At 71.8% G+C, this 56,064-nt stretch carries 56 protein-coding genes (2 of these 56 cut by a window edge); 10 read left to right on the top strand and 46 right to left on the bottom strand.

Translation table 11 applies throughout. The features are described 5' to 3' along the window. The 5 genes from ACFYZL_RS22880 to rpsB form a co-directional block, all read right to left on the bottom strand. Window positions 1-452: the 5' portion of a phosphatidate cytidylyltransferase gene (locus ACFYZL_RS22880; RefSeq protein WP_384745179.1), read on the bottom strand. 625 nt of this gene lie to the left of the window's left edge; 452 of the gene's 1,077 nt are visible here — the first part of the coding sequence; the start codon lies at window positions 450-452; its stop codon lies beyond the left edge, outside the window. Then, complete coding sequence (frr, locus tag ACFYZL_RS22875; RefSeq protein WP_384745243.1) at window positions 452-1,009, bottom strand: ribosome recycling factor; 558 nt, start codon at window positions 1,007-1,009, stop codon at window positions 452-454. The genes ACFYZL_RS22880 and frr overlap by 1 nt, the downstream gene beginning before the upstream one ends. An 85-nt stretch (window positions 1,010-1,094) precedes the next feature. Beyond that, a complete protein-coding gene (gene pyrH, locus ACFYZL_RS22870; RefSeq protein WP_384580049.1) occupies window positions 1,095-1,874 on the bottom strand; it encodes a UMP kinase in 780 nt (259 codons plus the stop codon). 162 nt (window positions 1,875-2,036) lie between these two features. Next, window positions 2,037-2,873, bottom strand: coding sequence for a translation elongation factor Ts (gene tsf / locus ACFYZL_RS22865; protein WP_031148742.1), 837 nt, complete (start codon window positions 2,871-2,873; stop codon window positions 2,037-2,039). A gap of 135 nt (window positions 2,874-3,008) precedes the next feature. Beyond that, window positions 3,009-3,866 (bottom strand): 30S ribosomal protein S2, encoded by an 858-nt coding sequence (rpsB, locus tag ACFYZL_RS22860; protein WP_388681256.1) that lies wholly within the window; start codon window positions 3,864-3,866, stop codon window positions 3,009-3,011. Window positions 3,867-4,115: 249 nt separating this feature from the next. Here rpsB and ACFYZL_RS22855 point away from each other — a divergent pair, with 249 nt between their 5' ends. Next, the gene (locus tag ACFYZL_RS22855) at window positions 4,116-4,664 is read left to right on the top strand and encodes a M23 family metallopeptidase (RefSeq protein WP_384745183.1); all 549 of its coding nucleotides are present in this window, start codon (window positions 4,116-4,118) and stop codon (window positions 4,662-4,664) included. Here ACFYZL_RS22855 and ACFYZL_RS22850 read toward each other — a convergent pair. The 18 genes from ACFYZL_RS22850 to proS form a co-directional block, all read right to left on the bottom strand. Beyond that, a complete protein-coding gene (locus ACFYZL_RS22850; protein ID WP_384580122.1) occupies window positions 4,618-5,157 on the bottom strand; it encodes a helix-turn-helix domain-containing protein in 540 nt (179 codons plus the stop codon). The genes ACFYZL_RS22855 and ACFYZL_RS22850 overlap by 47 nt on opposite strands. Window positions 5,158-5,227: 70 nt before the next feature. Beyond that, window positions 5,228-6,064: an RNA polymerase sigma factor WhiG gene (gene whiG, locus ACFYZL_RS22845; RefSeq protein WP_384745185.1), complete on the bottom strand. Its 837-nt coding sequence runs from the start codon at window positions 6,062-6,064 to the stop codon at window positions 5,228-5,230. A 209-nt stretch (window positions 6,065-6,273) separates the two neighbouring features. After that, complete coding sequence (dprA, locus tag ACFYZL_RS22840) at window positions 6,274-7,524, bottom strand: DNA-processing protein DprA (RefSeq protein WP_388681253.1); 1,251 nt, start codon at window positions 7,522-7,524, stop codon at window positions 6,274-6,276. Then, window positions 7,521-9,167: a YifB family Mg chelatase-like AAA ATPase gene (locus ACFYZL_RS22835; RefSeq protein ID WP_384745187.1), complete on the bottom strand. Its 1,647-nt coding sequence runs from the start codon at window positions 9,165-9,167 to the stop codon at window positions 7,521-7,523. Before ACFYZL_RS22835 ends, dprA begins: the two co-directional genes overlap by 4 nt. After that, entirely contained in the window at window positions 9,167-9,538 is a 372-nt protein-coding gene (locus ACFYZL_RS22830; protein ID WP_384580065.1) for a YraN family protein, read from the bottom strand. Before ACFYZL_RS22830 ends, ACFYZL_RS22835 begins: the two co-directional genes overlap by 1 nt. Window positions 9,539-9,701: 163 nt before the next feature. Continuing rightward, window positions 9,702-10,010 carry a DUF2469 domain-containing protein gene (locus ACFYZL_RS22825; RefSeq protein ID WP_005311352.1) on the bottom strand — a complete coding sequence of 103 codons (309 nt, stop codon included), beginning with the start codon at window positions 10,008-10,010 and terminating at the stop codon, window positions 9,702-9,704. 55 nt (window positions 10,011-10,065) lie between these two features. Continuing rightward, entirely contained in the window at window positions 10,066-10,575 is a 510-nt protein-coding gene (locus ACFYZL_RS22820) for an NUDIX hydrolase (protein WP_388681248.1), read from the bottom strand. Beyond that, entirely contained in the window at window positions 10,565-11,377 is an 813-nt protein-coding gene (lepB, locus tag ACFYZL_RS22815) for a signal peptidase I (RefSeq protein WP_384745191.1), read from the bottom strand. The genes ACFYZL_RS22820 and lepB (ACFYZL_RS22815) overlap by 11 nt, the downstream gene beginning before the upstream one ends. A 44-nt stretch (window positions 11,378-11,421) precedes the next feature. Next, window positions 11,422-12,327, bottom strand: coding sequence for a signal peptidase I (lepB, locus tag ACFYZL_RS22810; protein WP_384745192.1), 906 nt, complete (start codon window positions 12,325-12,327; stop codon window positions 11,422-11,424). A gap of 113 nt (window positions 12,328-12,440) precedes the next feature. Next, on the bottom strand, window positions 12,441-13,178 hold the full coding sequence (lepB, locus tag ACFYZL_RS22805; RefSeq protein ID WP_388681245.1) for a signal peptidase I: 738 nt from the start codon (window positions 13,176-13,178) through the stop codon (window positions 12,441-12,443). Between the two features lie 73 nt (window positions 13,179-13,251). After that, window positions 13,252-13,974, bottom strand: coding sequence for a signal peptidase I (gene lepB, locus ACFYZL_RS22800; RefSeq protein WP_384745196.1), 723 nt, complete (start codon window positions 13,972-13,974; stop codon window positions 13,252-13,254). A gap of 44 nt (window positions 13,975-14,018) precedes the next feature. After that, window positions 14,019-14,369: a 50S ribosomal protein L19 gene (gene rplS, locus ACFYZL_RS22795; protein ID WP_073911044.1), complete on the bottom strand. Its 351-nt coding sequence runs from the start codon at window positions 14,367-14,369 to the stop codon at window positions 14,019-14,021. A 133-nt stretch (window positions 14,370-14,502) separates the two neighbouring features. Then, window positions 14,503-15,324, bottom strand: coding sequence for a tRNA (guanosine(37)-N1)-methyltransferase TrmD (gene trmD, locus ACFYZL_RS22790; RefSeq protein ID WP_384745198.1), 822 nt, complete (start codon window positions 15,322-15,324; stop codon window positions 14,503-14,505). Further along, a complete protein-coding gene (rimM, locus tag ACFYZL_RS22785; RefSeq protein ID WP_388681241.1) occupies window positions 15,324-15,875 on the bottom strand; it encodes a ribosome maturation factor RimM in 552 nt (183 codons plus the stop codon). The genes trmD and rimM overlap by 1 nt, the downstream gene beginning before the upstream one ends. Window positions 15,876-15,957: 82 nt before the next feature. Next, the gene (locus tag ACFYZL_RS22780) at window positions 15,958-16,197 is read right to left on the bottom strand and encodes an RNA-binding protein (RefSeq protein ID WP_030011889.1); all 240 of its coding nucleotides are present in this window, start codon (window positions 16,195-16,197) and stop codon (window positions 15,958-15,960) included. A 2-nt stretch (window positions 16,198-16,199) separates the two neighbouring features. Continuing rightward, window positions 16,200-16,637 carry a 30S ribosomal protein S16 gene (gene rpsP, locus ACFYZL_RS22775; RefSeq protein ID WP_388681238.1) on the bottom strand — a complete coding sequence of 146 codons (438 nt, stop codon included), beginning with the start codon at window positions 16,635-16,637 and terminating at the stop codon, window positions 16,200-16,202. 408 nt (window positions 16,638-17,045) lie between these two features. Continuing rightward, window positions 17,046-17,642, bottom strand: coding sequence for a hypothetical protein (locus ACFYZL_RS22770; protein WP_384580084.1), 597 nt, complete (start codon window positions 17,640-17,642; stop codon window positions 17,046-17,048). Between the two features lie 198 nt (window positions 17,643-17,840). Beyond that, the gene (gene proS, locus ACFYZL_RS22765; protein ID WP_388681235.1) at window positions 17,841-19,253 is read right to left on the bottom strand and encodes a proline--tRNA ligase; all 1,413 of its coding nucleotides are present in this window, start codon (window positions 19,251-19,253) and stop codon (window positions 17,841-17,843) included. A 131-nt stretch (window positions 19,254-19,384) separates the two neighbouring features. On the opposite strand from proS, the gene ACFYZL_RS22760 reads away from it, so the two are divergent. Next, window positions 19,385-20,071 carry a methyltransferase type 11 gene (locus tag ACFYZL_RS22760; protein WP_385124403.1) on the top strand — a complete coding sequence of 229 codons (687 nt, stop codon included), beginning with the start codon at window positions 19,385-19,387 and terminating at the stop codon, window positions 20,069-20,071. Window positions 20,072-20,081: 10 nt separating this feature from the next. Here the strand turns inward: ACFYZL_RS22760 and ftsH are convergent, their stop codons facing one another. From ftsH to ACFYZL_RS22730, 6 genes are all read right to left on the bottom strand, one after another. Then, complete coding sequence (gene ftsH / locus ACFYZL_RS22755) at window positions 20,082-22,019, bottom strand: ATP-dependent zinc metalloprotease FtsH (RefSeq protein ID WP_388681231.1); 1,938 nt, start codon at window positions 22,017-22,019, stop codon at window positions 20,082-20,084. A gap of 119 nt (window positions 22,020-22,138) precedes the next feature. Then, window positions 22,139-23,710, bottom strand: a complete 1,572-nt coding sequence (ffh, locus tag ACFYZL_RS22750; protein WP_384745206.1) for a signal recognition particle protein — start codon at window positions 23,708-23,710, stop codon at window positions 22,139-22,141. A 361-nt stretch (window positions 23,711-24,071) separates the two neighbouring features. After that, the gene (locus tag ACFYZL_RS22745; protein WP_388681227.1) at window positions 24,072-26,498 is read right to left on the bottom strand and encodes a [protein-PII] uridylyltransferase; all 2,427 of its coding nucleotides are present in this window, start codon (window positions 26,496-26,498) and stop codon (window positions 24,072-24,074) included. 16 nt (window positions 26,499-26,514) lie between these two features. After that, window positions 26,515-26,853 (bottom strand): P-II family nitrogen regulator, encoded by a 339-nt coding sequence (locus tag ACFYZL_RS22740; protein ID WP_030708521.1) that lies wholly within the window; start codon window positions 26,851-26,853, stop codon window positions 26,515-26,517. Continuing rightward, window positions 26,850-28,196 (bottom strand): ammonium transporter, encoded by a 1,347-nt coding sequence (locus tag ACFYZL_RS22735; RefSeq protein WP_384745209.1) that lies wholly within the window; start codon window positions 28,194-28,196, stop codon window positions 26,850-26,852. The genes ACFYZL_RS22740 and ACFYZL_RS22735 overlap by 4 nt, the downstream gene beginning before the upstream one ends. A 355-nt stretch (window positions 28,197-28,551) precedes the next feature. Then, window positions 28,552-30,036, bottom strand: a complete 1,485-nt coding sequence (locus ACFYZL_RS22730) for a hypothetical protein (RefSeq protein ID WP_384745211.1) — start codon at window positions 30,034-30,036, stop codon at window positions 28,552-28,554. A gap of 396 nt (window positions 30,037-30,432) precedes the next feature. On the opposite strand from ACFYZL_RS22730, the gene ACFYZL_RS22725 reads away from it, so the two are divergent. Further along, on the top strand, window positions 30,433-31,101 hold the full coding sequence (locus ACFYZL_RS22725; protein ID WP_384580101.1) for a bifunctional DNA primase/polymerase: 669 nt from the start codon (window positions 30,433-30,435) through the stop codon (window positions 31,099-31,101). Window positions 31,102-31,177: 76 nt separating this feature from the next. Here ACFYZL_RS22725 and ftsY read toward each other — a convergent pair whose 3' ends face one another. Then, entirely contained in the window at window positions 31,178-32,395 is a 1,218-nt protein-coding gene (gene ftsY, locus ACFYZL_RS22720; RefSeq protein WP_384745213.1) for a signal recognition particle-docking protein FtsY, read from the bottom strand. A gap of 164 nt (window positions 32,396-32,559) precedes the next feature. On the opposite strand from ftsY, the gene ACFYZL_RS22715 reads away from it, so the two are divergent. Both ACFYZL_RS22715 and ACFYZL_RS22710 read left to right on the top strand, forming a co-directional pair. Then, window positions 32,560-34,017 (top strand): purine-cytosine permease family protein, encoded by a 1,458-nt coding sequence (locus ACFYZL_RS22715; protein ID WP_384745215.1) that lies wholly within the window; start codon window positions 32,560-32,562, stop codon window positions 34,015-34,017. Between the two features lie 63 nt (window positions 34,018-34,080). Then, a complete protein-coding gene (locus ACFYZL_RS22710; protein ID WP_384745217.1) occupies window positions 34,081-35,067 on the top strand; it encodes an LLM class flavin-dependent oxidoreductase in 987 nt (328 codons plus the stop codon). Between the two features lie 42 nt (window positions 35,068-35,109). Here ACFYZL_RS22710 and ACFYZL_RS22705 read toward each other — a convergent pair whose 3' ends face one another. From ACFYZL_RS22705 to ACFYZL_RS22690, 4 genes are all read right to left on the bottom strand, one after another. Next, complete coding sequence (locus tag ACFYZL_RS22705) at window positions 35,110-36,540, bottom strand: sugar porter family MFS transporter (RefSeq protein ID WP_388681222.1); 1,431 nt, start codon at window positions 36,538-36,540, stop codon at window positions 35,110-35,112. 184 nt (window positions 36,541-36,724) lie between these two features. Beyond that, window positions 36,725-40,720 (bottom strand): AAA family ATPase, encoded by a 3,996-nt coding sequence (locus tag ACFYZL_RS22700; protein WP_388681219.1) that lies wholly within the window; start codon window positions 40,718-40,720, stop codon window positions 36,725-36,727. Window positions 40,721-40,915: 195 nt separating this feature from the next. After that, entirely contained in the window at window positions 40,916-41,134 is a 219-nt protein-coding gene (locus tag ACFYZL_RS22695) for a hypothetical protein (protein ID WP_030708500.1), read from the bottom strand. Window positions 41,135-41,482: 348 nt separating this feature from the next. Then, complete coding sequence (locus ACFYZL_RS22690) at window positions 41,483-41,764, bottom strand: acylphosphatase (RefSeq protein WP_384745221.1); 282 nt, start codon at window positions 41,762-41,764, stop codon at window positions 41,483-41,485. Window positions 41,765-41,900: 136 nt separating this feature from the next. On the opposite strand from ACFYZL_RS22690, the gene ACFYZL_RS22685 reads away from it, so the two are divergent. Next, window positions 41,901-42,809 (top strand): CAP domain-containing protein, encoded by a 909-nt coding sequence (locus tag ACFYZL_RS22685; protein WP_388681216.1) that lies wholly within the window; start codon window positions 41,901-41,903, stop codon window positions 42,807-42,809. A 46-nt stretch (window positions 42,810-42,855) separates the two neighbouring features. On the opposite strand, the gene ACFYZL_RS22680 is transcribed toward ACFYZL_RS22685, so the two are convergent. Continuing rightward, complete coding sequence (locus ACFYZL_RS22680; RefSeq protein ID WP_384594187.1) at window positions 42,856-43,461, bottom strand: flavodoxin family protein; 606 nt, start codon at window positions 43,459-43,461, stop codon at window positions 42,856-42,858. A 127-nt stretch (window positions 43,462-43,588) separates the two neighbouring features. On the opposite strand from ACFYZL_RS22680, the gene ACFYZL_RS22675 reads away from it, so the two are divergent. After that, window positions 43,589-43,996, top strand: a complete 408-nt coding sequence (locus ACFYZL_RS22675; protein ID WP_384745225.1) for a winged helix-turn-helix transcriptional regulator — start codon at window positions 43,589-43,591, stop codon at window positions 43,994-43,996. Here ACFYZL_RS22675 and mutM read toward each other — a convergent pair. From mutM to ACFYZL_RS22630, 9 genes are all read right to left on the bottom strand, one after another. Further along, window positions 43,969-44,829, bottom strand: a complete 861-nt coding sequence (gene mutM / locus ACFYZL_RS22670; protein ID WP_388681212.1) for a bifunctional DNA-formamidopyrimidine glycosylase/DNA-(apurinic or apyrimidinic site) lyase — start codon at window positions 44,827-44,829, stop codon at window positions 43,969-43,971. The two genes, ACFYZL_RS22675 and mutM, sit on opposite strands and share 28 nt — an antisense overlap. Window positions 44,830-44,964: 135 nt before the next feature. Beyond that, the gene (rnc, locus tag ACFYZL_RS22665) at window positions 44,965-45,810 is read right to left on the bottom strand and encodes a ribonuclease III (protein WP_384745229.1); all 846 of its coding nucleotides are present in this window, start codon (window positions 45,808-45,810) and stop codon (window positions 44,965-44,967) included. A 19-nt stretch (window positions 45,811-45,829) separates the two neighbouring features. Continuing rightward, window positions 45,830-46,003, bottom strand: coding sequence for a 50S ribosomal protein L32 (rpmF, locus tag ACFYZL_RS22660; RefSeq protein WP_003965982.1), 174 nt, complete (start codon window positions 46,001-46,003; stop codon window positions 45,830-45,832). 2 nt (window positions 46,004-46,005) lie between these two features. Next, window positions 46,006-46,716, bottom strand: coding sequence for a YceD family protein (locus ACFYZL_RS22655; RefSeq protein ID WP_388681209.1), 711 nt, complete (start codon window positions 46,714-46,716; stop codon window positions 46,006-46,008). A gap of 69 nt (window positions 46,717-46,785) precedes the next feature. After that, a complete protein-coding gene (locus tag ACFYZL_RS22650) occupies window positions 46,786-47,922 on the bottom strand; it encodes a cell division initiation protein (RefSeq protein WP_384745233.1) in 1,137 nt (378 codons plus the stop codon). Window positions 47,923-48,038: 116 nt separating this feature from the next. Beyond that, window positions 48,039-48,518 (bottom strand): pantetheine-phosphate adenylyltransferase, encoded by a 480-nt coding sequence (coaD, locus tag ACFYZL_RS22645; protein ID WP_384745246.1) that lies wholly within the window; start codon window positions 48,516-48,518, stop codon window positions 48,039-48,041. Between the two features lie 14 nt (window positions 48,519-48,532). Continuing rightward, window positions 48,533-49,111, bottom strand: a complete 579-nt coding sequence (gene rsmD, locus ACFYZL_RS22640) for a 16S rRNA (guanine(966)-N(2))-methyltransferase RsmD (protein ID WP_384745235.1) — start codon at window positions 49,109-49,111, stop codon at window positions 48,533-48,535. A gap of 43 nt (window positions 49,112-49,154) precedes the next feature. Beyond that, entirely contained in the window at window positions 49,155-51,362 is a 2,208-nt protein-coding gene (gene recG / locus ACFYZL_RS22635; protein WP_388681205.1) for an ATP-dependent DNA helicase RecG, read from the bottom strand. Between the two features lie 16 nt (window positions 51,363-51,378). Continuing rightward, the gene (locus tag ACFYZL_RS22630; protein WP_388681202.1) at window positions 51,379-53,016 is read right to left on the bottom strand and encodes a DAK2 domain-containing protein; all 1,638 of its coding nucleotides are present in this window, start codon (window positions 53,014-53,016) and stop codon (window positions 51,379-51,381) included. A 240-nt stretch (window positions 53,017-53,256) separates the two neighbouring features. On the opposite strand from ACFYZL_RS22630, the gene rpmB reads away from it, so the two are divergent. Further along, entirely contained in the window at window positions 53,257-53,442 is a 186-nt protein-coding gene (rpmB, locus tag ACFYZL_RS22625; protein ID WP_007266795.1) for a 50S ribosomal protein L28, read from the top strand. A 214-nt stretch (window positions 53,443-53,656) separates the two neighbouring features. Here rpmB and thiD read toward each other — a convergent pair whose 3' ends face one another. After that, the gene (gene thiD / locus ACFYZL_RS22620; protein WP_384756185.1) at window positions 53,657-54,457 is read right to left on the bottom strand and encodes a bifunctional hydroxymethylpyrimidine kinase/phosphomethylpyrimidine kinase; all 801 of its coding nucleotides are present in this window, start codon (window positions 54,455-54,457) and stop codon (window positions 53,657-53,659) included. Continuing rightward, a complete protein-coding gene (locus ACFYZL_RS22615) occupies window positions 54,454-55,437 on the bottom strand; it encodes a thiamine-phosphate kinase (protein ID WP_384756188.1) in 984 nt (327 codons plus the stop codon). Before ACFYZL_RS22615 ends, thiD begins: the two co-directional genes overlap by 4 nt. 245 nt (window positions 55,438-55,682) lie before the next feature. On the opposite strand from ACFYZL_RS22615, the gene ACFYZL_RS22610 reads away from it, so the two are divergent. After that, on the top strand, window positions 55,683-55,916 hold the full coding sequence (locus ACFYZL_RS22610) for an Lrp/AsnC family transcriptional regulator (protein ID WP_030028650.1): 234 nt from the start codon (window positions 55,683-55,685) through the stop codon (window positions 55,914-55,916). Window positions 55,917-55,939: 23 nt separating this feature from the next. Further along, window positions 55,940-56,064, top strand: partial view of a DUF3515 family protein gene (locus ACFYZL_RS22605; protein WP_384756190.1) — the beginning only. 379 nt of this gene lie beyond the right edge of the window; the window shows 125 of its 504 coding nt (coding positions 1-125); it begins with the start codon at window positions 55,940-55,942; its stop codon lies beyond the right edge, outside the window.

Here is a 56,064-nt window from a genome sequence, read left to right as displayed (position 1 = left end):
AGCGGGACGAGAGGGGCCTTGATGCCCTTCTTCTCCTGCAGCCGGGAGGTGAGCTCCCACAGGCCCACGACGACCGCGACGACGACGACGCCGACGAAGACCGCCTTGACGATGAAGAGCGAAGCGAAGATCACCGCGCCGAGGCCGACGCCGACCCCTATGGCGGCGCGCAGGTCCCGCCCCGCGCGCTTCTTCTGCGGCGGGGGCGGAGGGTCCTGCGGTGCCGGCGAAGGCGGGGGCGGGGGGCTGGGCATGGGCTCCTGCGGCGGCGTCTCGTCGCGGAAGAGGGGACCGCCGTCCGGGGCGGCCCCCCGATCGCGTGCTTCCCGGTCGTCGAAGTCACGGCCGGCGGCATCGGGCACGATGGGCATGGGCCGAGTGTGCGGGCCCACCAGCGCATCGTATGCGGGACCCGCCGGAACCGGCTCCGGCTGCCAGGAAGAGTCGTTCATCAGACTTCGAGCAGCTCGGATTCCTTGTGCTTCAGGAGCTCGTCCACCTGCGCGACGTACTTCGCGGTGGTGTCGTCGAGCTCCTTCTCCGCGCGGCGCACCTCGTCCTCGCCGGCTTCCTTGTCCTTGACGAGCTTGTCGAGGGCGTCCTTCGCCTTGCGGCGGACGGCGCGGATCGAGACCTTGGAGTCCTCGGCCTTGGTACGCGCGACCTTGATGTACTCCTTGCGGCGGTCCTGCGTCAGCTCGGGGAAGGTCACCCGGATGATGCTGCCGTCGTTGCTCGGGTTGACACCGAGGTCGGAGTCGCGGATGGCCTGCTCGATGTTGCGCAGCGCGCTCTTGTCGAACGGGGTCACGATCGCCATGCGCGGCTCGGGCACCGAGAAGGAGGCGAGCTGGTTGATGGGCGTGATGGCGCCGTAGTAGTCCGCCACGATCTTGTTGAACATCGCCGGGTGCGCACGGCCGGTGCGAATCGCGGCGAAGTCTTCCTTGGCGACGACGACGGCCTTTTCCATCTTCTCCTCGGCCTCGAGGAGGATCTCTTCGGTCACCACGTGCTCCTGCATGTCTTGAATGGATGGTTCAGGCGGGCGGGACGGGCAGGGCCCGGCTGGGCCCGGCCCGGCGACGGACGGCTCAGGCCCGGGTTCCCTGGTCGCTGACAAGCGTGCCGATCTTCTCACCCTTGACGGCGCGCGCGATATTGCCCTCGGCGAGGAGCTCGAAGACGAGGATCGGCAGCTGGTTGTCGCGGCACAGCGTGATCGCCGTGGCGTCGGCGACCTTGAGGTCGCGCGAGAGGACCTCGCCGTACTCCAGAGCGTCGAACTTCACCGCGTCCGGGTTCTTCTTGGGGTCGGAGTCGTAGACCCCGTCGACGCCGTTCTTGCCCATGAGCAGGGCCTCGGCGTCGATCTCCAGGGCGCGCTGGGCGGCCGTGGTGTCGGTGGAGAAGTACGGCATGCCCATGCCGGCGCCGAAGATGACGACGCGGCCCTTCTCGAGGTGGCGCACGGCGCGCAGCGGGATGTACGGCTCCGCTACCTGGCCCATGGTGATGGCGGTCTGCACACGGGAGTCGATGCCTTCCTTCTCCAGGAAGTCCTGGAGGGCGAGGCAGTTCATGACCGTGCCGAGCATGCCCATGTAGTCGGACCGTGCCCGGTCCATGCCGCGCTGCTGGAGTTCGGCGCCGCGGAAGAAGTTGCCGCCGCCGATCACGACGGCGATCTCCGCGCCGTCGCGGACCACCGCGGCGATCTCACGGGCGATGGCGTGGACGACGTCGGGGTCGACGCCGAGTCCTCCGCCACCGGAGAAGGCTTCGCCCGACAGCTTCAGCATGAAGCGGCGGCCCTTCTTCGCCTGGTCGCTCTTGTCGTCGGATGCGGTGTGGGGGTCCACGCCCTGATTCATGGAGATCTCCTCGTGCACATACGAAGAAGGCCATTGCCGGTGGGTCCTCGCGGTTCCCTCTACGGCAATGGCCTCCTCGTCAGATCTGCGGTCGTCCTGCGCGAACGCGGACGACTGCCTCAGACCCTACCGGGGTCCGGTGTCCGTCGCGTACGGACGGACTCAGATGCCGACCTTGATGCGGGTGAAGCGCTTCAGGGTGACACCGGCCTCGTCCAGAACCTTCTGCACGGACTTCTTGTTGTCCAGGGCGTAGGCCTGGCCGAGCAGCGTGGCGTCCTTGAAGAAGCCGTTGACGCGACCCTCGACGATCTTCGCGATGGCAGCCTCGGGCTTGCCCTCCGCGCGGGTGACCTCTTCGGCGATGCGACGCTCGGACTCGACCTTGTCGGCCGGGACGTCCTCGGCGGACAGCCACTGCGGGGCGAACGCGGCGATGTGCTGCGCGACGCCGCGGGCGACCTCGGCGTTCTCCTTGTCGAGCTCGACCAGGACGCCGATCTGGAACGGCAGGTCGGGCATCGTGCGGTGCATGTACGCGGTCACGTAACCGCCGGTGAACTGCGCGAAGCGGTCCAGGACGATCTTCTCGCCGAGGTTGGCGTTGGCCTCGTCGACGAAAGCGGTGACGGTCTTGCCGGGCTCGATCTCGGACGCGAGCAGCGCCTCGATGTCGGCCGGGGAGGTGGCGGCGACGTGCGCGGCCAGCTGGTTGGCGACGGCCAGGAACTTCTCGCCCTTGGCGACGAAGTCGGTCTCGCACTTCAGCTCGACGATGACACCGGAGGTGTTGTCGTCGGCGATGAGGGAGACGACGGCACCGTTCTCGGCAGAACGGCCCTCGCGCTTGGCGACGCCCTTCTGGCCCTTGATGCGGAGGGCTTCCTGGGCCTTGTCGACGTCACCGTCGGCGTCCACGAGCGCGTTCTTGCAGTCCAGCATGCCGGCGCCGGTGAGCTCGCGGAGCTTCTTGACGTCAGCGGCGGTGTAGTTCGCCATGAGTCTGTGATTCTCTCTCGAAGTCGTAGATCTACGGGTGAACGGCGGAGGCGCCGCGCTTTTGGCGCGGCTCCCCCGCCGTCATCGTCCGTGCTGCGAGTGCCCGGCGAGTGAACGCCGGGCTCTCTCAGAGGGTCAGGCCTGCTCGGCGTCGGCGGCCGGGGCCTCGACAGCGGCCTCGGCGGCCGGAGTGGCCTCGGCGTCGTCGGCCTTCTTGTCGCCCTCGAGCAGGTCGCGCTCCCACTCGGCGAGCGGCTCGGCGGCGGCCTTCTCGCCCGGCTTCGAGTCACCGGTCGCAGCGCCGGAGCGGGCGATGAGGCCCTCGGCGACGGCGTCGGCGATCACGCGGGTGAGCAGGGTGACGGAGCGGATCGCGTCGTCGTTGCCCGGGATCTTGTAGTCGACCTCGTCGGGGTCGCAGTTGGTGTCGAGGATCGCGACGACCGGGATGTGGAGCTTGCGCGCCTCACCGACGGCGATGTGCTCCTTCTTGGTGTCGACGATCCAGACGGCGCTGGGGACCTTCGACATCTCGCGGATACCACCGAGGGTCTTCTCCAGCTTGGCCTTCTCGCGGGAGAGGACCAGGAGCTCCTTCTTGGTGAGACCCGAGGCGGCGACGTCCTCGAAGTCGATCGCCTCAAGCTCCTTCAGACGCTGGAGGCGCTTGTAGACGGTGGAGAAGTTGGTGAGCATGCCACCGAGCCAACGCTGGTTGACGTACGGCATGCCAACGCGCGTCGCCTGCTCGGCGATGGCCTCCTGGGCCTGCTTCTTGGTACCGACGAACATGATGGAGCCACCGTGCGCGACGGTCTCCTTCACGAACTCGTAGGCGCGGTCGATGTACGACAGCGACTGCAGCAGGTCGATGATGTAGATGCCGTTGCGCTCCGTGAAGATGAAGCGCTTCATCTTCGGGTTCCAACGACGGGTCTGGTGACCGAAGTGGACGCCGCTCTCCAGCAGCTCCCGCATCGTGACGACGGCCATGGCCATCTCCTTGGTTTCTCGGTTTGGTTCCTGACGCCCCACCGCGCCCTGCCCCATGAAGGGACCGAGAGACGCTGCCACCCGACCGGAACCGGTCGGCGCTGGGGCGTGCGAAGTCGACCCGGTGACCCGGATCGCCACAAGAAGTGTACGGGACCCGGCGGTATGCCGGGTGACGCCGTTGTCCACACCCCCCGGACCGTCCACAGGCCGGCGCGCGCCCCCGGCGACCGCGGGATGCTTCCGGACATGACGACACTGCTGATCAGCCTGTTCCTGGCCGTGGCCCAGGCCGCCGTTCCCGGGGTCCGTCCGCTGCTCGGGCCACTGTCGGTGGTCCGCTGGTGGGACCCGCCGCCGTCGCCGTACGCGGCCGGGCACCGGGGCGTGGACCTGGCGGCCGACGTGGGTGCGGAGGTCCGGGCGCCGGCCGCGGGCCGGGTGCACTTCGCCGGCCCGGTCGCGGGCCGCGGAGTCCTCTCGCTGACCCTCCGGAACGGCCTGCGCACCACCTACGAGCCGGTCCGCGCGCTGGTCTCCGAAGGCGAGGCGGTCACCGCCGGCCAGGTGGTCGCGGTCCTCACGGAAGGCGCCCACTGCCCGGCCCCCTGCCTCCACTGGGGCCTCCTGAGGGGCGAGGAGTACCTCAACCCCCTCACCCTCCTCCCCCGCCCCACACCCCGCCTGCTGCCGCTGCACTCGGCCCCGCCGGCGTTCGATGCGCGGGGTCCGGGGCGGAGCCCCGGGGGCCTCAGCCCCGGACGCCCCGCAGGGCCATGGCCACGGCCGTCTCCGTGACGACGGCGGGATCCTCGGCGGCCCCGAGTTCGATCCTCCGCACAGCCGCGTCCACGACACCCTGCAACAGCATCGCGGCGAGTTTCGGCTCGCGCTGCCCGAGGGCGGCCAAGGCCTCGACGATCATCGCGACGAGCCCCCCGTGGGCCGCGCGGATCTTCTCCCGTGCCCCGGCGTCCAGCTCGCTCGCGGAGATGGCCACCACGGCGCGGTGTCGCCGGTCCCCCACCAGCCCCAGCTGGCTCCGGACATAGGCCTCGATCTTCGCCTCCGGCGCCTCCGCGGCCTCCATCGCCGCCTCGATCTCGGCGGCCCACACGGGGAAGTCCACCGCGCACAGCTCTTCGACCACGGCCGCGCGGGAGCGGAAGTACTCGTAGACGGACGACCGGGCCAGCCCGGTCCGCTCCGCGAGGGCGGGGAAGGTCAGTGCCTCCGTACCGCCTTCGGACAGCAGGGTTCGCGCGGCGTCCAGAAGGGCGCCGCGCTGCATCGACCGGTGCTCGGCCACGGAGGCCGCTCGAATCCTGGGCACACGTCCACTCTACGGAGGTACCGCAAGCTCAACGCCCCACGTCCGCCAACTTCGCCCGGAGTTGCAGCACCGACTTGGTGTGGATCTGGCTGACCCGGCTCTCGGTGACGCCCAGCACGTTGCCGATCTCGGCCAGCGTGAGCCCCTCGTAGTAGTAGAGGGTCACCACCGTCTTCTCGCGCTCGGGAAGCGTGTTGATGGCGCGCGCCAGCAGGCGCCTGAGCTCGCGGTCCTCCGCCACCTCCACCGGGTTGTCGGCGGCGGTGTCCTCCAGGGTGTCCATGAGCGAGAGCCGGTCGCCGCCCTCGCCGCCCACGTGCAGGAGTTCCTCCAGGGCGACCACGTTCGCCAGTGACAACTGGCTGAACACGGCGTGGAGGTCCTCCACCCCGATCCCCATCTCCCCCGCGACTTCGCCCTCCGTGGGAGTGCGCCGCAGCTGCGCTTCCAACGTGGCGTAGGCGCGCTCCACGGCCCGTGCCTTCTGCCGCACCGATCGCGGGATCCAGTCCAGCGCCCGCAGCTCGTCGATCATCGCGCCGCGGATGCGGGTGATCGCGTAGGTCTCGAACTTGATCGACCGCTCGATGTCGAACTTCTCGATGGCGTCGATCAGTCCGAAGACCCCGGAGGAGACGAAGTCGGCCTGTTCCACATTGGGCGGAAGACCCACGCTCACGCGGCCGGCGACGTACTTGACCAGCGGGGAGTAGTGGAGGATCAGCTGCTCCCGCAGCCGCTCGTCACCCGAGGCCTTGTACGAGCGCCACAGCACCTCCAGGGACGAGGGCGCGGTGGACCGCTCGCTGCCGCGGGCAGCGGGGGGCACCGCAGCGCGGTCAGACCCTGAGGTGTGCTGGGGCATGCTTCGCCTTTGCCGGAGCGGGATTCCTTGGGAACGTAGCGTGACGGAAGTGTCGCGGTGCGCGAAGAGTACGGGATCGGGCGGGGGCGCAGGCGCGTCCCGACTCGCGCCGGCGACCCGGGACCGGCGCCTGGCGCTCGGTCCCGGCAGCCCGCATCGGGAAGACCGCGTCTCTCATCGCTTTCACTCTTTCACCGGAACGCCCCAGGTCAACCACCGCCTCGCCGGACATCCCCGGTTTGTGTGCCTCCTCCAGCCGTTTGTCTGCTCAACTGCCAGTCGTCGCCCTGCCGTTCGACGAACCCCAGAGAGTGAAGTTCGTACAGTCTGCCGATGACTTCATCGGTGCCGGTGCCGGAGGCAAGTGCCAACTCCGCCACCCGCGCGGGCCGGCCGGCGGGGAGTGCTTCGAGCACCCTGGCGGTGTCGCGGTCGAGGAGGTCCCGGGCGAGCAGCGGTCCGCGCCGCTCGGGGGCCAACTCGCCCATGGCGCCGACCAGCTCGACCACCTCGGCCGCGTCGGTGACCAGCTCGGCCCCGCCCCTCAGCAGTTCGTGCACGCCGGCGGAGAGCCCGCTGGTGGCGGGCCCGGGGACGCCCATGGTGAACCGGCCGAGCTTCTGGGCCCGGCGGGCGGTGACCAGTGATCCGCTGCGGTGGGCCGCCTCGACCACGACGGTGCCCCGGGTGAGGGCGGCGATGACCCGGTTGCGCAGGACGAAGCGGCTGGGGGTGGGATGGCTGCCGGGTGGCAGTTCCCCGAGGACCAGCCCCTGACCCGCGATCCGGCCGAGCAACTCGGCGTGTCCGCGCGGATAGGCGACGTCCGCCCCGCAGGCGAGCACCGCCGCGGTGGCGCCGCCCGGGGCGAGGGCCCCGCGGTGGGCGGCGCCGTCGATCCCGTACGCGCCTCCGGAGACGACGACCCAGCCGCGCTCGGCGAGCCCGGCGGCCAGGGTCTGCGCCATGTGCGCTCCGTACGGGGTGCAGGCCCGGGCGCCGACCACGGCGACGGAGCGCAGCGCCCAGGTCCGCAGGTTCGGCCGGCCCCGCAGCCACAGTCCGACGGGCCGGGCGTCGCCGAGGTCGTCGAGCTGGCTGGGCCACTCCGCCGACCCGGGGCACACGAAGCGGCCCCCGTACGCGGCGGCCGCCGCCAGGTCCTTGTGGGGATCGGCCACCGCGGCGCGCCTGCGGTACCCGGCGAGCCGCTCGGCGCCCACGCCGCCCGGTGCCGGGACCGCTCCGCCCCCGTCATCCGGGCTCCCGGTGAGCATCCGTATCAGCCGCACGGCCCCGTACTCGCGCAGCCACCTCCCGGCGGTCTCGTCCCCCGGCTCCACGACCCGTGTCAACGCGGCCCTGGCCAGCACCTCCGGTCCGGCCGCGTCGGTCGGGGCCGGGCTCCGGGCGCCGGAACCGCACGGCCCGCCCGGCTCCTCCTCCCCGGTCCCGCTCATGACCCGGCCCCCATGACGGCGGCCGCACCACGGGCGATGCCGGTCCTCAGTTCCAGTGCGACGGCCATGTCCAGCGCTTCGGGGCGGTCGCGCCCCCTCAGATCGGCGACCGTCCAGGCGACCCGCAACACCCGGTCCAGGCCGCGGGCGGTGAGCAGGCCGCGCTCCATGTCCCGCTCGGCCTGGGCCAGAGCCCCGGGGCCCGCCTGCCACCGCGTGCGCAGTTCCTGGCCGGGCACCTCGGAGTTGAGCCGCCACGGGGTGTCGGCGAGCCGGGCCGCCGCACGGTCCCTGGCCTCCCGCACCCGGTCGGAGACCTTCTCGGTGGATTCCCCCCGGCCGCCCTGTCCCAGCAGATCGGACCGGGTCACGGGCTCGACTTCCACCCGCAGGTCCACCCGGTCGAGCAGCGGCCCGGACAGCCTGCCCTGGTAGCGCCTGATCACCGAGGGCGGGCATTCGCACCCGGCCCCCTGGAGGGTGTGGCGCCCGCACGGGCAGGGGTTGGCGGCGAGCACCATCAGGAAACGGGCCGGGAGCCGGACCACCCCGGCCGCGCGGGCGATGACCACGTGGCCCGATTCGAGGGGCTGGCGCAACGCGTCCAGTGCCCGGCCGTGGAACTCAGCGGCCTCGTCGAGGAAGAGCACGCCCCGGTGGGCCAGGGAGACCGCCCCGGGCCTCGGGACTCCGTTCCCGCCGCCGACCAGCGACTGCATGGTCGCCGAATGGTGCGGTGCGCAGTAGGGCGCCCTGGCGACCAGCGGTTCTCCGGGTGGCAGGATCCCCGCCACCGAGTGGACCGCCGTCACCTCCACCGACTCCTGGCGGGTCAGCGGGGGCAGGATCCAGGGCAGCCGCTCGGCCAGCATCGTCTTGCCCGCTCCGGGCGGGCCGCTGAGGAAGAGGTGGTGACCTCCGGTGGCCGCCACTTCCAGGGCACGGCGCGCGGCGTGCTGCCCGGCGACGTCCGCGAGGTCGGGGAAGTCCGGCACGTCGCCCGCACCGGAACGGCCCTGGCCGCCGAGACCCGCTGCCAGCCCCGCCCCCGGCACCAGCAGCCCCGCCAGTATCGGGTCGGGACGACCGGGGGTGGGGCCGGCGTCGAGGTCGCCCTCCTCGGGGACGGGCGCGTCCGTCAGGACCGCGATCAGCTGGCGCAGACTGCGGACCCCGAGCACCGAGACCTCCGGCACGAGCGCGGCCTCGGCGGCGCACTGCTGCGGCACCACCACCTGCCGGTACCCGGCCTCCGACGCGGCCAGGACGGCCGGCAGGATCCCCCGGACCGGGCGCACCCGGCCGTCCAGGCCCAGCTCCCCGATGAGTACGAGATCGGCGATCGCGCCGGGGTCGACCACCTCGGCCGCTCCGAGCACCGCCGCGGCGACGGCGAGATCGAAACCGGCGCCGCTCTTGGGCACGGAGGCCGGACTGAGGCCCACCGTGAGTTTCTTCTGCGGCCAGGCGGCACCCGAGTTGACCACGGCCGCGCGCACCCGGTCCCGGCTCTCGACCAGGGTCTTGTCGGGCAGCCCCACCAGGGTGAAGGCCGCGACCCCGGGTTCCAGGTCGGCCTGGACCTCCACCACCACGCCGTCGACGCCGACCAGGGCCACCGAGCAGGCTCGTGCGAATCCCATCAGGCCACCCCCCTGACGTGCTCCACCACGGGCGCGCCGCGCCGCGGCAGCAGGACTCCCACCAGGTCGATGCGCACCCCGCCCGGGGGTGGTCCGCCGTGGTCCGCAAGCCAGCGGCCGGCGAGCCGGCGCAACCGCTCGGCCTTGCCGGGCCGCAGCGCGGCCATGGGGTGTTCGAAGTCGCCCTCCCGGCGGGTCTTGACCTCGCACACGACGAAGGCCTCCCCGTCGCGGGCGACGATGTCGATCTCCCCGCTGCGGCACCGCCAGTTCCGCGCGATCACGGTCATCCCGGCCTCCGTCAGCCGCCGTGCCGCGAGCTCCTCGCCGTACCGCCCCAACGCCTGCTGTGCCACGCCCTTCGCGTTCATCCGGCACCACCTCCGGCACCGACGGTCCCGCACCCCCGCCCACCTTGTGGATCTTGGTGGACAACCCGGCCGTTGTGGACGATCCCGTCACCCACACGAAGGACGGCACGGCCGACGGGCCCCGGTCCACACCGCGGGCCCGGCACGATCCGTGGGGGACCGCCTAGCTGCCGGGCAGTTCGAGGTCGCTCTTGTTGAGCTCCTCGATGTTCACGTCCTTGAAGGTCAGCACGCGGACCTGCTTCACGAAACGGGCCGGCCGGTACATGTCCCAGACCCAGGCATCGGCCATCGAGACCTCGAAGAAGACCTCCCCCTGCACCGAGTGCACCTGCATCTCGTAGTCGTTGGTGAGGTAGAAACGGCGCTCGGTCTCGATCACGTACTTGAACAGCCCGACGACGTCGCGGTACTCCCGATAGAGCTTCAGCTCCATCTCGGTCTCGTACTTTTCGAGGTCCTCGGCACTCATGGCATGTTCCCCTTCAGCCGTGCGTCCCCCTATTGTGCGCCAGACCCATGCGCCCCTAAACGATTTCCGGGGCCAGGACCACCGGCGCACCCGGAGGACCGTCGTCGAGCAGAGTCTTCAGCAGCTCGGCGAGTCTGGTCGGGTACACCGTCTCATGTGCCGCGATCAGTTCCTCGTAGGTCCACCACCTTGCTCCGGTGACGCTGCGCCGCTCCAGCTCGGTGAGCCCGCCCATCTCGGTCTCCGTCCGGTCGGTACGGGCCAGGAAGTACCACTCGTCCTGTTCCCAGCGCCGTCCGTCGAAAGGGAAGGAGCAGTACCGGCGCCACAGCACCGGCCCCAGCTCGACCTCCGTGATCCCCGTCTCCTCCGCCAGCTCCCGCAGCGCGGCCTGCTCCCGGCTCTCGGCCCCCTCCAGCCCGCCGCCCGGAGTGAACCACCAGGTGTCGGCGGGGTCGGCCGGCTCGAAGCCGTGCAGCAGCAGGATCCGGTCCTCCGGGTCCAGCAGGATCACCCGGGACACCTGCCGCGGGGCGCCGCCCCCGGCCTCCGGATCAGCGGGCATCGGCCCGCTCCTGCCGCCGCCCGCGCCCCAGCACCCGGGCGGCGGGCCCGTACGCGGCTCCCAGCACCACCAGGACGGCCCCGGCGGCCACTGCCGCCAGCTGGAGCAGCAGCGGCCCGTGCCCGGAGGTCCCGCCCGGCAGGGACTCGTACGTCTTCGGCCGCTCCAGCATCGACATGGAGGGCCAGGCCAGCGCGTCGACGCGGGCGCTGACGGCCGACCTGGGCACGGTGCCCTGCCCGGCCTCCTGGAGGTGCGCCCGGGAGTCCAGCGACGCACCGCGGCGGTCGCCCATGAGGAAGAGGTTCCCCTCCGGGACCGTCACCTCGAAGGGGGTGCCCGTGGGAGCGGCCTGCCCGGGCGGCATCTCCAGACCCAGGGAGGGCTTGGTGCCGTCGATGTACGGCTCGTCGAGGGGCGTGCCGTTCACGGTCAGCTCGCCGCCCGCGCCGCAGCACTTCACGGTGTCGCCGCCGATGCCGACGACCCGCTTGACCATGGGCGAATCGCTCCACGTGGAATCGGTGAAGATGACGACGTCACCGCGGCGCACCTCGCCGCCGTCGATCCGCTGCGCCAGCACCCGGTCGCCGGGCTTCACCGTCGGCATCATCGAATCCGTCGGCACCGTGTACGGCCGGTACTCGACCGCGCCCCATACGAAGCCTCCGAGGAAGAGCACAAAGCCGATGGCCACGGCGAGCCCCGACAGCACATTGCCGAGACCGCCGCGGCCATCCTTGCCACTGCGTATCGAACGGGCATCGCCCGTACGCGTACCGCTTGCCTGCGTGCCGCCCATTGCAGCGCCCCCACACTTCGGAGATCGTCGACCTGGGCGGCACCCTACCCGGCAGTACGCCCGCTGGTCAGCCTCCTGCGGCGCCACATCACGAGCGGCACGGCGCCGGCGAGCCCGAGCGCGGCCGGACCGAGCCCGACGGGAGCCAGACCGGAGGCCCCGAGGCCGAGCGCGTCGGCCGCCGCCTGGTGGTTGATGCCGGGCTGGTCGAAGGTGTCCGGGACGGGCAGGGTGGACCAGCGGTTGAGCGGCCACGCGACGACCACGGCCCGCCCGACGACCTTGTCGACCGGCACGAAGCCCTGGGTGGCGTCCTGCATGTGGTAGCGGGAGTCCTGGGAGTTCTGGCGGTGGTCGCCCATCACCCAGATCTTGCCCTTGGGGACGGTGATCGGACCGAAGGGCATGTCGTCGCACGGGGTGTTGCCGGGGAAGATGTACGGCTCGTCGAGCGGCTTGCCGTTGACGACGACCGGGCCCCCCTTCTTGCACTCGACCGTGTCCCCGCCGATGGCGATGGTCCGCTTGATCAGGTCCTTCTCGTCCGCGGACGGCATCAGACCGATCTTGCTGAGGACCGTCTGCACGAAGTTGGGCTCCGGAGTGGCCTCACCGGACAGCCAGTTCAGGGGGTCGTGGAAGACGACGACCTCGCCGCGCTCGGGCTCGGAGCCGAACCACGGGGTGAGCTTGTCGACGAGCACCCGGTCGCCCCGCTGCAGGGTGTTCTGCATCGAGTCGGAGGGGATCGAGAACGCCTGGACCAGGAAGGTCTTGATCAGCAGGGCCAGCAGCAGGGCGATGCCCACGAGGAGCGGGAGCTCCTTCCAGAAGGAGCGGTGCGCCTGCGCCTTGGCTTCGCCCTCGTCCTCCTCGGCCTCGCGCGCGACGGCGTCGTCATCCGGCCGTTCCTCGCCCTCGTCACGCCCGGATCGTGCGCCTACCGCCACGTCCCCCACATCCACTCCTCAATTAGAGATCGCCGCCCGCGCCGGATCGGACACGGGCCCTCCCCTCCCCTAACGAGCGGGAGTTCCCCAAGGATCGGGAGACCCAGGACACACTATGCGAACGGCGCGGCCCGACGGCGCCGACGACGCGTCCCTGCCTCGCGCCTCGCCTGATCGGGGACCATGCGGAAGGTCGCGGGCGTATCGAAGCTCGTCCAGTGCCCGTAGGGCCAGGCGATCACCACGGCCTCCCCCACCACCCCGTCCTCGTCGATCGTGCCCTGGAAGGCCTCGTCGAGGTGGTAGCGGGAGTCCGCCGAGTTCGCGCGGTGGTCGCCCATCACGAAGAGCCGACCCGCCGGCACCTGTACCTCGAACGGGATGTCGGAGGGGGCGTTTCCCGGACTCACGTACGGCTCGTCGAGCGGCCGGCCGTTGACGGTGACCCGGCCCCGGGCGTCGCAACACTTGACGGTGTCCCCGCCGACGCCGATGACCCGCTTGATCAGGTCCTGCTCGTCGGCCGAGGGCAGCAGGCCGATGAAGGTCAGGGTCTGCTTGATCTGCTTGATCCCGATCGGGTCGGGAGCCGGCCGGGCCGCCTCGCCGCGGAGCCACCCGCCCGGGTCCTTGAACACGACGATGTCGCCGCGCTCGACCTTGGAGCCGAACCACGGCGTCAGTTTGTCCACCAGGACCCGGTCGCCGATTTGGATGGTCTGCTCCATCGAGCCCGACGGAATGAAGAAGGCCTGTACGAAGAAGGTCTTCAGGAGCATGGCGATGCAGAGGGCCGCGACCACCAACAGCGGCACCTCGCCGGCCCTGCGCGTGCGGCGGCGCCGCTTCACCCGACGGGCCAACCGTCGCCGTTCGGCCCGACTGCCCGGCTCGGGCGGCGGTTCGTTCCGGGGCCGCCCGCGGCTACCCACGCCCGCCGCCGGTGGAACCCCAGCGCGACACCGGCCAGCCGATCCAGTCGGCCCGGCCGATCACCTTGTCCACCGGCACCATTCCCCCTCCCGGCTCCCCGAGGTGGTCCCGGGAGTCCCGGGACTGGGAGCGGTGATCGCCCATCACCCACAGGGTCCCGAGCGGCACGACGATCCGGAAGGGCACCTTCGAGGGCGCGTCGCCGGGAAAGAGGTACGGCTCCCGGAGCGGCACGCCGTTGACCTCGATCCGGCCGCCGGCGTCGCAGCACACCACGTCGTCGCCGCCGACCCCCACGACCCGCTTCACGAAGTCGGTGTCGGAGGGCTCCGCGAGCCCCAGCGCGGAAGCCGCGCCGTGCAGGAGCTCGCCCACCGGATTGCCTTCGGGGCGTTCCCGTACGAAGGAGCCCGTGCCGTCGAAGACCACGAGGTCACCCCGGCGCGGCTGGTCGCCGAAACGGTACGCCAGCTTGTCGACCAGCACCCGGTCGCCGACCTGGAGCGTCGGCTCCATCGAACGGCTCGGGATCAGGAAGGGCTGGACCACGAAATTGCTGACGAGCAGCAGGAGGACGGTGCAGACCACGCCGAGCACTCCGGCGCGCCGCAAGGTCAGCGGCCGCACGGCACCGGACAACGCAAAACGCGACCGCCCCTCCCCCTTGTCGGGGGAGGAGTGGTCGCGCTGCGTGTGAGGTGCTTCGGTGTCCATCGGGGGCGAGCCTATCCGGCCTGCCCCGGACACCGGAGGGGACCTCAGTTGTCGCGCTTCTCCTTGATCTTCGCGGCCTTGCCGCGGAGCTCACGGAGGTAGTACAGCTTGGCGCGGCGCACGTCACCGCGGGTGACGAGCTCGATCTTCTCGAAGATCGGGGAGTGGACCGGGAAGGTACGCTCCACGCCGACGCTGAAGGAGACCTTGCGAACGGTGAAGGTCTCGGAGACACCGGCGCCCTGGCGACGGATGACTACGCCCTTGAACTGCTGGATACGGGAGCGGTTGCCCTCGATAACGCGCACGTGCACGTTGATCGTGTCACCCGGGCGGAAGGCCGGGACGTCCGAGCGGAGCGCGGCGGCGTTGACGCCATCGAGCAGGTGAGACATGTTCTTCGTCTGCTTTCTTCGCATGACGCCACAGGTCGCCAGTGCGGGTTTCCGTAGAGAATTCGGGAGCCGCGCCACCCGTCGGACGACGATCCCCCTGTGGCAGGGGCGCCCGCGAGCACACAGCAGCCGCCTATTCTTCCACGGCCTCGGGCCTGCGCCAAAATCGACCGTCGGCCGTGGGCCGCCAGCCCAGGATGGACAGGACCTCCCGGTCCTTCTTGTCGAAGGAGGAGGCCTCGCAGCGCTCGATCAGGTCGGGCCGGTTGGCCGCGGTCCGGCGGAACGCCTCGTCCCGGCGCCAGCGGGCGATCTTCCCGTGGTGGCCGCTGAGGAGCACCTCGGGGATGTCGCGTCCGCGCCACACGGGGGGCTTGGTGTAGACGGGCCCCTCCAGCAGGTTCGCCATCTCCCCCGGGGCGAAGGAGTCGTCCCGGTGCGATTCGGCGTTGCCGAGCACTCCGGGCAGCAGCCGGGCCACCGCCTCGGTGACGACGAGCACCGCGGCCTCGCCGCCCGCCAGGACGTAGTCCCCGATGGAGACCTCGTACACCGGCATGCGCGTGGCGTACTCGTCCATGACCCGGCGGTCGATGCCCTCGTAGCGGGCCGGCGTGAAGATCAGCCAGGGCCGCTCGGAGAGCTCGACGGCGAGCTCCTGGGTGAAGGGCCGGCCGCTCGGCGTGGGGACGACCATGACGGGGCCGCGGGCGCCCGCCTCGTAACCGTCGGCGAGCGCCTGGTCCAGGGCCTCGCCCCACGGCTCGGTCTTCATGACCATGCCGGGGCCGCCGCCGTAGGGGGTGTCGTCGACCGTGTTGTGCCGGTCGTAGGTCCAGTCCCGCAGGTCGTGGACGTGCACGTCGAGCCGGCCGCGGGCGCGCGCCTTGCCGACGAGGGAGACGTTCAACGGTTCCAGGTACTCGGGGAAGATCGTGACGACGTCGAGACGCATCAGGCGTCGCCCTCTGCGTCACGGGCGGAGGCGATCTCGGCGCGGTCGTCGATCAGCCCGGGCGGCGGGGTGATGACGCAGCGCTGCTCCTCCAGGTCGATCTCGGCGACGATCTCCTCGACGAAGGGGATCATCACCTCGGTGCCGTCCGGGCGCTCGACGATGAAGAGGTCCTGCGACGGCAGGTGGGAGATCTCGGTGATCCGACCGATCTCGGTGCCGTCCTCGAGCACGACGTCCAGGTCCATGAGCTGGTGGTCGTAGTACTCGTCCTCCTCCTCGGGGAGTTCGGTCGGGTCGACGTCCGCGATCAGCAGGGTGTTGCGCAGCGCCTCGGCGGCGGTGCGGTCATTGACGCCCGCGAAGCGGAGCAGGAGCCGGCCGCTGTGGACCCGGCCCGTCTCGATGGTCAGCGGACCCGCCGCCGCCGGTTCGGTCCGGAGCACGGCGCCGGGCGAGAGCCGCAGCTCCGGCTCGTCCGTCCGCACCTCGACGGTGACCTCACCCTTGATCCCGTGGGCGCGGCCGACCCGCGCGACTACCAGCTCCACCTGAGAAACTCTCCTGTTCGTACGACAACGGGCCGGGGTGGACACGTATGCCCTCCCCGGCCCGTGCCGGTGATTCAACTGCTCAGCGGACCTGGTCCACGTCGACGAGGTCGACGCGGATGCCCCGGCCGCCGATGGCGCCCACGACGGTACGCAGTGCACGTGCGGTGCGGCCGTTGCGACCGATCACCTTCCCGAGGTCGTCGGGGTGGACCCGGACCTCGAGCACCTGCCCGCGGCGCAGGTTGCGCGAGGCGACCTGCACTTCATCGGGGTTGTCCACAATGCCCTTAACGAGGTGCTCAAGAGCCTCCTCGAGCATGATCAGGCCTCGGTCGACTCGGCGGCGGCCTCAGCCTCGTCCGCCTTCTTGTCGGCCTTCTTGGCCTTCTGCGTGATGGCCTCGCCCTTGGCGTCGCCACCCTCGAGGGCCTTGGCGAACTCGTCGAAGGAACGACGCTTGTCTTCCTTCGTCGCCGGCTGGAGCAGCGGCGCGGGGGCGGAGAGGCCCTTGTGGGCCTGCCAGTCACCGGTCAGCTTCAGGATGGCGAGCACGGCCTCGGTGGGCTGGGCGCCGACGGACAGCCAGTACTGCGCACGCTCGGCGTTGACCTCGATGCGCGACGGGTTGTAGGTCGGGTGGTAGATACCGATCTCTTCGATCGCGCGACCGTCCCGACGGGTACGGGCGTCCGCGACGACGATGCGGTAGTGCGGCTGGCGAATCTTGCCGAGGCGCTTGAGCTTGATCTTGACTGCCACTGGAGTGGTGTCTCCTGAACTTGACGTGGTTGGGCACATGAGATGCCACGTGGGGTTGCGGTACTCGGGTGCCCGATGGACGCGTCAGCCGGAGGAGAGAGGGGTCCTATGCGACTGTCGAGTACAGCTAGCCATTGTGCCATACGCCTGCGGCGCGCTCGGCGGCGAGGGGAGATCCACTTCCCGCGGGCAGGCCCGCTCCCGCCCGCGTGCGGGCCGGGCCCGCCGCGCACCCGCCCCCGGCGCGGTGCGCCACCCCGCCGCGCGGGACGCCGCCCGTCGTACGCGGCGGCAGCCCGGCATGCGGGTGGGGGCGGTGGCCGGGCGGTGTCGGTGGCAGCCCCGGTGGGGCGGTGCCCGTCCGGAGGGAGCACTGCCCGCCCGGCCCACGGTCCGCCCCGCAGCGGCTCAGGAGGCGGCCGAGAGGGCCACCTCGGGGATGCGGAAGGGCTTCATGCAGCCGCCGCAGACGATCGGGGCCTGCGCCAGCACCGAGGGGACCACCCGGACGTTGCGCCCGCAGTCGCAGACCGCCTTGACCCGGACGCCGCCGCCGGAGGAGCCGTGGCGGGCCGCCGGACCGCGGAAGCTGCGCTTGGTGTCGGCGGCGGTGGCGGCCGTATGTGCCTTGAGGGCGCGCTGCAGTCGCTCCATCGTCGGGCGGTAGCGCTTCTTCGCCTCGGCGTTGAGCGTGACCAGCGAGAAGCCGCTGCTGGCATGCGGCTCGTCGGAGTGGTCCAGCCCCATTTCCTCGGCGATCGCGAGGAATCTGCGGTTGTGGTAGCGGCCGGCGCGGGAGGTGTCACGGACCCCGCGGGCGGCAGCGATGCCGTGGACTGCCTCGTGCAGCAGTCGCTCGAAGGAGAGTTCGGCGCCGCAGGCGGACGAGGACTCTCCGATCAGGGACTCGGGCGCGGCAAGGTCAGGCAGCTCGGGGTGGTACCGCTGAATGTCGGCCCACGCCTGCGCCAGCTCTGCGGCGAGAACAGGTGGTGTCGTGCTCACGTCGTGACAACGAGCCGGGGTGCCCGGGTGTTCCGATTCCGGGCCATTCCAAATTTTTTGCACGTACCAGTCAGTTCAGTCTGATGCGTCCTGACGAGGACGGGTGCGCCGATGTCAGGAGGAGTCGGTACGTAACGTCGACCGGCAGACGTCAGCCCCGGCGTGCGGCACTCGCCGCGCGCCGGGGCTGAGGAGCCGTCAGTACGAGCGCGCGACGATCGCGAGGGTACCGGGGGCGTCGTCGGCCTGCGGGACCGACCCGTCCTCGGCGATCAGGCAGCGCACGGAGACGGCCTGCTCGGCCAGCTTCGCCTCGCCCTCCGGACCGAGGTCGGCCCACGGGATCCGCGCCCAGCCGCCCGCGATGGCGGCCTCGGCGGCCTCCTCGATGGTCGCGACGTCGGACGTACGGGACTCGCGGCGCTCGCGGGACTCGCGCAGCAGCTGCGCCTGGTCCTCGTCCAGCACCTTGGGCAGCAGGTCGAGCAGCTCCGTGATCTGGACCGGCTCCTTGCCGCCCGGGATGCGGCGGGCCAGCATCGCGGTGCCGTTCTCCATGTCGCGCGGGCCGATCTCGATGCGGACCGGTACGCCCTTGAGCTCCCAGTCGACGGCGCGGCGGCCGAACGGGGTGTCGACGCGGTCGTCGACGTGCACGCGCAAGCCCGCGGCCTTGAGCTGGTCGCCCAGCTCGCGGACCTTCGCCACGGCCTCGTCGCCCTTGATCGCCATGACGACGACCTGGACGTGGGCAAGGCGCGGCGGGACCCGCAGGCCGTTGTCGTCGCCGTGGGACATGATCAGGCCGCCGACCATGCGGGTCGAGACGCCCCACGAGGTCTGCCAGACCAGCTCCTGCTGACCTTCCTTCGACAGGTACTGCGTGTTGAAGGCCTTGGCGAAGTTGGTGCCGAGCTCGTGGCTCGTGCCCATCTGCAGGGCCTTGCCGTCGCCCATCATGCCCTCGAGGGTGAGGGTGTTGATGGCGCCGGCGAAGCGCTCCTTGGCGGTCTTGCGGCCGAGGACCACGTCGATGCCGAGGACGTTCTTCATGAAGTCGCCGTAGACGTCCGTGTGGATCCGGGCGGCGTAGTCGCGGGCGTCCTCGTAGGTGGCGTGGGCGGTGTGGCCCTCCTGCCAGAGGAACTCGCTCGTACGGAGGAACACGCGCGGACGCATCTCCCAGCGGACCACGTTCGCCCACTGGTTGATCAGCAGGGGCAGGTCGCGGTAGCTCTGGACCCACTTGGAGAAGTAGTCGTTGATGATCGTCTCGGAGGTGGGCCGGACGACGACCGGCTCCTCGAGCTCCTTGCCGCCGCCGTGCGTGACGACGGCCAGCTCGGGGGCGAAGCCCTCGACGTGCTCGGCTTCCTTCGTCAGGTACGACTGCGGGATGAACAGCGGGAAGTAGGCGTTCTGGGCGCCCGCTTCCTTGATGCGCGCGTCCATCTCCTGCTGCATCCGCTCCCACAGCCCGTAGCCGTACGGTCGGATGACCATCGTGCCGCGCACCGGGCCGTTGTCGGCCAGCTCGGCCTTGTTGATCAGATCCTGGTACCAGCGGGGGAAATCCTCCGCCTGCGGGGTGAGAACGGGTGCCTTTGCCATGGCGCGAATGGTACGGCGCCGCGCGCGTCGAGCGTGAATCGGGTGACCCGCTCCTCTGGACGCGGGGGCGAATGGGGAGTTCTCTGGCAACGGGGGCAAGGGGGCGAGACGGAATCAGGAGCGCTCTTTCGATGACACCGACGCCGACGGCGACGCTCGTCGCCCGGGACTGGGCGGAGATCCAGGAACGGATGCTGGTACCGCTGTACGAAGCGGTCTACGACCGGCTGGAGGTCGGGCCGGGCGACCGGCTGCTGGGCCTCGACTGCGGGGCCGGTCTGCCCCTGCTGCTGGCGGCCGGGCGGGGTGCCTCGGCCACGGGCGTCGAGGCGGATCCGGCTCGGCGCGCGCTGGCGCGCGAGCGGCTGCTGGAGGTGCTGGCGGCCCCGCCGTCGCAGCCCGCGGCGGACCGCCCCTACGACGCCCTGCTGGCCTTCTCGCCCACCCGGGCGGCCCTGGCCTCGGCGCTGCCCCTGGTGCGGCGCGGCGGGGCCGTGGTGCTGGCCGGTTGGGGTCCCGCGGAGCGCTGCACGGTGCCCTCGGTCCTCGGCCGCGGGCCGGTGCCGCGGGATCTGGACGCGTTGGCGGAGGGGGCCGGGCTGCGGCCCGACGGGTCGGGGCGGGTGTTCTGCCCGTTCGGGTACGCGGACGTGGACAGCGCGGTGCGGGGGCTGGTGTCGACCGGGCTCTACGACGCGGCCGCGGATCCCGCGCTGGCGGAGAAGGAGCTCGCCGAGGCGCTTCACCCGTTCGAGCGGTCCGACGGCGCCGTGTGGCTGCCGAACATCTTCCGGTACGTGATCGCCCGGGTGGCGTAACGGCCGCCCGTCAGTCGGTGGAGTGCGCCTTCGTCAGCCGCGGGATGCCCGCGGCGGCGTAGGCGGCCGCCTCGTCGAGGGTCTCGTTGGCGAGGAGGGCCTCCGCGAGCGCGTCGAGCTTCGGGCGGTGCTCGCGCAGCAGGCGGCAGGCCTCCACGTAGCACTCGTCGACGATCCGGCGCATCTCCTGGTCCACGGCGTCGAGGGTGGCGGGGGCGGCGGTCAGGCCGTACGGGCTCTGCCCGTCGGACGGGATCGCGGTGAGCCGGCCGATCCGCTCGCTCATGCCCCAGCGGCCGACCATGCCGCGCACGATGTTGGTGACCTGCTCCAGGTCGTTCTCGGCGCCCGTGGTGATGACGTCGTAGACGGTCTGCTCGGCGGCCATGCCGCCCAGCGCCCCGATGATGCGGCCGCGCAGGTACTCCTCCGTGTACGCGTACCGGTCGGCGTCGGGGACCGAGAGGGTGACGCCGAGCGCCCTGCCGCGGGGAACGATGGTGATCTTGCGAACGGGGTCGGCGCCCGGCTGGAGCATCCCGAGGAGGGCGTGTCCGCTCTCGTGGTACGCCGTCCGGCGCCGCTCCTCCTCCGGCATGACCAGCGGCCGCTCCGCGCCCAGCTGGACCTTCTCCAGCGCGTCGGACAGGTCGGACTGCGTGACCTGCCGCTGCTGGCGCTTGACGGCGAGCAGCGCCGCCTCGTTGGCCAGGTTGGCCAGCTCCGCGCCGGTCATGCCGGGGGTGGTCGTGGCGACCTGGGCCAGGTCGACCCCGTCGGCGAGGGGGATGTCGCGGGTGTGGATCCGCAGGATGGCCTCGCGCCCGGCCCGGTCCGGCGGGGAGACGACCACGGTGCGGTCGAAGCGGCCGGGGCGGGTCAGGGCCGGGTCCAGCACGTCGGCGCGGTTGGTGGCGGCGAGCACGACGACGCCCTCCGAGCCCGAGAAGCCGTCCATCTCGGTGAGGATCTGGTTCAGGGTCTGCTCGCGTTCGTCGTGGCCGCCCATGGCCGCGCCGCCGCCGCGGATCCGCCCGATGGTGTCGATCTCGTCGATGAAGATGATCGCGGGGGCCACCTTGCGCGCCTCGGTGAACAGCTCCCGCACCCGGGAGGCACCCACGCCGACGATCATCTCGATGAACTCGGAGGCGGAGGCCGAGAAGAACGGCACCCCGGCCTCGCCCGCGACGGCCCGCGCGAGCAGGGTCTTGCCGGTGCCGGGCGGGCCCGCCAGCAGGACCCCGCCGGGCATCCGGGCGCCCATCCTGCGGTAGGCCTGCGGGTTCTTGAGGAAGTCGACGACGTCGTCGAGCTCCCCTTGGACCTCGTCGATGCCGGCCACGTCCTCGAAGGTGGTGCGCGGGGCGCCCTCCTCCAGCTCCACCGGCTTGGGCGGGGCCTTGCGTCCCAGCCCGCCCACGCCTCCCATGCCCGCGCCCATGCGCCGGGCGACGAATACCCACAGGAGGACCAGCAGCAGCATCGGGGCGAGGGAGAGCAGCAGGTTGGAGAGGAAGCTGCGCTGTTCGACGACCGGGCGGGCCGTCACGTTCACGTTCTGCTTGGTGAGGTTGGCCCACAGGTCGTCGTCGGCGAAGGCCGGGCGCTGGGTGACGAACTTGGTGTAGTCGCCCTTGTCCCCGTCGGGCAGGGGCTGCTCGGCCTTCAGCTGGCCCTGGATGGCGTCGCCCTTGGAGTAGATCTTCGAGACGTTGCCGCTCGCGACCTGCTTGCTGAACTCGGTGTACGAGATGGTCGGCTCGTCGCCCTCGTTGAAGAAGGACAGCACCAGGTTGGCGATCAGGTACACGATCAGGGCGACGAGGACGAGCATGCGCCAGCCGCCCGGCAGCTTCTTCTTGGGGGGAGGCGTGGGCGGTGCGCCCTCCGAGCGCCAGGGCGTATCGGCCCGGTCTCGGGGCGGTACGGGGGATGGGCTGGGCACGGAACCCTCCTTCTGCCGTCCCCCCGGCCGACGATAAGGGATAAACCGGACCGTCGCCCCGGCGGGAACGCGGAGGGCCCCGGCCGTGCGAACACGGCCGGGGCCCTCCTGGCGAAGCACTACTTCATGAACTTCTTGAACTCGTCCGGGAGGTCGAAGTCCTGGCTGCCCTGACCGCCGGTGGGAAGGCCGAACGGGTTGGACCCGGCCGCGGGCTCGATCGCCTGCGCGCCCTGCTCGCGGCGGGCCGCCGCCGCGGCCTCCTCTTCCCGGCGCTTCATCGGGTTGCCGCTCTTGCGCTTGCCCTTGGCCTGCTTGACCTGCTTCTTCTGCCGGCCGGGGCCGCCGCCCATCCCGGGGATGCCGGGCATGCCCGGCAGGCCGCCGCCCTGGGCCATGCGGGACATCATCTTGCGGGCGTCGAAGAACCGCTCGACCAGCGACTTGACGGCGCTGACCTCGGTGCCGGAACCCTTGGCGATACGGGCGCGGCGCGAGCCGTTGATGATCGTCGGGTCCTGGCGCTCGGCCGGGGTCATCGACTTGATGATCGCGGCGGTGCGGTCCACGTCGCGCTCGTCGATGTTGTTGATCTGGTCCTTGATCTGCCCCATACCGGGCAGCATGCCGAGCAGCTTGGAGATGGAGCCCATCTTGCGGACCTGCTCCATCTGGGCCAGGAAGTCGTCGAGCGTGAACTCCTTGGGGCCCTTGGCGAGCTTGGCCGCCATCTTCTCGGCCTCGGCCTGCGAGAAGGTCTTCTCGGCCTGCTCGATGAGGGTGAGCATGTCACCCATGTCGAGGATCCGGCCCGCCATGCGGTCCGGGTGGAAGGCGTCGAACTCGTCGAGCTTCTCGCCGTTCGAGGCGAACATGATCTGCTTGCCGGTGACGTGCGCGATGGAGAGCGCGGCACCGCCTCGGGCGTCGCCGTCGAGCTTGGAGAGCACCACGCCGTCGAAGCCGACGCCGTCGCGGAAGGCCTCGGCGGTGTTGACCGCGTCCTGACCGATCATGGCGTCGACGACGAAGAGGATCTCGTCGGGGCTGACGGCGTCGCGGATGTCCGCGGCCTGCTGCATCAGCTCCTGGTCGATGCCGAGGCGGCCGGCGGTGTCGACGATGACGATGTCGTGCTGCTTGGTGCGCGCGTACTCGACGGAGTCCTTGGCCACCTGGACCGGGTCACCGACGCCGTTGCCGGGCTGGGGACCGTAGAACGCCACGCCGGCGCGGTCGGCGACGACCGAGAGCTGGTTGACGGCGTTGGGGCGCTGGAGGTCGCAGGCGACGAGGAGCGGGGTGTGCCCCTGCCCCTTCAGCCAGAGGCCGAGCTTTCCGGCGAGGGTGGTCTTACCGGCACCCTGGAGACCGGCCAGCATGATCACGGTGGGCGCGGTCTTGGCGAAGCGGAGCCGCCGGGTCTCGCCGCCGAGGATCGTGACGAGCTCGTCGTTCACGATCTTCAGGACCTGCTGACCGGGGTTCAGCGCCTTGCTGACCTCTTCGCCGCGGGCCCGTTCCTTGACGTTCGCGATGAAGGAACGGACGACCGGGAGGGCGACGTCGGCCTCGAGGAGGGCGATACGGATTTCCCGGGCCGCGGAGTCGATGTCAGCCTCGGACAGCCGGCCTTTGCCGCGCAGGCCCTTGAAGGTATTCGCCAAGCGGTCGGAGAGCGTATCGAACACGGTGGTCGCGATTCCTCGGGTCGGGGGCGGTGTGGTTGCCCCCCAGGGTATCGGGCCGGGCCGCGTGGTGGACCCGGCGGTGTGCACCTGGGTCCCGCCGGGCCGCCGCCGCTGCGCGGGGCCTTCCCCCACCCCGCCCCTTCCCGAACTGGGGCTCCGCCCAGACCCCGCGCCTCAAACGCCGGCGTGGCTGGATTTTCCAGCCTCGCAAGGAGGCACCTCCCAACGGTGGCTGGGGGAGTTTGAGGCGACGGGCGCGGAGCGCACGTACGGGGTCCGGGGCGGAGCCCCGGGGAACGGTGGAAGGGCGGGTAGGGGACCGCTCCGCGCAGCGGCGCCCCGTGAGCCCCACCCGCACCCGTTACGTCAGGGCCGCCTCCACCAGCCCGGCCAGGGCCGCCGCCTCCTCCGTGTCCAGCGGTTTGCCCTCGGGCGTGGTGACGTACAGGGTGTCCACCGCGTTCGCGCCCAGCGTCGAGACGTGCGCGCTGCGGACCCGGACCCCCCGGGACTCCAGGGCGCGCCCGATCCGGTGCAGCAGCCCCACCGCGTCCGGTGCGCGCACCTCCAGGACGGTGGCCAGCGAGGAGACGTCCGCGACGACGGTGACCCGGGGCGGCGGGGGCACCACCCCGCGCCGCCGCGGGTACGCCGCCTCGCGGTCGGCCAGCTTCGCCGGTACGTCCAGCGAGCCGTCCAGCGCGCGGACCAGGTCGGTCCGCAGCCGGGCCGCCTGCGGCAGCGCGCCGTACTCGGCCGACACCCGCCACCGCAGCACCAGGACCTCGCCCAATCGGTCCGGAAGCTCCGTGGAGCGCAGGTCGGCCGCCCGGACCGTGAGCCGGTGCAGGGCCAGCACCCCGGCGACGGCGGGCAGGACCCCCGGCTGGTCGGGGACGGCCACGACCAGTTCCACGCCGACCACGTCCTCCTCGTGCCGGGCCTGGAGCGCCAGCACCGGCTCCCCCGTGCGCAGGGCCTCCACCGCGAGGCGTTCCTGTTCCGCGGTCGGGATCTCCGGCTCCCCCGCCGTCGGGGCGGTGCCGCGCAGGACGGCGGCGACCCGGGCGACGAGGTCGGCCACGAGGGAGCCGCGCCAGGCGCTCCACGCGGCCGGGCCGGTGGCGAGGGCGTCGGCCTCCGTGAGGGCGTGCAGTATCTCCAGCGTGCCCACCGATCCGACGGCCTCGGCGACCGTGCGGACGGTCGCGGGATCGTCCAGGTCCCGCCGGGTCGCGGTGTCGATCAGCAGCAGGTGGTGGCGTACGAGCGTGCCCAGGACGGCGGTGTCCCGCTCGTCGAAGCCGACCCGGGCGGCGACGTCGCGGGCGATCGTCTCGCCGGCCACCGAGTGGTCCCCGGGCCAGCCCTTGCCGATGTCGTGCAGGAGGGCGGCCATGAGGAGCAGGTCGGGGCGGCCGACCCGGCGGGTGAGGGCCGAGGCGCGCACCGCCGTCTCGATGAGGTGGCGGTCCACCGTCCAGGTGTGGACGGGGTTGCGCTGGGGGCGGCAGCGCACCCGCTCCCAGTCGGGCAGCAGCCTCCCGATCAGGCCTTCCGCTTCCAGTGCCTCCCAGACGGCCACGGTCGGCTCCCCCGCGCCCAGCAGCGTCACCAGCTGCTCGCGGGCCTCGGCGGGCCACGGCACCGGGAGCGGTTTCGCCTGCGCGGCGAGCCTCCGGACGGCGTGCGGCGAGACGGGGAGGCCCGCCTGCGCGGCGGCCGCGGCGAAGCGGAGCGGCAGCACCGGATCGCGGTCGGGGCGCGCGGCGAGTGCCAGTACGGCCTCGCCGTCGGACTCCACGACCCCGTCGGCCAGCGGTGCCCGCGCGGCGGCCGGGGCGCCCTTGCCGCCGAGCAGCCCGCGGAGCCTGGGGCGGGCGGAGCGCGCCCGCAGCACCCGGCCGACCTCGCGCCAGGTCACGTCCCCCGCGTACGAGACCACGCGCGCGGCCTCGTACACCTCGCGCAGCAGCGCGTCGGCGTCGAGCAGCCCGAGTTGGGCTGCCACCTGGTCCTGTTCCTGGAGGGAGAGCCGGTCGGTGGCGCGGCCCGTGACGAGGTGGAGGGCGTCGCGGGCGTCGAGGAGCCTGCGGCGGGCCTGGGCGAGCCCTTCGCGCGGGGCGTCGGCCAGCCAGGAGGCGGCGACGGCCCGCAGCGCGGTGATGTCGCGCAGGCCGCCGCGGGCCTCCTTGAGGTCGGGTTCGAGGAGGAAGCGCAGCTCGCCCGAGCGTTCGGCGCGCTCTCGGCACAGGGAGTGGAGTTGCGGGAGCCGCTTGGCGGCCTGGTTGCGCCAGTCGGCCAGGACGGAGGTGCGCAGTCCGGCGAGGAGCCCGGCGTCGCCCGCGACGGAGCGGGCGTCGAGCAGTCCGAGGTGCACCTTGAGGTCCTCGGCTGCGGTCTTGCGGGCCTCGGCGGGGGTCCGTACGGAGTGGTCGAGGGCGAGGCCGAGGTCCCACACGGGGTACCAGAGCCGGTCGGCGAGGGCTCCCAGTGCCCGCGGTTCGGTCTTGCCGTCGTGCAGCAGCACCAGGTCGAGGTCGCTGCGCGGGGAGAGTTCGGCCCTGCCGTAGCCGCCGACGGCCACGAGGGCGGCGCCGCGGACGCCCGTCTCCCGTGCGGCGGTCGTGAACAGGGCGGTCAGCCATTCGTCGGTCAGCCCGGCCAGCGTGGAACGCCGCGAAGGCCCGGACCGCGACTCCTCCTGGAGGAGTCGCAGCCGGGCCGCGGCATATCCGCCGGCTCCCGAGTCGGCCGTGTGGTCCGTGGGTTCTTCGACGCTCGTCACCCGGGAGCTCCTTCGCCTACAGCGCGTCCGCGCCGCGCTCGCCGGTGCGGACCCGTACGACCGAGTCCACGGGGACGCTCCACACCTTGCCGTCGCCGATCTTGCCGGTGGCGGCCGCGCTCACGATGACCCGGATCAGCTCCTCGGCGTCGGAGTCGTCGACCAGCACCTCGATGCGGATCTTGGGCACGAGGTCGACCTGGTACTCGGCGCCGCGGTAGACCTCGGTGTGGCCGCGCTGGCGGCCGTAGCCGCTGGCCTCGGTGACGGTGAGGCCCTGGACCCCGAAGGTCTGGAGGGCTTCCTTGATCTCGTCCAGCTTGTGCGGCTTGACGATCGCGGTGATCAGCTTCATGCGTCAACCTTCTTGCTCGCGGCGGAGTGGGTGGGGGCGGCGGGGGTGTTGCGCGAGGCCGCACCGCCGCCCGCGCCGCTGAAGTCGTAGGCGGTCTCGGCGTGTTCGATCTGGTCGATGCCGACGACCTCGTCGTCCTCGGTGACCCGCATTCCGATGGTCTTGTCGAGGAGGAAGGCGAGCAGCGCGGACGCCACCAGAGAGTAGGCGAGGACGGAGAAGACTCCGATGGCCTGCTTCCCGAGCTGTTCGAGGCCGCCGCCGTAGAAGAGGCCGGCCGCGTCGGACTGGACCCCGCCGGTGGCGAAGAAGCCGACGAGGAGCGAGCCGACGACACCGCCGACGAGGTGGACGCCGACCACGTCGAGGGAGTCGTCGTAGCCGAACTTGTACTTCAGGCCGACGGCCATGGCGCAGAGCAGACCGGCGATGGCGCCGATGGCGATCGCGCCGAGCGGGGAGCAGGAGCCGCCCGAGGGGGTGATGGCGACGAGGCCGGCGACCGCGCCGGAGGCGGCGCCGAGGGTGGTGAAGGAGCCGTGGCGCAGCTTCTCGTAGCCGAGCCAGGCGAGCATGGCGGCGGCGGTGGCGACCTGGGTGTTGACGAACATGACCGCGCCCACGCCGTCGTCGTTGCCGAGCCAGGAGCCGGCGTTGAAGCCGAACCAGCCGAACCAGAGCAGACCGGCGCCGAGCATCACGAGCGGGAGGCTGTGGGGGCGCATCGGGTCCTTCTTGAAGCCGACGCGCTTGCCGATGACGAGGATCACGCCGAGGGCGGCGGCACCGGCGTTGATGTGGACGGCGGTGCCGCCCGCGAAGTCGATGACGCCGAGCTCGAAGAGCCAGCCGCCGGCGCCCCACACCCAGTGGGCGACGGGGAAGTACACGACGGTGACCCACAGGGCCGTGAACAGGACCCAGGCGCTGAACTTCACCCGGTCGGCGAGGGCGCCGCTGATCAGGGCGGGGGTGATCACGGCGAACATCAGCTGGAAGACGGCGAAGACGTAGACCGGGATGGTGTAGCCGTCCCACAGCTCGGTGATCCCGATGCCGCTGAGGCCGACGTAGTCGGAGTTCCAGCCGATGAGGGAGCCGGAGTCGGTGCCGAAGGCGAGGCTGAAGCCGTAGAGGACCCAGAGGATCGTGACGATCCCGAGGCTGATGAAGCTCATCATCAGCATGTTGAGGCTGCTCTTGACGCGGACCATGCCTCCGTAGAAGAAGGCGAGTCCCGGGGTCATCAGCATGACCAGGGCGGAGCAGATGAGCATGAACCCGGTGTTCGCGGCAGACAGCGTGGGGGCGTCTGCCGCGAGGGTCGTGATGGCTGATGCCATCGGCGTCTCCTCGTCGTCGGTACGTTCGCGTGCGGGCGATCGTGAAAACCTGAGCGGCGGCGTTGGGAACTGGCCGGTTATTGGCCATGAGATTCGCGCAGGCCGGTTTCCGGCGGCGCCGCCCGATGTTTCGCGCCCGTGACGAAGACGTCCGTGCTGTTACGCAGCGATGAACACCGCGACCTTCGATTGAGGGACCACGACGGCGAGGTACCGCCTCCACGAGAGCGGCGCCGGTTCAGGCGCAAAACACAGCCGACCGCGGCAGTACCCGGACGTCCTGGCTGGGGGAGCCTGATCGGGCTTCACGGGGTGACTGCCGCGGTCGGTGCCTTGGGGGCGGCCGCTCGGGCCGTCAGACGGCCTCCGCGGCTTCGGGGAGGCGCGAGGCGAGGTGGTCGGTGAGCCGGACGATCTCGGCGACGTCCCCGTATTCACGCGCGGCGGTGTCGACGGTCTTGCGCAGCCGGGTGTTCACCCGTTCGGACCGTACCTTTCCCGCCACGTCGAGGGCCCGGTCGACGAGGACCGCGGCCTGCTCGGGCTCGCGCTGGAGCAGGTGCACGGTGGCCATGCCGATGAGGTTGAGGGCGTAGGAGCGCTGGTGCTCCTCGTCCTTCTCGAAGAGTTCGACGGCCCGCTCCATGACGGGTTCGGCGAGGGACGCGTACATGGGGCTGCGCCCGGCGACGTAGGCCAGATCACGGTACGAGTGGGAGTTCTCGCCGTTCAGCTCCGCCTCGGAGAAGAAGCGGATCCAGTCGGGTTCGGGCTCGCCGCCCCCGAAGCCGACGTCGCCGAAGGTGTCCTCGGCCATCCGCACGGCCCGCTTGCAGCGGCTGGGCTGGCCCATGTTGGCGTAGGCGCGGGCCTCCATCGCATACAGCATGGCCTGGGTGCGCGGGCCGGCGCAGTCGCGGCTGCCGTACTGGGCGAGGTGGATGAGCTCCAGGGCGTCCTCGGGGCGGCCCAGGTGGATCATCTGGCGGCTCATGCCGGAGAGGATGTACGAGCCCAGCGGCTTGTCCCCGGCCTCCTTCGCCGCGTGCAGCGCGAGGACGAAGTACTTCTGGGCCGTGGGGTGCAGGCCGATGTCGTAGCTCATCCAGCCGGCCAGTTCGGCGAGTTCCGCGGCGACCTTGAAGAGCCGCTTCATGACGGGCGCCGGGTGGTTCTCCTGGAGCAGGTCGGTGACCTCGTGGAGCTGGCCGACGACGGCCTTGCGGCGCAGTCCGCCCCCGCACTGGGCGTCCCACTGGCGGAACATGACGGTGGTCGCGTCGAGCAGGTCGAGTTCCGGTTCCGAGAGCCGGGGCGGGCGGTGGCCGCCCGCCGGCCCCGCTTCCCGCGATCCCGGGTCGGCGGCCGGGACCGGTACGAGCCAGCGCTGCATGGGCTCGATGAGGGCGGGGCCGGCGGAGAGGGCCAGCGAGGTCCCGAGGAAGCCGCGACGGGCCAGCATCAGGTCGCTGCGGGAGAACTCGCCGAGCAGTTCGACGGTCTGCGGGCCGGCCCAGGGCAGGTCGACCCCGGAGACGGAGGGGGTCTGGTGGGCGGTGCGCAGGCCGAGCTGCTCGATGGCGACGACGGAGCCGAAGCGCTCGGAGAAGAGCTCGGAGAGGATCCGCGGGACGGGCTCGCGGGGCTGTTCGCCGTCGAGCCAGCGGCGCACCCGGGAGGTGTCCGTGCTGATGTGGTGGGCGCCCATCTGGCGGGCCCGGCGGTTGACCTGGCGGGCGAGCTCGCCCTTGGACCAACCGCTGCGGACGAACCACGACGTCAGCTGTTCGTTGCGCGCGGCAGCGTCGTCCGTCGTTCCGCTTGCGCTGTTGCCGCTCACTGGAACGCCCCCATCCGCTCAGCATCTTCCACACGAAACCCTGGCCGTGACTCCGGGCGTCACCACGGACCTTCACAGGTCCTCCACAGATTGCCTCCGGCATACCCACGGATGGGGCCGCCTTCGGGGTTCGTGTACCGAAAGTAATCCTACGATCACCCCTGCGGCGAGGTCGATTCCAGAAACGCCACCATTCGCCACCCCTTCGAATGAACTCGCCACCGGCCAGGCGCGATTCACTTGACACGAGGTGAAAACGGTCCGGTTGGACTGGAGTGCGCCCGGGGCGCGCGCGGCGAGGAGTGCGCCGGGCGACGGCGGGCGGCATCCCGCGGCAGCAGGTCCCACCGGCCTCGTAACCACCGGCGCGTCCGACCCGTTGGAGGGGGCATGGGCATGGGCTTCACGATCGGCGGCAGCCGCGGCACCAAGGAATTCCGTTCGGGCGCCCGGCGCCGCGGCCGGACCTCGGAGTGCACGGCGGTGGCGGAGTACACCGGACTGTGGGGCTGGGACGTCGTTCCCGGCGCGCGCGCCGCGGCACCCTCCCGCGACTGTTCCTGCGGGGACGCGCGGTGCGCCGCGCCCGGGGCGCATCCCCTGCCCTTCGCCCCCACGGTCAAGGCCGGGGCCACGCTGGACGAGGTCACCGAGGCCTGGAGCGAGTACCCGGGCGCGGCGGTGCTGCTCCCGGTGGGCCGCTCCTTCGACGTGATCGAGGTCTCCGGGGAAGCGGGGCGGCGCGCGCTGGTGCGGCTGGAGCGGATGGGCCTGCCGCTCGGCCCGGTGGTCTCGACCCCGGACGGCCGGGCCCAGTTCTTCGTGGCCCCGGGCGCGGCGGCCGAGCTGCCGCAGCTGCTGTACCGGATGGGATGGGACGACGCCGACCTGGACCTGAAGGCCCTGGGCGAGGGGGCCTTCGTGACGGTGCCGCCGTCGGACCGGGCCGGGCTCGGCCAGGTCGGCTGGCTGCGGCCCCCCGCGCTGGACAACGCCGGCGGCCCGCCCCAGGCCCGCCTCCTGCTGGGCACCCTCGCCTACACCTGCCACCGCTTCCGCGGCTAGGGCCCGTCGGCCGCCTACGGCAGTGCCCCCGCGTTCCGGTGGGACGCGGGGGCACTGGTGTGCGTACGGGTTGTGCTCAGTCGCCGATCAGGGCGTCCACGAACGCCTCCGGCTCGAAGGGGGCCAGGTCGTCCGCGCCCTCGCCGAGGCCGACGAGCTTGACCGGGACGCCCAGCTCTCGCTGGACGGCCACGACGATGCCGCCCTTGGCGGTGCCGTCGAGCTTGGTCAGCACGATGCCGGTGATGTCCACCACCTCGGCGAAGACCCGGGCCTGGGTCAGGCCGTTCTGGCCGGTGGTGGCGTCCAGGACCAGCAGGACCTCGTCCAGCGGGCCGTGCTTCTCCACGACGCGCTTGACCTTTCCGAGCTCGTCCATGAGGCCGGTCTTGGTGTGCAGCCGGCCGGCGGTGTCGATGAGCACCACGTCGGCGCCCTCGGCGATGCCCTCCTTGACCGCGTCGTAGGCGATCGAGGCCGGGTCGCCGCCCTCGGGGCCGCGTACGGTGCGCGCGCCGACGCGGTCGCCCCAGGTCTGGAGCTGGTCGGCGGCGGCCGCGCGGAAGGTGTCGGCCGCGCCGAGCACCACGCTGCGGCCGTCGGCCACCAGTACGCGGGCGAGCTTGCCGGTGGTGGTGGTCTTGCCGGTGCCGTTGACGCCGACGACCATGATCACGCCGGGGGTGTCCTCGCCGCTCTCCGTCTTCACGACGCGGTCGAAGTCGGTCCCGACCAGGGTCAGGAGCTCTTCCTTGAGCAGGGCGCGCAGGTCCGCCGGGGTGCGGGTGCCGAGCACCTTGACCCGCTCGCGGAGCCTGTCGACGAGCTCCTGGGTCGGGACGACGCCGACGTCGGCGACGAGCAGGGTCTCCTCGATCTCCTCCCAGGTGTCCTCGTCGAGGTGCTCTCGGGAGAGCAGCGTGAGCAGGCCCTTCCCGAGGGAGTTCTGCGACCGGGCGAGCCGGGCGCGCAGCCGGACGAGGCGGCCGGCGGTGGGCTCGGGCACCTCGATCACGGGCGTGACCGGAATCTCCGGCTCCGCGACCGGCACCTCTGCGGGAGCCTCTGCCTCCGCCTCGGGGAGGACGACCTCCTCGATGGTGCGACGCGGTTCTTCCGCCGTCTCTACGGCGTCCTCCCCCACCTGCGGTTCGGCAGGCGGGGCAGTGATGGTCGGCGTGCTCGGCGGCGCCGGGGGCGGCAGCTGCTTCTTCTTGCGGCTGCTGACCACGAGCCCGCTGATGGCGCCGACCGCGACCAGGGCGATGACTACGGCAAGGATGAGGATGTCCATAACGCGTTCAGTATGCGTGACACCCCGGCCCCGACCCCGTTTCCGCAGGTGGGGCTCGCGGGCCTCGCCTCCGGAAGTCCCACGGGGCCGTAAGCCCCTTTTTCCGCGTTCTACGGCAAACGTATGATGATGGGCAAATCCCCCCCATCTTTCACGGAGCACGTATGCCTGCCGACGGCCCGACCGGAGCACCCGAGAGCGCGGTGGAAACGCGCGGCCTGGAACCCATCCCGGACGGCGAGCGCGGCGGCAGGGTCCGCGAGCTCGTACCCACCTGGGTCGCCGCCAACATCAGCGTGCTGCTGCTGACCATGGGCGCCGGGCTGGTGATCTCCAACGGGCTGAACATCTGGCAGGTCCTCGTCGTCGCGGTCGCCGCGCCGGTGCTCTCCTACGGGATCGTCGGCCTGATCTCCATCGCCGGGAAGCGCGGCGGCGCCCCCGGCATGGCGCTTTCCCGGGCCGTGTTCGGCCAGCGCGGCAACCTCTTCCCGGGCGCCCTGATCTGGGTGGCCCGATGGGGCTGGGAAACCATCAACGCGGTCAGCGGCGCCTACGCCGTCCTGACGGTGCTCGACCTGCTCTTCGGCATCAAGAGCAACACCCCCCTCATCGTCGTCACCCTGCTCTTCTTCGTCGGCTGCACGTTCGCCGTCTCGGGTCTCGGGATCAACGCGCTGCGCGTCTGCTCGAAGTGGTCGACGTACCTCTTCGGGGCCTTCAGCGTGCTCGTGCTCGGCTACCTGGTGGCCACCACCGACTGGGCCGCGGTCTTCGCCAAGCCCGCGGGCTCCACGGCGATGATGATCGCGGGCATCGGCACCATCGCGGCCGGCGGAATCAGCTGGGTCCCGTCCGGCCCGGACTTCACCCGCTACCTGCCGCGCACGGCCTCCTCCAAGGGCGTGGTGGGCGCGACGGTCGGCGGCGCCGGCGTCGTCGTCCTGCCCATGGTGCTCATGGGCGCGGTGATGGCGGTCGGCACCCCGGAACTGGCCGCCGCGCAGGACCCGGTCTCTTTCATCGGCGCGCTGCTGCCGACCTGGATCGCGGTCCCGTACCTGCTCGTCGCGCTCGTCGGCATGCTGCTGATCAACTCGATGTCCATGTACTCGGCCGGCTTCACCGCGCAGACCCTCGGCATCAAGGTGCCCCGCGCCTGGGCGGTGAGCGTCAACGCCGTCATCAGCCTGGTGTTCGGTTTCCTCCTGATGGTGGTCGCGGCCGGCTTCTTCGGCTCCTTCATCTCCTTCCTGACGCTGCTGGCCGTGGCCTTCTCCGCCTGGATCGGCGTCTTCGGCGTGGACATGCTGCGCCGCCGGGAGTACGACGGCCGCGCGCTGCTGGACACCACCCCGAGCAGCGCGTACTGGTACAAGGGCGGTTTCGCCTGGCAGGCGATGACCGCGTGGGCCGTGGCCCTGGTCGTGGGGCTGCTGTTCACCGAGGTGGACTGGTTCGGCGGGCCCCTCGCGGGCACCTGGGTCGGGCGCAACGGGCTCGGCTGGGCGGTCGGGATCCTGACGTCGGGGCTGCTGTACGCCGTGCTGCCGCGCACCCCCGCCGCGGCCGGGCGGGCGCCCGCCGAGGAGCGGGAGCTCGCCGGATCCCTGTCCAACTGACGCCACGTCAGCTAACGTCCCCCTTCGCCCGCCCACCCACATCCGGCGAAGGGGGACTTCTCCATGCCCATCACCGTGGCCCGGTTCAATCTCGTCGACCCGAACGGCACCCCGGAGTCCCTCTCCGCCCGCTACAAGGCGGCGTTGGAGATGGCCCGGTACGCCGACGACCTCGGGATCGACACCATCCAGACCGAGGAGCACCACGGCACCGGCAACAACTGGCTGCCCTCCCCCTTCGCCTTCGCGGGCGCGGTGTTCGGAGCCACCCGCCGGATCGCCGTCACCGTCTCGGCGATCATCGGGCCGCTGTACGACCCGCTGAAGGTGGCCGAGGACATCGCCGTGCTGGACCTGCTGAGCGGCGGCCGTCTGGTCACGGTCGCGGGCATCGGCTACCGGCCCGAGGAGTACGAGCAGCACGGCGTGGAGTGGGGCCGGCGCGGGAAGCTCCAGGACGAGCTGTTGGAGACCCTGCTGAAGGCGTGGACCGGCGAGCCCTTCGAGTTCCGCGGCCGCACGGTCCGGGTGACCCCGAGGCCGTTCACCCAGCCGCACCCGATGCTGTTGGTCGGCGGGAGCTCCGAGGCGGCGGCGCGGCGCGCGGCCCGGCTGGGGCTGCCCTTCTTCCCCAGCGCGCACCTGCCGGAGCTGGAGGCGTACTACAACGCGAAGCTCGCCGAGTACGGCACGGAGGGCTTCTGCATGATGCCCGCGGCCGAGACCCCGCTGCTGCACATCGCGGAGGACCCGGACCGGGCCTGGGCCGAACACGGCGAACGCTTCCTGCACGAGGCGGGCATGTACGCCTCCTGGCAGTCCAAGGACATCCGCAGCGCCGTACGGTCGGGCGCGCGCTCGGTGGCGGAGCTGCGGGCGGAGGGCGTGTACCGGATCCTCACCCCGGACGAGGCGGTCTCCTACGCCCGGACGGCCGGCGAGGCCGGGAACCTGGTGCTGCACCCGCTGTGCGGCGGGATGCCGATCGACGAGGGCTGGCGCAGCCTGCACCTGCTGTGCGAACAGGTACTGCCCCGGCTCAAGGACTGAGCCGGGGCAGTATCGAGGAGAAGGGGCGTTGGCGGGGGATGGTTACCCCATCTCCTCCAGCGCCTTGCCCTTGGTCTCCGGCACCCATTTGAGGATGAAGGGGATCGAGAGCAGGGCGAAGCCGGTGTAGATCATGTAGGCGCCGGACAGGTTCCAGTCCGACAGCGTCGGGAACGAGACCGTGATGACCCAGTTGGCGATCCACTGGGCGGCGGCCGCGACGCCGAGGGCCGCGGCGCGGATGTGGCCCGGGAACATCTCGCCGAGGAGCACCCAGACCACCACGCCCCAGGACAGGGCGAAGAAGAGGACGAAGCAGTTCGCGGCGACCAGGGCCACGATGCCCTGCGCGTGCGGCAGGGAGATGTCGTCGCCGGTGCCGGACTTGAACGAGAACGCCCAGGCGGCCAGGCCCAGCGAGATCGCCATGCCGGCCGAGCCGATGAGGGCCAGCGGCTTGCGGCCGATGCGGTCCACGAGCGCCATGGCGATGACCGTGCCGATGATGTTCACGACGGAGGTCTCGAAGGAGTACAGGAACGACTGGCTCGGGTCGATGCCGACGGACTGCCACAGCAGGGAGCTGTAGTAGAAGATCACGTTGATGCCGACGAGCTGCTGGAAGACGGACAGGCCGATGCCGACCCAGACGATGGGCAGGAAGCCGAACCGGCCGCCGAGCAGGTCCTTGAAGGTGGACTTCTGCTCGGACCGCATGGCGTGCTCGATCTCGGCGATGCGCCCGTCGAGGTCGACGCGCTTGCCCTCCACCTCGGCGAGCACCTTCCGGGCCTCGGTGTTGCGGCCGACGGAGACGAGGTAGCGCGGGGATTCGGGGATGACGAAGGACAGCAGGCCGTAGACGACGGCCGGGACGACCATCACCCCGAGCATCCACTGCCAGGCCTCCAGGCCGGCGATGTCGCCGCGCTGGTCGCCGCCGGCGAGGTTGAGGATGCCCCAGTTGACGAGCTGGGAGACGGCGATGCCGATGACGATGGCGGCCTGCTGGAAGGAGGCGAGCCGGCCCCGGTAGGCGGGCGGGGACACCTCGGCGATGTAGGCGGGCCCGATGACGGAGGCCATGCCGATGCCGAAGCCGCCGATCACGCGCCACAGGGCGAGGTCCCAGAGGGCGAACGGGAGGGCCGAGCCGATGGCGCTCGCGGTGAAGAGGACGGCGGCGATCTGCATGCAGCGGATACGGCCGATCCGGTCGGCGATACGGCCGGCCGTGGCGGCGCCGAGCGCGCAGCCGATCAGCGCGGCGGCGATCACCTGGGCGAGCGCCTCGGAGCCGACGTCGAAGCGTTCCCTGATGGCGACGACGGCGCCGTTGATGACGGAGCTGTCGTAGCCGAAGAGGAAACCGCCCATGGCCGCGGCGGCGGCGATGAAGATGACGCGGCCGAGGTGCTCGGGCCGTGGCGCGGCCGATCCGCCCGGCGTCGGTTCCTGCGCTGTGCTGGTCAAGGTGTGCTCCGTGGGGGTTTTGTCCGTTCTCCTAGTGGCGCACAGTTCAAGATCGAGCACCACCCGAAGGCGGGAGACAGCGGAGCGAGCTTATGTGTTCAATTTCTGAAGTCAATACCCGGGGCCTGGCGCGCGTGGACGTTATCTCGCCAACTCGAAGTTCATTTCTTGAAAGATCAAGCTCTCAGCGGAGCCGCTGACTGATGACCTTGGAGACCCCGTCGCCCTGCATCGAGACGCCGTAGAGCGCGTCCGCGACCTCCATCGTCCGCTTCTGATGGGTGATCACGATCAGCTGTGAGCTCTCCTGGAGCTCCTCCATGATCCGGATCAGCCGCTGCAGATTGGTGTCGTCCAGGGCGGCCTCCACCTCGTCCATCACGTAGAACGGGCTGGGCCGCGCCTTGAAGATGGATACCAACAGGGCGACGGCCGTCAGCGAGCGCTCGCCGCCCGAGAGCAGCGACAGCCGCTTGACCTTCTTGCCCGGCGGACGGGCCTCCACGTCGACCCCCGTGGCCAGCATGTTGTCGGGGTCCGTGAGGATCAGCCGGCCCTCGCCACCGGGGAACAGCCGCGAGAAGACCCCCTCGAACTCCCGGGCCGTGTCGTGGTACGCCTCGGTGAACACCTGTTCGACCCGCGCGTCGACCTCCTTCACCACTTGAAGGAGGTCGGCCCGGGTCTTGCGCAGGTCCTCCAGCTGAGTGCTGAGGAACTGGTGTCGCTCCTCCAGCGCGGCGAACTCCTCCAGGGCCAGCGGGTTGACCTTGCCCAGCTGCTGGTAGGCGCGCTCGGCGGCCTTGAGCCGCTTCTCCTGCTGCGCCCGTACGAAGGGGCCGGGCCGGTTGCGGGGGTGCTCCGGGTCCTCCGGCAGCTCCTCGCCGTCGGCCGGCGGGGAGGGCGGCACCGGCTGGTCCGGCCCGTACTCGGCGACGAGCCCGGCGGTGTCGATGCCGAACTCCTCCAGCGCCCTGCCCTCCAGCGCCTCGATGCGCAGCCGCTTCTCGGCGCCGAGCACCTCGCCGCGGTGCACGGAGTCGGTGAGCTTGTCGAGCTCGCCCTTGAGGTCGCGGCCGTGATTGCGGGCGTCGGCCAACTCCCGCTCCCGCACGCCCTTGGCGTGCTCGGCCGCGGTCCGCTCCTCCTCGGCCCGGCGCAGCGACACCTCCACGTGGGCGAGGAGTTGCCGGGAGCCGTCGGCCACGGCCCGGGCCACCCGTGCCTCGTACGCCAGGCGTGCGCGCCGCCGCTCGGCGCGCGCCCGGGCCTCCTCCTCGGCCCTGGCGGCACGGTCGAGCGAATCGGCCCGGCCGGCCAGCCCCTTGACCCGCTCCTCATGGGTCCTGAGCTGGAGTCGGGCCTCCATCTCGGTCTGCCGGGCGTTGGCCCCGTCGGCGGCGAGCCGGTCCCGCCGGGAGGTGTCCGGCTCTTCCTCTACGGGGATCTCCTCTGCCGTGGCCAGCCGTTCGGCGCACTCCTCCACCTCGGCGAGCGCCTGCTCCAGCGCGTCCTGCGCCTTCGCGGCGGCGGTGGTGGCGCGTTCGGCTTCGCCCGCGGCGCCCTTCGCCTGTCCGGCGAGCCGTCCGAGCTGCTGCGCGACCCCGGCGCGGGCCTGTTCGGCTGCCCGCCGCCGCTGGGCGAGCTCCTCCACGAGGGCGGCCGCGTCCCGGCGGCGCGCCTGGGCGGCCTCGCGGGCCTCGGCGAGCTCCCCGCACCGCGTGTCCAGCCGGGCCAGCTCCTGGGCGGCCTCGTCGACGGCGGCCTGCACCTCGATGAGGGTGGGCGCGCCCGCGGAGCCGCCGTGGGCGAGGTGCGCGCCGAGTACGTCGCCGTCCGCGGTCACGGCCACCGCGTCGGGGCGGCGGGCGAGGAGGGCCTCGGCGTCGTCGAGCGTGCCGACGACGACGTGGTCCCGCAGGACCCACCCGACGGCCCGCCGCACTTCGGCATCCCCCCGGATCAACTCCGCGGCGGCCACGCCCGCCACCGCGACCGCACCCTCGACACCTCCACCGGGGCCCGGCACGGCCAAGTGCACGGCTCCGCCGCCGGGACGTGGCGCGGCCAGGGGCACGGCTCCGCCGCCGGGGCTCCGCCCCGGACCCCGCTCCTCAAACGCCGGAGGGGCTGAGTGGTGTCCGGCAGCGTGAGCCTCGGCCCCGGACAGCGATTCGGATGCGGGTCCGGGCAGCGCCCGGTCCCGCTGATCCAGCCCCGCCGGCGTTTGAGGCGCGGGTCCGGGCAGAGCCCGGTTACGGGAAGGGGCGGGGTGGGGGAAAGAACCCTCCTCCTCACCCCCGGCCGGCGGCAGGCCCGGGCCCGAACCCCGCCCCGGGAGGGACACCTCGGCGGCGGCCGGAGAGGAACCGGACTGACCGGGAAGAGCGGGCGCGGCGGGCACGGGCCGGCCCGGAAGGGCGGGCGCGGCCACCGCGGAGGGGCCGGACCGGGCCGGGGCCGGGGCAGGTGGGGTGATCAGGAGGGTGGCGCGGCCCGCGTCCGCCTCGCGGAGGTGCCGGATGGCCTCGGCCGCCGCCCCCGGCGAGGCCACCGCCAACGCATCCGCCGCCGAGCCCAGCGCGGCGGCCACCGCGACTTCGTGGCCCGGGGCCACCGAGAGCCGCTCGGCCACCGGTCCCAGCACCCCCGCCAGCCGCTCGCGCGCCGCGAGCAGCGCGCCCGTACCGTCCTTGCGGCGCAGCCCCAGCGCCAGCGCGTCCCGCCGCGCCGAGACCGCGGCCCGCGAACGTTCCGCCTCGGACAGGGCGTCCCGCGCCGCCGACAGCCCCGCCTCGGCGGCCGTCAGTTCCGCCCGGGCCCCCTCGTGCTCGGCGTCCAGCGAGGGTTCGTCGAGCCCGCCGACCTCCTCCGCCAGGGCCTCGTACTCCGCCTGCGCGGCGGCCGCCCGGCGCTCCGCCTCGTCGCGCGCCGCGACCAGCCGGTCGATCTCGGACTGCGCCGCCCCCGCCCGGGAGCGCGCGGCTCCGAGCCGCCCCGTCAGACGGGCCAGCCCCTCGCGCCGGTCCGCGATGGCCCGGGCCGCGTCCCGCAGCCGGCGTTCCTCGTCGGCCAGGGCGCGTTCCAGCTCGCCCCGGTGCTCGGCGGTGTCCTCCAGCGCACGCGAGGCCGCTTCCAGAGCCGCCGTCAGTTCCGCCTCCTGCTCGCGGATCCGCGCGGCTTCCCGCCGCATGTCCTCCGGGTCCCGGCCGCGCCGCTCCTCCTCGGCCGGAGCCGTCGCGCTCTTGACCCGCGCGTCGGCCAGGGACGCGGTCCCCCGGACCCGCTCGGCCAGTTGGGACAGCTCGTACCAGGTCTGCTGGGCCCGCTGGAGCCGCGGGGCCAGCTCCCGTACGGCCGCCTCCAGTTCGGCCTCCCGGCGCAGCGCGTCCGCGAGCTGCGCCTCGGCGGCCTCCTTGCGCTCCTTCAGGGCCGCCTCGTCCGCGAGCTCCTCGTCGAGCGCCCGCCGCAGCGTGACCAGGTCGTCGGCGAGCAGCCGCAGCCTGGCGTCGCGCAGGTCGGCCTGGATCACGGCCGCCCGCCGGGCCACGGCGGCCTGCCGCCCCAGGGGCTTGAGCTGCCGCCGCAGCTCGTCGCCGAGGTCCTGCACGCGCGCGAGGTTGGCCTGCATCGCGTCCAGTTTCCGCAGCGCCTTCTCCTTGCGCTTGCGGTGCTTGAGGACTCCGGCCGCCTCCTCGATGAAGGCGCGGCGTCCCATGGGGTCGGCGTGCAGTACGGAGTCCAGCTGCCCCTGGCCGACGATGACGTGCATCTCGCGGCCGATGCCGGAGTCGGAGAGCAGCTCCTGGATGTCGAGCAGGCGGCAGGTGTCACCGTTGATCTGGTACTCGCTGCTGCCGCCGCGGAACATGATCCGGGTGATGGTGACTTCGGCGTAGTCGATGGGCAGCGCGCCGTCGGAGTTGTCGATGGTCAGCGACACCTCGGCACGCCCGAGGGGCGGCCGGCCGGTGGTCCCGGCGAAGATGACGTCTTCCATCTTCCCGCCGCGCAGGGACTTGGCCCCTTGTTCGCCCATGACCCAGGACAGCGCGTCCACCACATTGGACTTGCCCGAGCCGTTCGGACCCACGACGCACGTGATGCCGGGTTCGAAGCGCAGGGTCGTGGCGGAAGCAAACGATTTGAAGCCACGCAGGGTCAGGGACTTGAGGTGCACGCCGCCGGACTCTACCTTTCGCGTTCCGTTTCACCCATGAAGGTGCAGGGCACAACCGACGTTAAAGGAATGGTCCGGATCGGCCGGACGCCTCGCGGCGCGGTGTCGAAAGAAAGAAGGGACGCCGGAGCGTCCCTTGCAGATCATGCCGGGCTCGAAGTCGGTCGAGCGACTTCGAGCGACGAGTAGCGCGGATCAGGTGAGCGCAGGCTCCGCCTGGGGTACGTCGATGTCGATGCGGTCCAGCAGCGAATCTCCGTCGTGCTGGGCGGCGGCCGCGTTCAACGCGTCATTTTCGGACTGAATCCGTACGAGCTCGGACTCGAGGTCCTGGACGCGCTGCTGAAGCCGTCGCATCTCGGCGAGGAGTCGCGGGTCGGAACCGCCGACGTAACCGAGAAGCGCCTTTGCCATGATGGATGGTCCTCCACACTGAGTGACCGACCGAAGCGGTGTGGGTCGTGAGGGAATCGCACCCGCGGATGTCCGACTGCGACTGACAGTCACTGCGCTTTTTACTGCCAACCTGCCAAACAGCTCAGGTGCGCGGGGCTTCCAGCGTCTCACCAAAAAGTTTGACGGTCAACACGATCACGCCCCGTATCGGCGGGCGGCCCGGCCCGCACAAGGGGCTTGGAGATCATCCTCGTCTCCGAGCCTTCCACGGATCGCGGGCTCCGGCAACGTCTCGGCAAGGAACGTGCAGTTCCGACCGTATGCAGTCGCTCCGCAGGTGTGATCAGTACATGATCAGTCGATCGTTCAACGGATCGCGAATCCGTCGTAGCCACCGCGCGGTGTGCCCCAGATCTCTGTCACTCCGTCCACCTGCCCGGGCGTGTCGGCGGAGCGCATCCAGTCGAGGAGCCGGTGGCAATTCTCACGTTGACCCTCGGCCACCACCTGCACTCGCCCGTCGTCGAGGTTGAGCGCGAAGCCGACGAGCCCTCCGATCCCCAGAGCGTTCTCCCTGGTGAACCAGCGGAAGCCCACTCCCTGTACACGGCCGCGCACCCAGGCGATCAGGCGGACATCTTCATTCATGCGTGAACGCTAACCGGGCAAACGATTTTGGAGCACATCGCCCCCCTTGTCCCATGGCGTACAGTCGCGCACCAATGAGCTCACCCGTTCGGGCGAGCAAACACCGATCGTGATCTTACAAGGAAGGCCGACGCCGATGGGACGCCACGCTCTCCCCTCCGCACCGCGCCCCGGTGGTGCGCGCCGCACCGCCCTGCGCACCGGCCTGCTGGGTGTGGCGGTGGCGGTGACCCTGGGCACGGCCGCCGTCACGACCGGCATGGTGCCGGTCGGCGGTTCCTTCCCGTACGTGGGCGTCAGCGCCTCGGGGGACGCCGGCAGGACGGAGGCGGCGGCGAAGGCCTCGCCGAGCCCCGACCGCGCGGTCCAGCCACTGGGCGGCCTCGCCCAGCTGCCCGGCCGCGGCTCGCAGACCCACGGCCCGTCCCCCGCCCAGAGCCCGTCGGTCTCGCCGTCGGTCTCGCCCTCCACGAGCCCGAGCCCTTCGGCGACCCCCTCGCCCAGCGCCACACCGAGCACCGCACCGAGTACCGCACCTGCCGGCAAGCCGGCCGTCGCGCCTTCCACCAAGCCCGCCGCCGAGCCGGCCTCCGAGCCGGTGCCCGCGACCAAGGCCCCGCTGACGACCACCGCCCCGGCCCCGGCGCCCACCACCACGACGGACGACCGCTCCGCCGAGGAGGCCGCCGTACTGCTGCTGGTGAACCAGGAGCGCGCCATGGCGGGATGCGGCCCGGTCCGGGCCAACCCGCCGCTGGCGACGCTCGCGGAGGCCTTCAGCAAGGACATGGCCACCCGCGCCTTCTTCGACCACACCGACCCCGACGGGCTCAGCCCCTGGGACCGCGCCGCCAAGGCGGGCATCGGAGGCCTCGGCGGCGAGAACATAGCCCGTGGCCAGGGCGACGCCGAGTCCGTGATGAAGGCCTGGATGAACAGCCCCGGCCACAAGGCGAACATCCTGAACTGCGAGTTCCGCACCCTGGGTGTCGGCGCGTACTTCGCCGACGGCGGCCCCTGGTGGACCCAGGACTTCGGCTTCTAGCCAGGACCCCCCGGCCGGAACCTCCCGGCCGGGCCCCGTCGCCCGATCAGAGCGCGGCGAGGGCCGCGCGACCCGCCACCACGACGCGGGCGTGCTCGGCGACGCGGCGACCGAGGTGCTCGGCCGTGGCGATGTCGGCCTTGTGCACGGCCTCCGGGCCCTCGTCCGAGTTGGTCTGCGCGGCGGCACCGGCGAAGACGCCGAGGCGGTTGAGGTCGTTCTCGGAGGCGGTGCTGGAGTTCCAGCCCGGCTTCAGACCCAGGTTGACCCAGCTCATGCCGTGCTGCGCGGCGAGGATCTGGAAGAACTGCAGGGTGTGCAGCTTGTCGCCGCTCTTGGAGGCGGAGTTGGTGAAGCCCGCGGCCACCTTGTCCTGCCAGGCGTCGCCGAACCAGCGCTTCGAGGTCGCCTCGGCGAAGACGTGGAAGGCGCCGGAGGCGGTGCCCATGTAGGTCGGCGAGCCGAACACGATCGCGTCGGACGCGTCGAGCAGCTCCCACTGGGCGTCGTCGATCTCGTCCACCTTGATCAGGTGGACGGTGGCGCCGGCCTCGGCGGCGCCGCTGCGCACGGCCTCGGCCACGACCGCGGTGTGGCCGTAACCCGAGTGGTAGGCGATCGAGACGACGGGTGCGTGCGTGATACCGGACAAGGTGATCTCTCCCTCGGGAAGCGTTCTCGTCGCGCCACCAGGTGCGGTGCGACGAGAAGAAGCAAAGCACTAACTTTTAGAAAGCGCAACCCAGTAGTTAGCGCTGTAGGGGAGTACGCTGTTCCTCATGGAGACACCTGCCGTCTGTACCGAGAGCGCCGCGGCCGAGCTTCCGTTCGACGTCTTCGCGCGCGCCTGCCCCTCCCGCGAAACCCTGGAACACGTCACCGGGCGCTGGGGCAGCCTGACCCTCGGCGCCCTGCGCGAGGGCCCGTGCCGCTTCAACGAGCTCCGCCGACGCGTGGAGGGGGTGAGCGAGAAGATGCTCTCCCAGACGCTGCACGCACTGGAGCGCGACGGAGTCGTCCACCGCGAGGCGCAGCCGACCAACCCGCCCCGCGTGGACTACGAGCTCACGCCGCTCGGCGTCGAGGTCGCGGACCGGCTCCTCTCCCTGATCCACTTCCTGGAGGGGAACATGCCGGAGGTGCTCTCCGCCCGGCGGTCCTACGACGAGACGCGCGGCGGCCGCTGACAGCGCGGACAGAAGTAGCTCGACCGGTTCATCCACGGCCGGCGCCGCATCGGCGTACCGCAGCGGCGGCAGGGTTCGCCCTCGCGCCCGTAGGCGTCGAGCGACCGGTCGAAGTAGCCCGACTCGCCGTTCACGTTGACGTAGAGGCTGTCGAAGCTGGTGCCGCCGACCGCGAGGGCGGCGTTCATGACGTCCCGTACGTGCCCGAGGAGTTCCGTGCTCCGGGGGCGCGTGAGGTTCGCGGTGGGGCGCTCGTAGTGCAATTTCGCGCGCCACAGCGCCTCGTCGGCGTAGATGTTGCCGACCCCGCTGATCAGCGACTGGTCCAGCAGCGCCCGCTTGACGGTGGTCCGCTTGGCGCGCAGCGCGAGGTGGTAGGCGCCCTCGTCGAACAGCGGGTCCAGGGGGTCCCGCGCGATGTGGGCGATGACGTCGGGCAGCCCGTCGGGAGTGTTCTCGTGCAGGGAGAGGCCACCGAAGGTCCGCTGGTCGACGAAGCGCAGTTCGGTCCCGAGGTCGTCCTCGAACCGCACCCTGATCCGCAGGTGCTTCTCGTCGGGGGCGTCCTGCGGCTGCACCAGCAGTTGCCCGCTCATCCCGAGGTGTCCGAGCACCGACTGGTGGCCGCCCTCCAGGGGCAGCCACAGGTACTTCCCGCGTCGCCGCGGCACGCCGATCGTCTCCCCGCGCAGCCGCGCCGCGAAGTCGGCCCCGCCGCCCGCGTGGCGCCGTACGGCCCTCGGGTGCAGGACCTCGACGGCCTCGACGGTGCGCCCCGCCACCCAGCGCTCCAGGCCCCGCCGCACGACTTCGACCTCGGGCAGCTCGGGCACGGTGTTCCTCCGGGGGATCGGATCGGGCTCTCTCCGGTGAGCGTACCGACCCGCGCGGCAGGCGCCGGAAACGGGTCCGCCCCGCCGCCTGCTGCGCAGGTGACGGGGCGGAGGAGCCCGAAGGCGAAGGAAGGGTCAGGCGCCCGGCGCCGGTTCGGCGGGCTTCGGCGCCCCGCCGTCCGCGGCCTCGACCGCAGCCGCGGCCTCGACCGGAGCGGCCGCGGCAGCGGCCTCGGCCGCGATCCGCTCGTCCGCCGCGGCACGGATCCCGCGCCACGCGGACTCCGCCGCCTGCTGTTCCGCTTCCTTCTTGCTGCGGCCGGTGCCGGTGCCGTACGAGACACCACCGACGCGGGCGGCAGCGGTGAAGGTCTTCTCGTGGTCCGGGCCGGTCTCCGTGACCAGGTATTCCGGTACGCCAAGACCTTCGGCGGCCGTGAGTTCCTGGAGGCTGGTCTTCCAGTCCAGGCCGGCGCCGAGGTTCGAGGACTTCTCGATGAGCGGGTCGAAGAGCCGGTGCACCAGCTCCGAGGCCGCGTCGAGGCCCTGGTCGAGATAGACCGCGCCGATCACCGCTTCAAGGGTGTCGGCGAGGATGGAGGCCTTGTCCCGGCCACCCGTGCCCTCTTCGCCCCGGCCGAGCCGGATGAAGGAGCCGAGTTCGAGGCCGCGCCCGACCTCCGCAAGTGCGCGCGAGTTGACCACCGCGGCCCGGAGCTTGGCCAGCTGGCCCTCGGGGAGATCGGGGTGGGTCGTGTACAGCGTGTCCGTGACCACCAGGCCCAGCACGGAGTCCCCGAGGAACTCCAGGCGTTCGTTGGTGGGCAGACCGCCGTTCTCGTACGCGTACGAACGGTGGGTCAGTGCACGCACCAGAAGGGCGGACTCGAGTCGATACCCGAGCCGCCCTTCCAGAAGCGTGTGGGACGAGGCCGCGTTGTTACTGTCTGCCTGCTTCTCAGCGTTGGACAGCTCAGACATTGCGCCTCTCACCAGCCGCTCAGACCTCGAGGACCTGGCGCTTGTTGTAGGTGCCGCAGCTCGGGCACGCAATGTGCTGGAGCTTCGGCTCCTGGCAACGCTCACACGAAACCAGGGTGGGGACCGCAGCCTTCCACTGCGACCGGCGGTGGCGCGTGTTGCTGCGCGACATCTTCCGCTTCGGAACAGCCACGGCTACTTCTCCTGCTTCTCGGCGGCGCCCTGAACTCCGTCAGAGGCAGTGCCGCTCATGTTGTCCTTCTCGTCGTCCTGATCGGTCACGACGAGTCCCTGCAAAGCCGCCCAACGGATGTCGACGGCGTCATGGTGGTGGTCCGGGTCCTCGTTCAGGCTGAGCCCGCAATCGGGGCACAGTCCGAGACAGTCCTCCCGGCACACCGGCTGCATGGGCAGTGCGAGCACCACCACATCCCGCAGCACGGGTTCGAGGTCGAACAAGCCGTCCTCAAGGTAGAGCGTGTCCTCGTCGTCCTCGGCGTCGTCGGCCGGCTCCGCCTTGAGGCGGCCCCGGTCGTCGGCGTCAGGGTACGAGAACATCTCCTGGAAGTCCGCCTTGAGCTCGCGCTCCACGGACTCCAGACACCTTACGCACTCACCTACGGCCGATGCACGAGCGGTGCCTGTGACAAGCACCCCTTCCATGACCGACTCAAGACGGAGGCTGAGCTTCACCGGGGCGCCTTCCGGCACTCCGATGACGCCGACGAGACCGAAGTCCGCCGGTGCCGCGATCTCACGGGACAGCCGCTGCATGGCACCAGGACGCCGACCCAGCTCGTGCGTGTCGAACACGAGGGGGTTGCGGTGGTCGAGGCGGGTGTTCAGGGCCGTTCCTGCTTTCACAGATCGCTGAAGATCAAGATTTCCGCCACTTGAGGGCAGCATGGATCGCGGCGCATACGCGCGACCGAAGAGCCAGGATACCCGCCGCTTCGCTCTGAGCCCAATCCGGGTCTAGCGCCCCTGCTCGTACTGGCGCAGCTGGTCCAGGTTGATCATGCTCGTGTCGAAGAAGCTGGTCTCGTCGAGCGCGGGCTGCCGGGGAGCCGGCGGCTGGGACGGCTGCGCATCGTATTGCGCGGCGTAAGCCGCGCCGGTGGAGTCGGTGCTCGCACCGGAGTACGGGTCGGGCTGCTGCTGGTGGTAGCCGGCGTACGGGTCCGGCTGCCCGCCGGCGTAGGGCGTCTCGTAGGCCACGCCCGCGCCGTCGGTCCCGGTGTAGGGGTCCGGGTACGCGTACGCGTCCTGCTGCCCCGCGTACGAGCCCGTGTAGGCCGCCGCGGTCGGGTCCGCGCCCTGGCCGGAGTACATGTCGTACACGGGTTCCGCCTGCGCGGGGATCTGCGGGGCCGGCGGCGCGGTCGGCTCGGCCAGGCCCGCCAGGAAGTCCGCGTCGCTCGCCGAGCGGGACGCCTGGCCGCCGGCGGCCTCCTGGGCGGCCATGTGCGCGCCCAGGTCGTCCGTGGGAACCCGCCCCAGCAGCTTCTGCCGGCCTCGGCCCACGGCCTCCAGGGTCTTGGACAGCACCGCCTCGAACGTCGCCAGCTTGGTGTCCACGTACGCGTCCGCCTGCCGGCGCTGCGTCTCGGGGTCGTGGCTGCGCTCGGGCGCCTCGGCGTCGGCGTAGCCGTGCTCGTCGAGGCCGGGGCCTCGGCCCAGCAGCTTCTCCCGGCCGCGGTCCACCGAGCCGATGGTCTTGGTCAGCACGACCTCGAAGTTCGCGAGCTTGCTGTCGACGTAGTCGTCGGCTTCGGCGCGGATCTCCTCGGCCTCCCGGCGGGCCTCTTCCAGGATCCGGTCCGCCTCGGCCTGGGAGCGCCGCGCGATCTCGGTGTCGGAGATCAGCGAACCGCGCTGGTTGTGGGCGGACTCGATGATCCGCTCGGCCTCCCGGCGGGCCTCCTCGACCATCTGCTCCCGGCCGCCGATGAGCTCCTGGGCCTGCGCGAGCGAGCCGGGGAGGGCCTGGCGGACCTCTTCCAGCCGGTCGAGCAGCTCGGCGCGGTTGATCACGCAGGAGGCCGACATGGGCATGGACCGGGCGCCGCCGACGGCCGCGACGATCTCGTCGAGCTTCTTCTGCACGTCCATGGGGGCTCGCACTCTCTCGGCCTCGGGCGGTTCCTGAGACGGACGCCACGACTGTAAGGCCGGCGGGCGGACGTCCGACACCGCCTGACGTCACGTCAGGCGGCGGGGCCCATGGATCAGCGGTCGCGCAGCCGTTCCATCAGCGCCGCGTGCACGTGCGCGGGCAGCAGGTGGGCGACATCGCCACCCCAGGCGGCGACCTCCTTGACCAGCGAGGAGGACAGGAAGCTGTAGGTGGGGTTGGTCGGCACGAACAGCGTCTCGACGCCCGAGAGCCCCATGTTCATCTGGGCCATCTGGAGCTCGTAGTCGAAGTCGCTGACGGCGCGCAGGCCCTTGACGATGGCCGGGATGTCCCGCTGCTTGCAGAAGTCGACGAGCAGCCCGTGGAAGGACTCGACCTCGACGTTGCCGTAGTCCGCCACCGCCTCGCGGATCAGCTCGATCCGCTCCTCGACGGTGAACAGGCCCTTCTTCGACTGGTTGATCATCACCGCGACGTGCACGACGTCGTAGAGCCTGGAGGCGCGTCCGATGATGTCGAGGTGTCCGTTGGTGATGGGGTCGAAGGACCCGGGACAGACGGCGCGGCGCAACTGAACTCCCTCGTTCATGAGTCTTCGCTGGTGAAGGCGGCGCGACCGTACCAAAGGGTGCCCTCGCCGTACTTCCGGGACCTCAGCGGCTCGAAGCCCTCGGGCCACGGAAAGGCGCCGCTCCTCGTGCTGCGCTCCACGGTGACGAGCGCGTCGTCCGTGATCCAGCCATTGGACCGGAGTGTGAGGAGGATCTCCCGCAGTTCCGCGTGGTCCACGGCGTACGGCGGGTCCAGGAAGACGATGTCGTACGGGTCGCCGGGCGCGGCTCCCGCGATGACCTGCTCGGCCTTGCCCGCCCGGAACTCCGCGCCGGGCAGGCCCAGCGCCTTGATGTTGTCCCGGATCGCCTTGGCGGCCTTGGCGTCGGCCTCGACCAGCAGGGTGTGGGCCGCACCGCGCGAGAGGGCCTCCAGGCCCACGGCGCCGGAGCCGCCGTACAGGTCGAGCACCCGGGCCCCATCGACGCCGTGCAGCGACTCCCAGGTGGAGAAGAGCCCTTCGCGCATCCGGTCCGAGGTCGGCCTGGTGCCGGTGCCCGGGGGCACGGTCAGCCGTCGCCCGCCGGCGCTGCCGGCGATCACGCGGGTCATCTGGGGGTCCTTCGATCTTCGGGGACAACGGGCACCCCCATTGTCAGCCCTTCTCCAGGTACTGCTCCCGCTCGGTGTCCAGGAGTGCGTCCAGCGCGGTGCGCAGGCCCGGCAGCCGCTCCAGCTCCGGATCGGCGGCGACGACGCGGCCCGCCTCCTCTCGGGCCTGGGCGATGACCTCCTCGTCCTCGATGACGGACAGCACCCGCAGCGAGGAGCGCACCCCGGACTGGGCCTGGCCCAGCACGTCGCCCTCGCGGCGCGCCTCCAGGTCGATCCGGGAGAGCTCGAAGCCGTCCAGGGTGGCGGCGACGGCGGCCAGCCGGGCGCGGGCGGGGCTCGCCTCGTGCATCTCGCTGACCAGCAGGCACAGCCCCGGTGCGGAGCCCCGGCCGACTCGGCCGCGCAGCTGGTGGAGCTGGGAGACGCCGAAGCGGTCCGCGTCCATGATCACCATGACGGTGGAGTTCGGGACGTTCACGCCGACCTCGATCACGGTCGTGGCGACGAGCACCTTGACGTCGCCGGCGGCGAATCGGCGCATCACGTCGTCCTTGTCGGCCGGATCCATCCGGCCGTGCAGCACCTCCACCGACAGCCCGGCGAGCGGGCCGCGCGTGAGCTGCTCGGCGATGTCGAGGACGGCGAGCGGCGGCCGCTTCTCTGCGTCGTCCTCGGCGGAGCCCTTCTTCTTCGGCTCCTCCTCGTCTCCGATGCGGGGGCAGACCACGTACGCCTGGTGGCCGTTCTCCACCTCCTCGTGGACCCGTTCCCAGGCCCGGGCGAGGAAGTGCGGCTTGTCCTTGGCGGGGACCACGTGCGTGGCGATCGGGGACCGGCCTGCGGGCAGCTGGTCGAGGACGGAGGTCTCCAGATCGCCGAAGACGGTCATCGCCACGGTGCGCGGGATCGGGGTCGCGGTCATGACGAGCAGGTGCGGCGGCTGCTTCCCCTTGGACCGCAGGGCGTCGCGCTGTTCCACGCCGAAGCGGTGCTGTTCGTCGACGACGACCAGCCCGAGGTCGTGGAACTGCACCTTGTCCTCGATCAGCGCGTGCGTGCCGATCACGATCCCGGCTTCGCCGGTGACGAGGTCGAGCAGCGCCTGCCGCCGTGCGGGCATCCCCATCGACCCGGTGAGCAGCACCACTTTGGTGCCCTGGTCCGAGCCGCCGAGCATGCCCCCCTCGGCCAGCTCGCCCATCATCTCGGTGATGGAGCGGTGGTGCTGCTGGGCGAGCACCTCGGTGGGCGCGAGCATGGCGGCCTGCCCGCCGGAGTCGACGACGGCGAGCATGGCCCGCAGCGCGACCATCGTTTTCCCCGATCCGACCTCGCCCTGGAGGAGGCGGTGCATGGGGTGTTCGGTGGCCAGGTCGTCGAAGATCTCCTTGGAGACGTTCCGCTGGCCCTCGGTGAGGGTGAACGGGAGCTTGGCGTCGAAGGAGTCGAGGAGGCCGCCGGGGCCGGGGCGGCGGGGAACGGCCGGGAGTTGGGCGTCGGCGTGCCGGCGGCGGGCCAGGGCGACCTGGAGGACGAACGCCTCGTCCCACTTCAGGCGCTGACGGGCGTCCTCCACGTCGGCCTTGGCGGCCGGCCGGTGGATCTTCAGCAGGGCCTCGGTGAGCGGGACCAGGCCGCGGCCGTCGCGCAGGGCTGCCGGCAGCGGGTCCACGACGTCCTGGGCCCTGGGCAGCACGGCGTCCACGCACTTGGCGATCTTCCAGGACTCCAGCTTGGCGCAGGCCGGGTAGATCGGGATGAGCCGGCCCGCGAAGGCGGCCGCCGCGTCCTGGTCGGAGGCGTCCGCGCCGAGCGGCTCGTACGCGGGGTGGGCGAGCTGGAGCTTGCGGTTGAACAGGGAGACCTTGCCGGCGAACATCGCGCGGCTGCCGGGCAGCAGTTCCTTGTGCGGCTTGTGGACCCCGGCGCCGAAGAAGACCAGTTGGAGGCGGCCGTTTCCGTCGGTGATGGTGACTTCGAGGCGCTTGCCGCCGCCGCGGCTGCCCTGGTAGGTGAGCAGCCGGGCGTCGGCGACCTGCGCGACGACGGTGACGTGCTCGTCGATCTGGTCGGCGAGATCGGCCAGCGAGGTCAGCTCGCCGCGCTCGGCGTACCGCCGCGGGTAGTGGTGGAGCAGGTCCAGGGCCGTGTGCAGGCCGAGCTGCTCGGCCAGCACCTTGGCGGTGGCGGGGCCGAGCGTCTTCTTGAGGTCTTCGTCGAGCGCGGGCACGTGTTCATTGCACACCATCGCGCTGACAAGCCCGCTATTCCACCCCGATGAGCAGCGGCGCCGACCAGCGGCCGCCCCGGTAGGTGACGGTGTCCACGGCCAGGTGCCCCTGCTGCACGTACGCCTCCAGGCGCTCGGCGAGGGCGTCCGGCACCTCGGGTCCCAGGACCAGGGTGACGAGTTCGCCGCCGGAACCGAGCATCCGGTCCAGGACGGCCTCGGCGGTCTCGGGCAGGCCCTCGCCGATGACGGCGACGTCACCGTCGATGAGGCCGAGCACGTCGCCGGCCTGGCAGATGCCGGCCGAGGTGAAGGACTGCCGTTCGGCGACGGCCAGTTCCCCGTAGCGGGTGGCGCCGGCGGCCGCGGTCATGGCGACCACGTCCTCGTCGAAGGGGCCGTCCGCGTCGTGCACGGCGAGGGCGGCGAGGCTCTGGACGGCCGAGCGGGTGGGGATCACCGCGACCCGTACGCCCTCGGCGCGGGCCTGGTCGGCCGCTGCGGACGCCGCCGCCCGCAGCTCGGCGCCGCCCGGCAGCAGGACCACCTCGCGGGCGTGCGCGCGCCGCACGGCGTCGAGGAGTCCGTCGATGTCCGGTGCCTCCCCGGCGCGGGCGAGCACGGTGGTCGCGCCGGCCTCCTCGCACAGCCCGGCCAGGCCCTCGCCCGGGACCACGGCGACCACGGCCCGCTGGACGCGTTCGCCGCGCGCCCGGCGCCGTTCGTCGCCGAAGTGCGTGATCCGTATCCGGTACGGGCGACCGGCCACGACGCCGGCCTCCACGGCAGCGCCCGGGTCGTCGACGTGGACGTGGACGTTCCACAGCCCCTCGCCGCCGACCACCACCAGCGAGTCGCCCAGGCCGTCGAGCCGGCCGCGCAGCTCCTCCACCGCCGCCTCGGGGGCCTCCAGCAGGTAGACCACCTCGTAGGCGGGCCCGGCCTCCTGATCGCAGGGCTCGGTGGGCTCCGGTACGGGCACGGTCCGGCCGCGGACCTCCTCGGGGGCCGGCTCCTGTCCGGACAGCGCCTGCCACAGGGCCCCGAGTACGGCGACCAGCCCGCAGCCCCCCGCGTCGACGACCCCGGCGCGGCCGAGCGCGGCCAGCTGCCCGGGGGTCTCGGCAAGGGCGGTGCGGGCCGCCGCGTAGGCGGCCCCGGCCACGTCGGCGGCGGTCCCGGCGGCGGCCCCCGCGGCCTCGGCGGCCCGTGCCGCCGCGGCCGCGACGGTGAGCATGGTGCCCTCCACCGGGTGGGCGACGGCCTCGTACGCCTCTTCCGCGGCCCGGGTCAGCGCACGGGCCAGCAGCCGGCCGGGGTCCCGGTCCCCGGGCTCGTCGCCCAGGACGTCGGCCACGCCCCGCAGCAGCTGCGCCAGGATGGTCCCGGAGTTGCCGCGTGCGCCTATGAGGGCGCCGTGCGCGTAGGCCCGTACGGCCTGGGCCAGGGAGGCGGGCGCCGTGTCCTGCGTCACCTGCGTGACGGCGCGGGCTCCGGATTCGGCGGTGAGGTAGAGGTTGGTGCCGGTGTCCGCGTCGGCCACCGGATAGACGTTGATCGCGTCGATGTCCTCGCGGGCCCGGCCCAGTGCGGTCAGGGCCAGCGAGCTCCAGGTGCGCACCACTTCGGCGTCGAGCTCGTCGGCGTACTGCGGCTGCGGCTCGTGCGGCACCGGGCGTTCCTCCTTGTGCGGGCCAGGGTTCACCGCAGGGTAACGCCGGACCGCCCGCGCGACGGGACCCCGGGGCGGGAGCGGCGGCGGCCGTGGTAGTTTTCTTGGACGGGAGCAGTCGTTGTATGCTGCTCCGGTTGCCCGACGAGAGTCGGGCCATTCTTCCGGCAAACCACTTCAGACCTCTGATCCGGTGCGCCGGATTTCACTGTAATTGCATCTGAAGTTTTGGAGTGACCTGTGGCTGCCAACTGCGACGTTTGCGCCAAGGGGCCGAGCTTCGGCAACAACATCTCCCACTCGCACCGCCGCACCTCGCGTCGCTGGAACCCGAACATCCAGCGCGTCCGTGCCGTGGTCAATGGGACGCCGAAGCGCCTCAACGCCTGCACCTCGTGCATCAAGGCCGGCAAGGTCTCGCGCTGACGCCTCCCGTCGTAGCGCAGCCCTACCGGTTGCCACAAAAGGCCGGTTCACCTCTGGTGAACCGGCCTTTTGTCTTGTCCTGAGTCCGTCGCGGGGGGCCGCCCGCCCGGCCCGGCCCCCCCCCCCCCGGGGGGGCCCCCCCCCCCCCCCCGGGGCCGCCCGGGCCCCCCCCCCCCCCCCCCCCCCCCCCCCCCCCCCCCCCCACTGCCGTGGGTCAACGCCACTGCCAGCCGTGGTCCACCGGGCCGATGCCCCCGCCGAGCGTGAAGCCGGCGGCGATGGCGCCCGTGACGTACTCCTTGGCCGCGGTGACGGCCGCCGGGACGGTCAGCCCCTTGGCGAGGCCGGCGGCGACGGCGCTCGCGAGGGTGCAGCCCGTTCCGTGCGTGTGCCGGTTGGGGTGCCGGGGGGCGCGCAGCCAATGCTCCTCGGTTCCGTCCGTGAGCAGGTCCACGGCCTCGTCCCCGTGGGCCGCCAGGTGTCCGCCCTTGATGAGCGCCCAGCGGGGGCCGTGGTCGAGGATCGCGTCGGCCGCTCGCCGCATGTCGTCCTCGCGCTCCACTACCAGGCCGGTGAGCTGCGCCACCTCGTCGAGGTTGGGCGTGGCCACGGTGGCCCGGGGGAGCAGCTCCTGTCGTACGGCGTCCAGTGCCGAGGCGGCGAGCAGTGCGTCCCCGTGCTTGGAGACGCCGACGGGGTCCACGACGGCCGGAGCCCCGGTGGTGGCCAGCAGTTCGGCCACGGTCTCCACGAGCACGGCGGAGGAGAGCATCCCGGTCTTCACGGCCTGTACGCCGATGTCGCCCACGACGGCCCTGAACTGGCTCCTGACGGCCTCCGGGGGCAGCTCCCAGACGCCCTGCACCCCGAGGGAGTTCTGCGCCGTCACGGCGGTCACCACGCTCATGCCGTGGACGCCGAGCGCCAGCATGGTCTTGAGGTCGGCCTGGATGCCCGCGCCGCCGCCGGAGTCGGATCCGGCGACGGTCAGGCACAGCGGCGGGGCGACGCTCACGCCGGGCCGTCCTGGGGTGCCGGGTCGGCCCCGAAGTGGTCCCAGCCGCCGGTGCTGGCCCAGGGGGCGCCGTCCACGGTCACCTGGGGCAGCGCGGAGCGGTTGAGCACTCCCCCGATGACCTTCCAGCGGGCGGGCAGCTTCACGTCGGGCGGGAAGGTCGCCACGATCGCGTGGTCCTCTCCCCCGGTGAGGACCCACTGGAGCGGGTCCACGCCGACGGCCTGGCCGATGTCGTACATCTGGGTCGGGATGTCGAGGGCGGCCGTGTGCAGGTCGATCCGCACCTTGCTGGCCTCGGCGATGTGCCCGAGGTCGGCGATCAGGCCGTCGCTGACGTCGGTCATGGCGGTGGCGCCGAGTCCGGCGGCCGCCGGGCCCGCGTGGTACGGGGGCTCCGGGCGCCGGTGGGCCTCGACGAAGGCCCGCGGGGAGCGGAAGCCGCGCGAGAGCACGGCGAAGCCCGCGGCGGACCAGCCGAGCCAGCCGGTGACGGCGACGACGTCGCCGGGCCGGGCGCCGGAGCGCAGGACGGGCTCGTGGTTGCGCAGGTCGCCGAGTGCGGTGATGGCGACGGTGATGTCGTCGCCGCGGACCACGTCGCCGCCGACGACGGCCGCGCCGGCCACCTGGCACTCGTCGCGGATGCCGTCCATGAGCTCCGTGGGCCAGGTGACCGGCAGCTCGGCCGGTACGACGAGGCCGAGGAGGAGCGCGGTGGGCACGGCGCCCATGGCCGCGATGTCGGCCAGGTTCTGTGCGGCGGCCTTGCGGCCGACGTCGTACGCCGTGGACCAGTCGCGCCGGAAGTGCCTGCCTTCCAACAGGATGTCGGTGCTCGCCACGACCCTGCGGTCGGGGGCCGACACCACCGCGGCGTCGTCGCCCGGGCCGAGCCGGACCGCCGGGGTGGTGGTGAGCCGTGAGGTGAGTTCCCGAATGAGGCCGAACTCCCCCAGCTCGCCCACAGTGCCCTTCATCGCTGTGCCCCTTCTTGCCCAGTCCGCTTGCGGTCGCGAGCCGTCACAGCTCTGGGTACCGTCAACAGATACGTCAACTTCTGCTCTCCGTACGCCCCGCTGCGCGCGGCGCCTGGCCCCCGGGTCTCCCCGTGGCGCTCGGCGACGCGGTACCGTGGCGTCCCTTCTTCCCCCGGCCCTTTCGATCGTGTCGGGCCCACCCGAAGGTTAGGGGAAATGATCCTCGTGGCCGCCCTGGAGGTTCCGTGGTACAGGCGTACATCCTTATCCAGACCGAGGTGGGCAAGGCGTCGTTCGTCGCCGAGTCCATCGGCCAGATCCCGGGGGTGATCCAGGCCGAGGACGTGACGGGTCCGTACGACGTGATCGTGCGCGCCCAGGCCGACACCGTGGACGAGCTCGGCCGCATGGTGGTCGCCAAGGTCCAGCAGGTGGAGGGGATCACCCGCACCCTGACCTGCCCGGTGGTCCATCTGTAGCCCCCGTCTACTGTTGGCCGGTGATGTCCCTACACCGCCGGCCCGTCGTCCGTGTCCGTGCCCTGACCGCCGCTGCCGCCGCGACGGCCCTCGTGGCCCTCGCGGCGTGCTCCCCGGGTGGTTCCGAGGCCCGGGTGGACCCGCCTCC

Source organism: Streptomyces sp. NPDC001717, from assembly GCF_042892775.1.
Classification (GTDB): domain Bacteria; phylum Actinomycetota; class Actinomycetes; order Streptomycetales; family Streptomycetaceae; genus Streptomyces.
The sequence above is the reverse complement of the archived record's forward strand: the minus strand, read 5'-3'. Positions and strand labels throughout refer to the sequence as shown.

Bases quoted from the DNA above. Each gene is read 5' to 3' on its own strand.
- pyrH (WP_384580049.1), bottom strand. From the start codon at position 1,874: ATGAATCAGGGCGTGGACCCCCACACCGCATCCGACGACAAGAGCGAC.
- tsf (WP_031148742.1), bottom strand. From the start codon at position 2,873: ATGGCGAACTACACCGCCGCTGACGTCAAGAAGCTCCGCGAGCTCACC.
- rpsB (WP_388681256.1), bottom strand. From the start codon at position 3,866: ATGGCCGTCGTCACGATGCGGGAGCTGCTGGAGAGCGGCGTCCACTTC.
- ACFYZL_RS22855 (WP_384745183.1), top strand. From the start codon at position 4,116: ATGACGACACTGCTGATCAGCCTGTTCCTGGCCGTGGCCCAGGCCGCC.
- ACFYZL_RS22850 (WP_384580122.1), bottom strand. From the start codon at position 5,157: ATGCAGCGCGGCGCCCTTCTGGACGCCGCGCGAACCCTGCTGTCCGAA.
- whiG (WP_384745185.1), bottom strand. From the start codon at position 6,064: ATGCCCCAGCACACCTCAGGGTCTGACCGCGCTGCGGTGCCCCCCGCT.
- dprA (WP_388681253.1), bottom strand. From the start codon at position 7,524: ATGAGCGGGACCGGGGAGGAGGAGCCGGGCGGGCCGTGCGGTTCCGGC.
- ACFYZL_RS22835 (WP_384745187.1), bottom strand. From the start codon at position 9,167: ATGGGATTCGCACGAGCCTGCTCGGTGGCCCTGGTCGGCGTCGACGGC.
- ACFYZL_RS22830 (WP_384580065.1), bottom strand. From the start codon at position 9,538: ATGAACGCGAAGGGCGTGGCACAGCAGGCGTTGGGGCGGTACGGCGAG.
- ACFYZL_RS22825 (WP_005311352.1), bottom strand. From the start codon at position 10,010: ATGAGTGCCGAGGACCTCGAAAAGTACGAGACCGAGATGGAGCTGAAG.
- ACFYZL_RS22820 (WP_388681248.1), bottom strand. From the start codon at position 10,575: ATGCCCGCTGATCCGGAGGCCGGGGGCGGCGCCCCGCGGCAGGTGTCC.
- lepB (WP_384745191.1), bottom strand. From the start codon at position 11,377: ATGGGCGGCACGCAGGCAAGCGGTACGCGTACGGGCGATGCCCGTTCG.
- lepB (WP_384745196.1), bottom strand. From the start codon at position 13,974: ATGGACACCGAAGCACCTCACACGCAGCGCGACCACTCCTCCCCCGAC.
- rplS (WP_073911044.1), bottom strand. From the start codon at position 14,369: ATGTCTCACCTGCTCGATGGCGTCAACGCCGCCGCGCTCCGCTCGGAC.
- trmD (WP_384745198.1), bottom strand. From the start codon at position 15,324: ATGCGTCTCGACGTCGTCACGATCTTCCCCGAGTACCTGGAACCGTTG.
- ACFYZL_RS22780 (WP_030011889.1), bottom strand. From the start codon at position 16,197: ATGCTCGAGGAGGCTCTTGAGCACCTCGTTAAGGGCATTGTGGACAAC.
- proS (WP_388681235.1), bottom strand. From the start codon at position 19,253: ATGGCAAAGGCACCCGTTCTCACCCCGCAGGCGGAGGATTTCCCCCGC.
- ACFYZL_RS22760 (WP_385124403.1), top strand. From the start codon at position 19,385: ATGACACCGACGCCGACGGCGACGCTCGTCGCCCGGGACTGGGCGGAG.
- ACFYZL_RS22740 (WP_030708521.1), bottom strand. From the start codon at position 26,853: ATGAAGCTGATCACCGCGATCGTCAAGCCGCACAAGCTGGACGAGATC.
- ACFYZL_RS22735 (WP_384745209.1), bottom strand. From the start codon at position 28,196: ATGGCATCAGCCATCACGACCCTCGCGGCAGACGCCCCCACGCTGTCT.
- ACFYZL_RS22725 (WP_384580101.1), top strand. From the start codon at position 30,433: ATGGGCTTCACGATCGGCGGCAGCCGCGGCACCAAGGAATTCCGTTCG.
- ftsY (WP_384745213.1), bottom strand. From the start codon at position 32,395: ATGGACATCCTCATCCTTGCCGTAGTCATCGCCCTGGTCGCGGTCGGC.
- ACFYZL_RS22715 (WP_384745215.1), top strand. From the start codon at position 32,560: ATGCCTGCCGACGGCCCGACCGGAGCACCCGAGAGCGCGGTGGAAACG.
- ACFYZL_RS22710 (WP_384745217.1), top strand. From the start codon at position 34,081: ATGCCCATCACCGTGGCCCGGTTCAATCTCGTCGACCCGAACGGCACC.
- ACFYZL_RS22695 (WP_030708500.1), bottom strand. From the start codon at position 41,134: ATGGCAAAGGCGCTTCTCGGTTACGTCGGCGGTTCCGACCCGCGACTC.
- ACFYZL_RS22690 (WP_384745221.1), bottom strand. From the start codon at position 41,764: ATGAATGAAGATGTCCGCCTGATCGCCTGGGTGCGCGGCCGTGTACAG.
- ACFYZL_RS22685 (WP_388681216.1), top strand. From the start codon at position 41,901: ATGGGACGCCACGCTCTCCCCTCCGCACCGCGCCCCGGTGGTGCGCGC.
- ACFYZL_RS22675 (WP_384745225.1), top strand. From the start codon at position 43,589: ATGGAGACACCTGCCGTCTGTACCGAGAGCGCCGCGGCCGAGCTTCCG.
- rnc (WP_384745229.1), bottom strand. From the start codon at position 45,810: ATGTCTGAGCTGTCCAACGCTGAGAAGCAGGCAGACAGTAACAACGCG.
- ACFYZL_RS22655 (WP_388681209.1), bottom strand. From the start codon at position 46,716: ATGCTGCCCTCAAGTGGCGGAAATCTTGATCTTCAGCGATCTGTGAAA.
- ACFYZL_RS22650 (WP_384745233.1), bottom strand. From the start codon at position 47,922: ATGGACGTGCAGAAGAAGCTCGACGAGATCGTCGCGGCCGTCGGCGGC.
- rsmD (WP_384745235.1), bottom strand. From the start codon at position 49,111: ATGACCCGCGTGATCGCCGGCAGCGCCGGCGGGCGACGGCTGACCGTG.
- recG (WP_388681205.1), bottom strand. From the start codon at position 51,362: ATGGTGTGCAATGAACACGTGCCCGCGCTCGACGAAGACCTCAAGAAG.
- ACFYZL_RS22615 (WP_384756188.1), bottom strand. From the start codon at position 55,437: ATGAAGGGCACTGTGGGCGAGCTGGGGGAGTTCGGCCTCATTCGGGAA.